The organism is Kitasatospora sp. NBC_01287 (genome assembly GCF_026340565.1).
Classification (GTDB): Bacteria; Actinomycetota; Actinomycetes; order Streptomycetales; family Streptomycetaceae; genus Kitasatospora.
In genome coordinates, this window is sequence record NZ_JAPEPB010000002.1 from 801,403 (window position 1) to 846,906 (window position 45,504).

General features: G+C 69.0%; 93 protein-coding genes (2 of these 93 cut by a window edge). 52 read left to right on the forward strand and 41 right to left on the reverse strand.

Annotated features, from left to right (window positions below; all coding sequences use genetic code 11):
- A protein-coding gene (locus OG455_RS40425; protein WP_266301764.1) for a glutamine synthetase family protein crosses the window boundary here: on the reverse strand, window positions 1–951 show its 5' portion. 408 nt of this gene lie to the left of the window's left edge; the window shows 951 of its 1,359 coding nt (coding positions 1–951); the start codon lies at window positions 949–951; its stop codon lies off the left edge, out of view.
- Entirely contained in the window at window positions 948–2,141 is a 1,194-nt protein-coding gene (locus OG455_RS40430; protein WP_266301765.1) for an amino acid permease, read from the reverse strand. The genes OG455_RS40425 and OG455_RS40430 overlap by 4 nt, the downstream gene beginning before the upstream one ends.
- Before the next feature lie 30 nt (window positions 2,142–2,171).
- On the opposite strand from OG455_RS40430, the gene OG455_RS40435 reads away from it, so the two are divergent.
- Entirely contained in the window at window positions 2,172–3,698 is a 1,527-nt protein-coding gene (locus tag OG455_RS40435) for a recombinase family protein (RefSeq protein ID WP_266301766.1), read from the forward strand.
- 4 nt (window positions 3,699–3,702) lie between these two features.
- Here OG455_RS40435 and OG455_RS40440 read toward each other — a convergent pair whose 3' ends face one another.
- Window positions 3,703–4,191 (reverse strand): hypothetical protein, encoded by a 489-nt coding sequence (locus OG455_RS40440; protein WP_266301767.1) that lies wholly within the window; start codon window positions 4,189–4,191, stop codon window positions 3,703–3,705.
- Between the two features lie 49 nt (window positions 4,192–4,240).
- Window positions 4,241–4,687, reverse strand: coding sequence for a helix-turn-helix domain-containing protein (locus tag OG455_RS40445; RefSeq protein ID WP_266301768.1), 447 nt, complete (start codon window positions 4,685–4,687; stop codon window positions 4,241–4,243).
- 237 nt (window positions 4,688–4,924) lie between these two features.
- Here OG455_RS40445 and OG455_RS40450 point away from each other — a divergent pair, with 237 nt between their 5' ends.
- From OG455_RS40450 to OG455_RS40570, 25 genes are all read left to right on the forward strand, one after another.
- Window positions 4,925–5,134 carry a helix-turn-helix transcriptional regulator gene (locus OG455_RS40450; RefSeq protein ID WP_266301769.1) on the forward strand — a complete coding sequence of 70 codons (210 nt, stop codon included), beginning with the start codon at window positions 4,925–4,927 and terminating at the stop codon, window positions 5,132–5,134.
- The gene (locus OG455_RS40455; protein WP_266301770.1) at window positions 5,131–5,310 is read left to right on the forward strand and encodes a hypothetical protein; all 180 of its coding nucleotides are present in this window, start codon (window positions 5,131–5,133) and stop codon (window positions 5,308–5,310) included. Before OG455_RS40450 ends, OG455_RS40455 begins: the two co-directional genes overlap by 4 nt.
- An 81-nt stretch (window positions 5,311–5,391) precedes the next feature.
- The gene (locus tag OG455_RS40460; RefSeq protein WP_266301771.1) at window positions 5,392–5,682 is read left to right on the forward strand and encodes a hypothetical protein; all 291 of its coding nucleotides are present in this window, start codon (window positions 5,392–5,394) and stop codon (window positions 5,680–5,682) included.
- A gap of 172 nt (window positions 5,683–5,854) precedes the next feature.
- Window positions 5,855–6,121, forward strand: a complete 267-nt coding sequence (locus OG455_RS40465; RefSeq protein WP_266301772.1) for a hypothetical protein — start codon at window positions 5,855–5,857, stop codon at window positions 6,119–6,121.
- Window positions 6,121–6,486, forward strand: a complete 366-nt coding sequence (locus OG455_RS40470; protein WP_266301773.1) for a hypothetical protein — start codon at window positions 6,121–6,123, stop codon at window positions 6,484–6,486. The genes OG455_RS40465 and OG455_RS40470 overlap by 1 nt, the downstream gene beginning before the upstream one ends.
- Window positions 6,483–7,397 (forward strand): hypothetical protein, encoded by a 915-nt coding sequence (locus tag OG455_RS40475; RefSeq protein WP_266301774.1) that lies wholly within the window; start codon window positions 6,483–6,485, stop codon window positions 7,395–7,397. The genes OG455_RS40470 and OG455_RS40475 overlap by 4 nt, the downstream gene beginning before the upstream one ends.
- On the forward strand, window positions 7,397–8,578 hold the full coding sequence (locus OG455_RS40480) for a hypothetical protein (RefSeq protein WP_266301775.1): 1,182 nt from the start codon (window positions 7,397–7,399) through the stop codon (window positions 8,576–8,578). Before OG455_RS40475 ends, OG455_RS40480 begins: the two co-directional genes overlap by 1 nt.
- Window positions 8,575–9,414, forward strand: a complete 840-nt coding sequence (locus OG455_RS40485; RefSeq protein ID WP_266301776.1) for an exonuclease domain-containing protein — start codon at window positions 8,575–8,577, stop codon at window positions 9,412–9,414. Before OG455_RS40480 ends, OG455_RS40485 begins: the two co-directional genes overlap by 4 nt.
- 32 nt (window positions 9,415–9,446) lie before the next feature.
- Entirely contained in the window at window positions 9,447–9,632 is a 186-nt protein-coding gene (locus OG455_RS40490; RefSeq protein WP_266301777.1) for a hypothetical protein, read from the forward strand.
- A gap of 4 nt (window positions 9,633–9,636) precedes the next feature.
- Window positions 9,637–10,182, forward strand: coding sequence for a hypothetical protein (locus OG455_RS40495; protein ID WP_266301778.1), 546 nt, complete (start codon window positions 9,637–9,639; stop codon window positions 10,180–10,182).
- Window positions 10,179–10,415, forward strand: coding sequence for a hypothetical protein (locus OG455_RS40500; RefSeq protein ID WP_266301779.1), 237 nt, complete (start codon window positions 10,179–10,181; stop codon window positions 10,413–10,415). Before OG455_RS40495 ends, OG455_RS40500 begins: the two co-directional genes overlap by 4 nt.
- Window positions 10,415–10,810 (forward strand): hypothetical protein, encoded by a 396-nt coding sequence (locus tag OG455_RS40505; RefSeq protein ID WP_266301780.1) that lies wholly within the window; start codon window positions 10,415–10,417, stop codon window positions 10,808–10,810. Before OG455_RS40500 ends, OG455_RS40505 begins: the two co-directional genes overlap by 1 nt.
- A gap of 106 nt (window positions 10,811–10,916) precedes the next feature.
- Complete coding sequence (locus OG455_RS40510) at window positions 10,917–11,534, forward strand: hypothetical protein (protein WP_266301781.1); 618 nt, start codon at window positions 10,917–10,919, stop codon at window positions 11,532–11,534.
- Window positions 11,531–11,836, forward strand: coding sequence for a WhiB family transcriptional regulator (locus tag OG455_RS40515; RefSeq protein WP_266301782.1), 306 nt, complete (start codon window positions 11,531–11,533; stop codon window positions 11,834–11,836). Before OG455_RS40510 ends, OG455_RS40515 begins: the two co-directional genes overlap by 4 nt.
- Window positions 11,833–12,015: a hypothetical protein gene (locus OG455_RS40520; protein WP_266301783.1), complete on the forward strand. Its 183-nt coding sequence runs from the start codon at window positions 11,833–11,835 to the stop codon at window positions 12,013–12,015. Before OG455_RS40515 ends, OG455_RS40520 begins: the two co-directional genes overlap by 4 nt.
- On the forward strand, window positions 12,012–12,176 hold the full coding sequence (locus OG455_RS40525) for a hypothetical protein (protein ID WP_266301784.1): 165 nt from the start codon (window positions 12,012–12,014) through the stop codon (window positions 12,174–12,176). Before OG455_RS40520 ends, OG455_RS40525 begins: the two co-directional genes overlap by 4 nt.
- The gene (locus OG455_RS40530; RefSeq protein ID WP_266301785.1) at window positions 12,173–12,688 is read left to right on the forward strand and encodes a single-stranded DNA-binding protein; all 516 of its coding nucleotides are present in this window, start codon (window positions 12,173–12,175) and stop codon (window positions 12,686–12,688) included. Before OG455_RS40525 ends, OG455_RS40530 begins: the two co-directional genes overlap by 4 nt.
- Complete coding sequence (locus OG455_RS40535; RefSeq protein WP_266301786.1) at window positions 12,688–13,170, forward strand: AP2 domain-containing protein; 483 nt, start codon at window positions 12,688–12,690, stop codon at window positions 13,168–13,170. The genes OG455_RS40530 and OG455_RS40535 overlap by 1 nt, the downstream gene beginning before the upstream one ends.
- 88 nt (window positions 13,171–13,258) lie before the next feature.
- Complete coding sequence (locus OG455_RS40540) at window positions 13,259–14,353, forward strand: hypothetical protein (protein ID WP_266301787.1); 1,095 nt, start codon at window positions 13,259–13,261, stop codon at window positions 14,351–14,353.
- On the forward strand, window positions 14,350–15,009 hold the full coding sequence (locus OG455_RS40545; protein ID WP_266301788.1) for a hypothetical protein: 660 nt from the start codon (window positions 14,350–14,352) through the stop codon (window positions 15,007–15,009). The genes OG455_RS40540 and OG455_RS40545 overlap by 4 nt, the downstream gene beginning before the upstream one ends.
- Window positions 15,006–15,242, forward strand: a complete 237-nt coding sequence (locus OG455_RS40550; RefSeq protein WP_266301789.1) for a hypothetical protein — start codon at window positions 15,006–15,008, stop codon at window positions 15,240–15,242. Before OG455_RS40545 ends, OG455_RS40550 begins: the two co-directional genes overlap by 4 nt.
- Window positions 15,243–15,427: 185 nt before the next feature.
- Entirely contained in the window at window positions 15,428–15,610 is a 183-nt protein-coding gene (locus OG455_RS40555) for a hypothetical protein (RefSeq protein WP_266301790.1), read from the forward strand.
- Window positions 15,611–15,648: 38 nt separating this feature from the next.
- Window positions 15,649–15,993, forward strand: coding sequence for a hypothetical protein (locus OG455_RS40560; protein WP_266301791.1), 345 nt, complete (start codon window positions 15,649–15,651; stop codon window positions 15,991–15,993).
- Window positions 15,990–16,370 carry an SLOG family protein gene (locus tag OG455_RS40565; RefSeq protein WP_266301792.1) on the forward strand — a complete coding sequence of 127 codons (381 nt, stop codon included), beginning with the start codon at window positions 15,990–15,992 and terminating at the stop codon, window positions 16,368–16,370. Before OG455_RS40560 ends, OG455_RS40565 begins: the two co-directional genes overlap by 4 nt.
- Before the next feature lie 17 nt (window positions 16,371–16,387).
- Window positions 16,388–16,603, forward strand: a complete 216-nt coding sequence (locus OG455_RS40570) for a hypothetical protein (protein WP_266301793.1) — start codon at window positions 16,388–16,390, stop codon at window positions 16,601–16,603.
- 59 nt (window positions 16,604–16,662) lie between these two features.
- On the opposite strand, the gene OG455_RS40575 is transcribed toward OG455_RS40570, so the two are convergent.
- On the reverse strand, window positions 16,663–17,043 hold the full coding sequence (locus OG455_RS40575) for an endonuclease domain-containing protein (RefSeq protein WP_266301794.1): 381 nt from the start codon (window positions 17,041–17,043) through the stop codon (window positions 16,663–16,665).
- Between the two features lie 12 nt (window positions 17,044–17,055).
- Window positions 17,056–17,337 (reverse strand): hypothetical protein, encoded by a 282-nt coding sequence (locus OG455_RS40580; protein ID WP_266301795.1) that lies wholly within the window; start codon window positions 17,335–17,337, stop codon window positions 17,056–17,058.
- A 177-nt stretch (window positions 17,338–17,514) separates the two neighbouring features.
- Between OG455_RS40580 and OG455_RS40585 the strand changes: the two genes are divergently transcribed.
- The 24 genes from OG455_RS40585 (at window position 17,515) to OG455_RS40700 (ending at window position 27,904) form a co-directional block, all read left to right on the forward strand.
- A complete protein-coding gene (locus OG455_RS40585) occupies window positions 17,515–17,844 on the forward strand; it encodes a hypothetical protein (RefSeq protein ID WP_266301796.1) in 330 nt (109 codons plus the stop codon).
- Window positions 17,845–17,893: 49 nt separating this feature from the next.
- On the forward strand, window positions 17,894–18,217 hold the full coding sequence (locus OG455_RS40590; protein WP_266301797.1) for a hypothetical protein: 324 nt from the start codon (window positions 17,894–17,896) through the stop codon (window positions 18,215–18,217).
- The gene (locus tag OG455_RS40595; protein ID WP_266301798.1) at window positions 18,214–18,402 is read left to right on the forward strand and encodes a hypothetical protein; all 189 of its coding nucleotides are present in this window, start codon (window positions 18,214–18,216) and stop codon (window positions 18,400–18,402) included. Before OG455_RS40590 ends, OG455_RS40595 begins: the two co-directional genes overlap by 4 nt.
- Window positions 18,399–18,770: a hypothetical protein gene (locus OG455_RS40600; RefSeq protein ID WP_266301799.1), complete on the forward strand. Its 372-nt coding sequence runs from the start codon at window positions 18,399–18,401 to the stop codon at window positions 18,768–18,770. Before OG455_RS40595 ends, OG455_RS40600 begins: the two co-directional genes overlap by 4 nt.
- Window positions 18,771–18,830: 60 nt before the next feature.
- On the forward strand, window positions 18,831–19,265 hold the full coding sequence (locus tag OG455_RS40605; protein WP_266301800.1) for a hypothetical protein: 435 nt from the start codon (window positions 18,831–18,833) through the stop codon (window positions 19,263–19,265).
- A 100-nt stretch (window positions 19,266–19,365) separates the two neighbouring features.
- Window positions 19,366–19,800, forward strand: a complete 435-nt coding sequence (locus OG455_RS40610) for a hypothetical protein (RefSeq protein WP_266301801.1) — start codon at window positions 19,366–19,368, stop codon at window positions 19,798–19,800.
- Window positions 19,801–19,810: 10 nt separating this feature from the next.
- A complete protein-coding gene (locus OG455_RS40615) occupies window positions 19,811–20,113 on the forward strand; it encodes a hypothetical protein (RefSeq protein ID WP_266301802.1) in 303 nt (100 codons plus the stop codon).
- A 10-nt stretch (window positions 20,114–20,123) separates the two neighbouring features.
- Window positions 20,124–20,600, forward strand: a complete 477-nt coding sequence (locus OG455_RS40620; RefSeq protein WP_266301803.1) for a hypothetical protein — start codon at window positions 20,124–20,126, stop codon at window positions 20,598–20,600.
- A gap of 3 nt (window positions 20,601–20,603) precedes the next feature.
- Complete coding sequence (locus tag OG455_RS40625) at window positions 20,604–20,879, forward strand: hypothetical protein (protein WP_266301804.1); 276 nt, start codon at window positions 20,604–20,606, stop codon at window positions 20,877–20,879.
- Window positions 20,880–20,896: 17 nt separating this feature from the next.
- Entirely contained in the window at window positions 20,897–21,076 is a 180-nt protein-coding gene (locus tag OG455_RS40630; RefSeq protein ID WP_266301805.1) for a hypothetical protein, read from the forward strand.
- A 71-nt stretch (window positions 21,077–21,147) separates the two neighbouring features.
- Window positions 21,148–21,585: a hypothetical protein gene (locus tag OG455_RS40635; RefSeq protein WP_266301806.1), complete on the forward strand. Its 438-nt coding sequence runs from the start codon at window positions 21,148–21,150 to the stop codon at window positions 21,583–21,585.
- Window positions 21,586–21,648: 63 nt separating this feature from the next.
- A complete protein-coding gene (locus tag OG455_RS40640; protein WP_266301807.1) occupies window positions 21,649–22,035 on the forward strand; it encodes a hypothetical protein in 387 nt (128 codons plus the stop codon).
- Between the two features lie 58 nt (window positions 22,036–22,093).
- Window positions 22,094–22,459 carry a hypothetical protein gene (locus tag OG455_RS40645; protein WP_266301808.1) on the forward strand — a complete coding sequence of 122 codons (366 nt, stop codon included), beginning with the start codon at window positions 22,094–22,096 and terminating at the stop codon, window positions 22,457–22,459.
- Window positions 22,456–22,635: a hypothetical protein gene (locus tag OG455_RS40650; protein ID WP_266301809.1), complete on the forward strand. Its 180-nt coding sequence runs from the start codon at window positions 22,456–22,458 to the stop codon at window positions 22,633–22,635. Before OG455_RS40645 ends, OG455_RS40650 begins: the two co-directional genes overlap by 4 nt.
- A gap of 6 nt (window positions 22,636–22,641) precedes the next feature.
- Window positions 22,642–22,893, forward strand: coding sequence for a helix-turn-helix transcriptional regulator (locus OG455_RS40655; RefSeq protein ID WP_266301810.1), 252 nt, complete (start codon window positions 22,642–22,644; stop codon window positions 22,891–22,893).
- Window positions 22,890–23,114: a hypothetical protein gene (locus tag OG455_RS40660; protein ID WP_266301811.1), complete on the forward strand. Its 225-nt coding sequence runs from the start codon at window positions 22,890–22,892 to the stop codon at window positions 23,112–23,114. Before OG455_RS40655 ends, OG455_RS40660 begins: the two co-directional genes overlap by 4 nt.
- 517 nt (window positions 23,115–23,631) lie before the next feature.
- A complete protein-coding gene (locus tag OG455_RS40665; protein WP_266301812.1) occupies window positions 23,632–24,426 on the forward strand; it encodes a hypothetical protein in 795 nt (264 codons plus the stop codon).
- A complete protein-coding gene (locus OG455_RS40670) occupies window positions 24,423–24,812 on the forward strand; it encodes a hypothetical protein (RefSeq protein WP_266301813.1) in 390 nt (129 codons plus the stop codon). Before OG455_RS40665 ends, OG455_RS40670 begins: the two co-directional genes overlap by 4 nt.
- On the forward strand, window positions 24,809–25,030 hold the full coding sequence (locus OG455_RS40675) for a hypothetical protein (protein WP_266301814.1): 222 nt from the start codon (window positions 24,809–24,811) through the stop codon (window positions 25,028–25,030). The genes OG455_RS40670 and OG455_RS40675 overlap by 4 nt, the downstream gene beginning before the upstream one ends.
- Window positions 25,027–25,176, forward strand: a complete 150-nt coding sequence (locus OG455_RS40680) for a hypothetical protein (protein WP_266301815.1) — start codon at window positions 25,027–25,029, stop codon at window positions 25,174–25,176. Before OG455_RS40675 ends, OG455_RS40680 begins: the two co-directional genes overlap by 4 nt.
- Window positions 25,173–25,454: a hypothetical protein gene (locus OG455_RS40685; protein ID WP_266301816.1), complete on the forward strand. Its 282-nt coding sequence runs from the start codon at window positions 25,173–25,175 to the stop codon at window positions 25,452–25,454. The genes OG455_RS40680 and OG455_RS40685 overlap by 4 nt, the downstream gene beginning before the upstream one ends.
- Complete coding sequence (locus tag OG455_RS40690) at window positions 25,451–25,966, forward strand: hypothetical protein (RefSeq protein ID WP_266301817.1); 516 nt, start codon at window positions 25,451–25,453, stop codon at window positions 25,964–25,966. The genes OG455_RS40685 and OG455_RS40690 overlap by 4 nt, the downstream gene beginning before the upstream one ends.
- Entirely contained in the window at window positions 25,963–26,259 is a 297-nt protein-coding gene (locus tag OG455_RS40695; RefSeq protein ID WP_266301818.1) for a hypothetical protein, read from the forward strand. Before OG455_RS40690 ends, OG455_RS40695 begins: the two co-directional genes overlap by 4 nt.
- A gap of 628 nt (window positions 26,260–26,887) precedes the next feature.
- Window positions 26,888–27,904: a DUF6221 family protein gene (locus tag OG455_RS40700; RefSeq protein ID WP_266301819.1), complete on the forward strand. Its 1,017-nt coding sequence runs from the start codon at window positions 26,888–26,890 to the stop codon at window positions 27,902–27,904.
- A gap of 211 nt (window positions 27,905–28,115) precedes the next feature.
- Here OG455_RS40700 and OG455_RS40705 read toward each other — a convergent pair whose 3' ends face one another.
- The 26 genes from OG455_RS40705 to OG455_RS40830 all read right to left on the reverse strand — a co-directional run bounded on the left by OG455_RS40705 (window position 28,116) and on the right by OG455_RS40830 (window position 36,581).
- Window positions 28,116–28,409: a hypothetical protein gene (locus OG455_RS40705; protein WP_266301820.1), complete on the reverse strand. Its 294-nt coding sequence runs from the start codon at window positions 28,407–28,409 to the stop codon at window positions 28,116–28,118.
- The gene (locus tag OG455_RS40710) at window positions 28,406–28,609 is read right to left on the reverse strand and encodes a hypothetical protein (RefSeq protein ID WP_266301821.1); all 204 of its coding nucleotides are present in this window, start codon (window positions 28,607–28,609) and stop codon (window positions 28,406–28,408) included. The genes OG455_RS40705 and OG455_RS40710 overlap by 4 nt, the downstream gene beginning before the upstream one ends.
- Entirely contained in the window at window positions 28,606–28,986 is a 381-nt protein-coding gene (locus OG455_RS40715; protein WP_266301822.1) for a hypothetical protein, read from the reverse strand. Before OG455_RS40715 ends, OG455_RS40710 begins: the two co-directional genes overlap by 4 nt.
- On the reverse strand, window positions 28,983–29,231 hold the full coding sequence (locus OG455_RS40720) for a hypothetical protein (RefSeq protein WP_266300609.1): 249 nt from the start codon (window positions 29,229–29,231) through the stop codon (window positions 28,983–28,985). The genes OG455_RS40715 and OG455_RS40720 overlap by 4 nt, the downstream gene beginning before the upstream one ends.
- A complete protein-coding gene (locus tag OG455_RS40725; protein ID WP_266300608.1) occupies window positions 29,228–29,467 on the reverse strand; it encodes a hypothetical protein in 240 nt (79 codons plus the stop codon). The genes OG455_RS40720 and OG455_RS40725 overlap by 4 nt, the downstream gene beginning before the upstream one ends.
- Complete coding sequence (locus OG455_RS40730; protein ID WP_266300607.1) at window positions 29,464–30,006, reverse strand: hypothetical protein; 543 nt, start codon at window positions 30,004–30,006, stop codon at window positions 29,464–29,466. Before OG455_RS40730 ends, OG455_RS40725 begins: the two co-directional genes overlap by 4 nt.
- Before the next feature lie 139 nt (window positions 30,007–30,145).
- The gene (locus tag OG455_RS40735; protein WP_266300606.1) at window positions 30,146–30,667 is read right to left on the reverse strand and encodes an HD domain-containing protein; all 522 of its coding nucleotides are present in this window, start codon (window positions 30,665–30,667) and stop codon (window positions 30,146–30,148) included.
- Window positions 30,668–30,778: 111 nt separating this feature from the next.
- Entirely contained in the window at window positions 30,779–31,057 is a 279-nt protein-coding gene (locus tag OG455_RS40740; RefSeq protein WP_266300605.1) for a hypothetical protein, read from the reverse strand.
- On the reverse strand, window positions 31,054–31,311 hold the full coding sequence (locus OG455_RS40745; protein ID WP_266300604.1) for a hypothetical protein: 258 nt from the start codon (window positions 31,309–31,311) through the stop codon (window positions 31,054–31,056). Before OG455_RS40745 ends, OG455_RS40740 begins: the two co-directional genes overlap by 4 nt.
- Window positions 31,308–31,535, reverse strand: coding sequence for a hypothetical protein (locus OG455_RS40750; protein WP_266300603.1), 228 nt, complete (start codon window positions 31,533–31,535; stop codon window positions 31,308–31,310). Before OG455_RS40750 ends, OG455_RS40745 begins: the two co-directional genes overlap by 4 nt.
- A 13-nt stretch (window positions 31,536–31,548) precedes the next feature.
- Window positions 31,549–31,671, reverse strand: a complete 123-nt coding sequence (locus tag OG455_RS40755; protein ID WP_266300602.1) for a hypothetical protein — start codon at window positions 31,669–31,671, stop codon at window positions 31,549–31,551.
- Window positions 31,668–31,970 carry a hypothetical protein gene (locus OG455_RS40760; protein ID WP_266300601.1) on the reverse strand — a complete coding sequence of 101 codons (303 nt, stop codon included), beginning with the start codon at window positions 31,968–31,970 and terminating at the stop codon, window positions 31,668–31,670. Before OG455_RS40760 ends, OG455_RS40755 begins: the two co-directional genes overlap by 4 nt.
- Entirely contained in the window at window positions 31,967–32,152 is a 186-nt protein-coding gene (locus OG455_RS40765; protein WP_266300600.1) for a hypothetical protein, read from the reverse strand. The genes OG455_RS40760 and OG455_RS40765 overlap by 4 nt, the downstream gene beginning before the upstream one ends.
- Entirely contained in the window at window positions 32,149–32,418 is a 270-nt protein-coding gene (locus OG455_RS40770; protein ID WP_266300599.1) for a hypothetical protein, read from the reverse strand. Before OG455_RS40770 ends, OG455_RS40765 begins: the two co-directional genes overlap by 4 nt.
- Window positions 32,418–32,639, reverse strand: coding sequence for a hypothetical protein (locus OG455_RS40775; RefSeq protein WP_266300598.1), 222 nt, complete (start codon window positions 32,637–32,639; stop codon window positions 32,418–32,420). The genes OG455_RS40770 and OG455_RS40775 overlap by 1 nt, the downstream gene beginning before the upstream one ends.
- Window positions 32,639–32,815 carry a hypothetical protein gene (locus tag OG455_RS40780; RefSeq protein WP_266300597.1) on the reverse strand — a complete coding sequence of 59 codons (177 nt, stop codon included), beginning with the start codon at window positions 32,813–32,815 and terminating at the stop codon, window positions 32,639–32,641. The genes OG455_RS40775 and OG455_RS40780 overlap by 1 nt, the downstream gene beginning before the upstream one ends.
- A 10-nt stretch (window positions 32,816–32,825) precedes the next feature.
- Entirely contained in the window at window positions 32,826–33,074 is a 249-nt protein-coding gene (locus OG455_RS40785; protein WP_266300596.1) for a hypothetical protein, read from the reverse strand.
- The gene (locus OG455_RS40790; protein ID WP_266300595.1) at window positions 33,071–33,322 is read right to left on the reverse strand and encodes a hypothetical protein; all 252 of its coding nucleotides are present in this window, start codon (window positions 33,320–33,322) and stop codon (window positions 33,071–33,073) included. The genes OG455_RS40785 and OG455_RS40790 overlap by 4 nt, the downstream gene beginning before the upstream one ends.
- Before the next feature lie 10 nt (window positions 33,323–33,332).
- Complete coding sequence (locus tag OG455_RS40795; RefSeq protein WP_266300594.1) at window positions 33,333–33,572, reverse strand: hypothetical protein; 240 nt, start codon at window positions 33,570–33,572, stop codon at window positions 33,333–33,335.
- Window positions 33,569–33,943 carry a hypothetical protein gene (locus OG455_RS40800; protein ID WP_266300593.1) on the reverse strand — a complete coding sequence of 125 codons (375 nt, stop codon included), beginning with the start codon at window positions 33,941–33,943 and terminating at the stop codon, window positions 33,569–33,571. Before OG455_RS40800 ends, OG455_RS40795 begins: the two co-directional genes overlap by 4 nt.
- An 11-nt stretch (window positions 33,944–33,954) precedes the next feature.
- Window positions 33,955–34,227, reverse strand: a complete 273-nt coding sequence (locus tag OG455_RS40805) for a hypothetical protein (protein ID WP_266300592.1) — start codon at window positions 34,225–34,227, stop codon at window positions 33,955–33,957.
- Between the two features lie 171 nt (window positions 34,228–34,398).
- Window positions 34,399–34,650, reverse strand: coding sequence for a hypothetical protein (locus OG455_RS40810; protein ID WP_266300591.1), 252 nt, complete (start codon window positions 34,648–34,650; stop codon window positions 34,399–34,401).
- A gap of 52 nt (window positions 34,651–34,702) precedes the next feature.
- On the reverse strand, window positions 34,703–35,320 hold the full coding sequence (locus OG455_RS40815) for a vWA domain-containing protein (RefSeq protein ID WP_266300590.1): 618 nt from the start codon (window positions 35,318–35,320) through the stop codon (window positions 34,703–34,705).
- 57 nt (window positions 35,321–35,377) lie between these two features.
- Window positions 35,378–35,770, reverse strand: a complete 393-nt coding sequence (locus OG455_RS40820; protein ID WP_266300589.1) for a hypothetical protein — start codon at window positions 35,768–35,770, stop codon at window positions 35,378–35,380.
- A 13-nt stretch (window positions 35,771–35,783) separates the two neighbouring features.
- Window positions 35,784–36,230, reverse strand: a complete 447-nt coding sequence (locus tag OG455_RS40825) for a hypothetical protein (RefSeq protein ID WP_266300588.1) — start codon at window positions 36,228–36,230, stop codon at window positions 35,784–35,786.
- Between the two features lie 54 nt (window positions 36,231–36,284).
- On the reverse strand, window positions 36,285–36,581 hold the full coding sequence (locus tag OG455_RS40830; protein ID WP_266300587.1) for a hypothetical protein: 297 nt from the start codon (window positions 36,579–36,581) through the stop codon (window positions 36,285–36,287).
- A gap of 322 nt (window positions 36,582–36,903) precedes the next feature.
- Here OG455_RS40830 and OG455_RS40835 point away from each other — a divergent pair, with 322 nt between their 5' ends.
- Window positions 36,904–37,218, forward strand: a complete 315-nt coding sequence (locus OG455_RS40835) for a sigma-70 family RNA polymerase sigma factor (RefSeq protein WP_266300586.1) — start codon at window positions 36,904–36,906, stop codon at window positions 37,216–37,218.
- 53 nt (window positions 37,219–37,271) lie between these two features.
- Window positions 37,272–37,502, forward strand: a complete 231-nt coding sequence (locus OG455_RS40840; RefSeq protein WP_266300585.1) for a hypothetical protein — start codon at window positions 37,272–37,274, stop codon at window positions 37,500–37,502.
- A 212-nt stretch (window positions 37,503–37,714) separates the two neighbouring features.
- Here OG455_RS40840 and OG455_RS40845 read toward each other — a convergent pair whose 3' ends face one another.
- The 9 genes from OG455_RS40845 to OG455_RS40885 form a co-directional block, all read right to left on the reverse strand.
- Entirely contained in the window at window positions 37,715–38,131 is a 417-nt protein-coding gene (locus OG455_RS40845; RefSeq protein ID WP_266300584.1) for a hypothetical protein, read from the reverse strand.
- Complete coding sequence (locus tag OG455_RS40850) at window positions 38,128–38,946, reverse strand: hypothetical protein (protein WP_266300583.1); 819 nt, start codon at window positions 38,944–38,946, stop codon at window positions 38,128–38,130. Before OG455_RS40850 ends, OG455_RS40845 begins: the two co-directional genes overlap by 4 nt.
- Window positions 38,943–39,323, reverse strand: a complete 381-nt coding sequence (locus OG455_RS40855) for a hypothetical protein (RefSeq protein ID WP_266300582.1) — start codon at window positions 39,321–39,323, stop codon at window positions 38,943–38,945. Before OG455_RS40855 ends, OG455_RS40850 begins: the two co-directional genes overlap by 4 nt.
- A 1-nt stretch (window position 39,324) precedes the next feature.
- On the reverse strand, window positions 39,325–39,963 hold the full coding sequence (locus OG455_RS40860) for a hypothetical protein (protein ID WP_266300581.1): 639 nt from the start codon (window positions 39,961–39,963) through the stop codon (window positions 39,325–39,327).
- Between the two features lie 148 nt (window positions 39,964–40,111).
- Complete coding sequence (locus OG455_RS40865) at window positions 40,112–42,787, reverse strand: DEAD/DEAH box helicase (RefSeq protein ID WP_266300580.1); 2,676 nt, start codon at window positions 42,785–42,787, stop codon at window positions 40,112–40,114.
- 180 nt (window positions 42,788–42,967) lie between these two features.
- Complete coding sequence (locus tag OG455_RS40870) at window positions 42,968–43,426, reverse strand: hypothetical protein (RefSeq protein WP_266300579.1); 459 nt, start codon at window positions 43,424–43,426, stop codon at window positions 42,968–42,970.
- Window positions 43,427–43,430: 4 nt separating this feature from the next.
- Window positions 43,431–43,667: a hypothetical protein gene (locus OG455_RS40875; protein ID WP_266300578.1), complete on the reverse strand. Its 237-nt coding sequence runs from the start codon at window positions 43,665–43,667 to the stop codon at window positions 43,431–43,433.
- A 28-nt stretch (window positions 43,668–43,695) separates the two neighbouring features.
- Window positions 43,696–45,057 (reverse strand): replicative DNA helicase, encoded by a 1,362-nt coding sequence (locus OG455_RS40880; protein ID WP_266300577.1) that lies wholly within the window; start codon window positions 45,055–45,057, stop codon window positions 43,696–43,698.
- A gap of 15 nt (window positions 45,058–45,072) precedes the next feature.
- A protein-coding gene (locus OG455_RS40885; RefSeq protein ID WP_266300576.1) for a hypothetical protein crosses the window boundary here: on the reverse strand, window positions 45,073–45,504 show its final stretch. 483 nt of this gene lie beyond the right edge of the window; the window shows 432 of its 915 coding nt (coding positions 484–915); the start codon falls outside the window, past its right edge; its stop codon occupies window positions 45,073–45,075.

A 45,504-nucleotide genomic window follows, 5' to 3' on the forward strand; every position in this document is an offset into this window, starting at 1 on the left:
CACGTAGCGCTTGTAGGAGTTGACGGTCGGGGCCAGCAGGAGCGCGAAGTCGGCCAGGCAGGCGAGCTGTCCGGCCAGGAAGTGCTCCATCAGCTCGGAGAAGCCGTGCGGCCCCTCCCCCGCCAGCACCGGCGTACCGTCCGCGTCGCGCAGGCTCAGGTGGACGTGGCAGGAGTTGCCCTCGCGCTCGTTGTACTTGGCCATGAAGGTCAGGCTGACCTCCTCCTGCGCGGCGATCTCCTTGGCGCCGGTCTTGTAGACCGAGTGGTCGTCGCAGGCCTTCAGCGCGGTGGCGTACTTGAAGGCGATCTCGTGCTGGCCGAGGTTGCACTCGCCCTTGGCCGACTCGACGGTGAGCCCGGCGCCGGTCATCTCCCGGCGCAACCTGCGCAGCAGCGGCTCGATCCGCGCGGTGCCCAGGATCGAGTAGTCCACGTTGTACTGGTTGACCGGGGTGAGCTGCCGGTAGTCCTTGTCCCAGGCCTGCTCGTAGCTGTCCCGGAAGACGATGAACTCCAACTCGGTTCCCACGTAGGCCTGCCAGCCATAGGCTGCCAGGCGGTCCAGCTGCCGTTGCAGGATCTGCCGGGGCGAGACCGCCACCGGCGTGCCGTCCTGGTGCGCCAGGTCGCACTGCACCATCGCGGTGCCCGGGTGCCAGGGCACCGACCGCAGCGTGTCGAGGTCGGGCACCATGGCCAGGTCGCCGTAGCCGCTCTCCCAGGAGGAGACCTCGTAACCGTCGACGGTGTTCATCTCGATGTCCACCGCGAGCAGGTAGCCGCAGCCCTCGGCGGCGTGCCCCAGCACGTCGTTGAGGAAGTACTCGGCGTCCAGCCGCTTGCCCTGCAGCCGGCCCTGCATGTCGGTGATCGCCAGCACGACGGTGTCGATACTGCCGTCGGCGACGCGGGCGCGGAGCTGCTCCAGAGTCAGCCGTGCGCTGCTCATCCGTTCTCCTCCGAGGGGGTCGGGTCGGTCATGTCCTGGATCCGCGGGCCGGTGAACCAGCGTCGCGCCGAGCTGAACCACCAGAGGGCCGCGAAGCCGAGCACCACCGCGATGGCGACACTGGTGTAGTTGAAGTTCTTGGCGGTGATCGGGTCGAGCGTGGGGAGCATGAAGAGCACCGTGATCAGCGCGGTCCAGCCGACCGCCACGATGCCGATCGGCCGACTCCAGCGTCCCAGGTGCCAGGGCCCGCGTCGGAACTCCTCGCCCTGACGCAGCCTCAGGTACACCGGGATGACGTAGGCCAGGTAGAGGCCGATCACCGAGACCGAGGTGACGGCGGCGAAGGCGGTGGTGTTCCACAGGGCGGGCAGTCCGAGCAGGAAGGCGCCGCAGGTGGCCAGCCAGATCGCGTTGTTGGGGGTCTGGGTGCGCGGCGCGATCCGGTGCCAGAGCCGCGAGCCGGGCAGCGCGCCGTCCCGCGAGAAGGCGTAGATCATCCGGGAGTTGGCGGTGACCGAGGCCATCCCGCAGAAGAACTGGGCGCCGATCACGATGATCAGCAGGAACTCGGCGCCGTTGCGGCCGATCGCGTCCAGGAAGATCTGCGCGGGCGGCTCGCCGGTGGCGCTGTTCACCTCACCGCTGTAGTCCTGGATCGCGAAGGTCAGGCCGATCAGCAGGATCCAGCCTGCCACCAGCGAGACCAGGATCGAGTTGACGATGCCGCGCGGCCCGGACCGGGCGGCGTCCCTGGTCTCCTCGGTCATGTGGGCCGAGGCGTCGTAGCCGGTCAGGGTGTACTGGGCGAGCAGCAGCCCGAGCAGCGACACGTAGAACGAGCTGTGGAAGCCGGTCTGGTTGACGAAGTGTCCGAAGACGAAGGAGACCGAGGTGTGGTGCTGCGGCACGATCGCCAGCACGCCGACGATGATCGCCACCCCCAGCAGGTGCCACCAGACGCTGACCGTGTTGAAGAGCGCGACCAGTTGGACGCCGAAGCTGTTCAGCAGCCCGTGCAGGACCAGGATCACCGCGAAGATGATGATCGTGTGGGGTGCGGTGGCGCTGAAGCCGAACCACAGGTCGAACAGTGCGTTGGTGAAGGTGGCCGCGCCGTAGTCGACGCTCGCGGTGACCGCGACCTGGCCCATGAAGTTGCACCAGGTCGTTAAGCCATAGCGGGGCATGTTGTCAGCGCAGGCGAGTAGCGTGACGCCATGGCTACCCGCATCCTCCCCCGTCGCGACACCCCCTACCGAGCCGCGCTCTACGGGCGCGCCAGCAGCGACCCCAAGAAGCGGGGCCGCTCGATCCGCGACCAGTTCGCCGTCGGCGAGGTCGAATGCGACGACCACAGCTGGGCGATCGTCGACTATTACGAGGATCGGGACCGATCCGCAAGTCGGGCCGCCAAGCAGGAGCGCGAAGACTTCAACCGGCTCGTCAGCGACATCAAGGCCGGCCTGGTCGACATCGTCGTCTACGCGGAGCGCTCCCGTGCGTCCCGGCGTCTCGATGTATCCCTCGAGCTGCGCACGTTGTGCGAGGACACGAACGTGCTGCTGTGCTACGACGGGCGCATCTACAACATGCATGTCCCCGCGGACCGTAAGGAGTTCACGCGGGACGCCGTGCAGTCCGAGGAGGAGGCCGAGAGCATCATCGGCCGCAGCCAGAGGACCGCTCGACTCAACGCGCAACGGGGGGCTCCTCACTCCTACGCCCCGTTCGGCTACACGCGGCGGTACGACCCGGAGGATGGTCATCTTCTGGGTCAGTTCCCGCATCCTACTCAGGCCGTGGACGTCGTCGAGATGTTTGAGCGCGTCGCATCAGGTGAGTCGATTAGCTCGGTGGTTTCCACGTTGCAGAAGCACCGACCGCGGGCGTCTCTGACGAGCCTGCGGGTCATCTTGAAGAACCGTTCGTACCTGGGCGTCCGCATGTACAAGGGCCAGGAAATGCCGAACTGCCAGTGGGAGCCCATCACTGACGACCCTGACTGGCCGGAGCTCTTCGAGCAGGTGCAGCACATCCTGAAGGACTCCAGCCGGAAGACGATGCGCGAGAACCGGCTCGTGCACCTGCTGTCTGGCCTTGCGTGGTGTGCCCCCTGCCTCAAGGCGGGCAAGCGCCTCCCGGAGTCTGTGCTGCGTGTGTCGCGCCGTCAGGGCGCCGCCCGCTACCGGTGCCCTACCGCGAGTGGCCACGTCATGATCCTGAAGGAGGTTCTGGATGCGTACGTGGAGGCCTCAGTCATCGAGTGGCTGTCGTCACCGGCCGCCACGGCTGCACTGGGACCCAAGCAGGACGTCTCGCAGATCAGGAAGCTGCAGAACCGGATTGTCAGCATGAAGGAGCAGCTCGAAACGGCGAGGTCGATGGCCGGGGAGCTGGATGACGATGGCCGTCCGCGGCTGTCGATCGCATCGCTCGCGACGACTGAGAGGCTCCTTTTGCCGCAGGTCGAGCGGGATGAGATCGAGTTGAGCCGGCTCCTCACTCCCCAGGACGCTCTCCTGGGCCGGCTCGCAGGCGTTCCTGTCAAGGAGCTCCACAGGACCTGGGGTCAGCTGAAGCTCTCGGAGCAGCGGCGGGTCCTCAGGTCGGTGGTCAACATCGAGCTGCGGCCTGCGTCGAGCCATGGGGAGCGGCGGTTTCGTTCCGAGCGGGTTGGCCTGACGTTTCGTGGCGCACCTGGGTTCGTCTCGCCATCTGATCGCTCTGGGGTAGGCCGGGATTGAGGTGCTAGGGGTTGGGCTGCCGCGCCGGGTTCGCCAGGGGGGCGCCGGTAGGGCGTCGGTCGGCCAGGTAGATCAGAGATCCGGCCGGGATGTTGACGCCCTCTTTGTGTATGCCGTTCCGCTCGTTGAGGGCCCCGATCTCGTATGCCTTGCAGAGCTCCTGGGCCCGGGTGTTTTCGAATTCATCTCGCATGTCTGCTATCGCCTCGGTGAGGCGCTCCTCGTTGCGAGCCTCTTCCTCGGCCGCGGCGACGCGGAGGCGGTTGCGTGCGGCGATGTTTGCCATGTGGGAGGCCTGGCTTTGTGCAGTGCGCTCGGCGAGGCCCCGGCGCTCCTCGGTGGTATCGGTGAGGTGTTCCTCGAGGTGTGCGAGCCAGCGGCGTATGAAGATGAGCACGGTGATCGTGCATCCCACGATTGCGGTTGAGATTTCGGCGCCGCTGGGGTTGACGGTGTAGATCAGGATCGTGAATGCCCCCGCTGCCGCTGCCATTAGGGCTGTGCGGCCCCACGATCGCCTGTACATTTTTGACCCCCTGAGGTCAGCCGTCCTGTGCCGCGCTCTCGATGGTGTCGGAGGTGTCGGCGCTTGGCTCAGCGAGGCGCTGGAAGAGGGCGTGCACCATCTCGCGGCCGAAGGGGTCGAGCCTCCAGGCATCTGCCACATCATCAGGAGTGATAGGAGGCGATGCTACTGGCTCCGGGAGCGTTTGTGACCGCTCTTCGGCTGGGAGGATTCCGGATTCGCGGAACAGCTCAAGGGGGTCCTTCCCGAGGGCGCGTGCGAGGCCGGTGAAGTACTCGGCTCGTGGCATGCGCTCGCCGAGGATGAGTCGGCTGACTGTGGACTGGGACATGCCTGCGGCGGCGGCGAGGCGCTTGATGGCGCCGCTGTTGATGCGGTCGACCTCGTAGCCGGCGTCCAGGGCCGCTTGGCGGATGTAGTCGGCGAATTGCTTGAGTGACGTGTTCACGGTGGGACCGTCCATGTGGTGATGCTAGCTAGCTCGCATGACGCCTGTCACCGGTCATGCTCATAAGCAACTCTACAGGTCAGGCCATCCGTGGCGACATAAGGGAACGTCGGCCATCACCAACTTGCGTCTGGCATATGCCAACCCATCGAGCATGAAGAACCGCTCCGCGTCTTGCCATCGAGCATGATGCAGGTCTAACGTCATGCCTGTGAGCATGATGCTTCACGGCATGACGAACGGAGGTGACTCATGAGCAAGACCTTCCACGACAACTTCAAGCGCATCACCGCAGGCCAGAACATCGCGGAGATCACCAAAGCGACGGGCCTCGACCAGGGGTCGGTCTCCCGCTACCTGAACGGGAGCCGAGTTCCGCGCCTGCCTCGGCTGCGTCGGATTGCCCGCGCCTACAACGTCAGCGTCGACGAGCTCGACGAACCGCTCGAGGGTGCGGCATGACCCCCGAGGACCACCTGCGCATCCTCGGCCCAGAAATATTGGCCGAGATCCGCCTACTCGTTGCAGCCGCGCCGCCACCCAGCGCTGAGGTCATCGCGGAGCTGCAGCCGATCCTCGGCCCCGCATACGAGCGCATGCGGGCACTCGAAGCGCTCGGCGCCGCAGAAGCCGCTTGACCGATGAAGCGGGCCGCCCGTGGTGCGACCCACGGAACGGCCCTGACCTACCCCACCAACCATCACGAAAAGGAGCAGGCCGTGGACAAGCCTACCGATCTCCGTCCGACGATCACCGTCGGCACCCTGAACGACCTGAACGACCTGTATCTGACCAACCTGCGCACGCACCGCGGTCTGGCCGTCGGCAGCCGCGACGAAGTCCGCGACGGCCAGCGGTTCGGCCTGGGCGGCCTGCGGTGGCGCCTGGTCACCACCAGCGCCGTGTACGAGACCTTCACCGGCGAGGACGAGGTGCTGCCCGATCTGCCGGTGGCCCGCGATGGCTGGCCGTTCGCGATCTCTGACGGCGAGTCGGCGGTGGCGGCATGAACGCGAGGCCAGCGGAGCCGTCCGCGAAGGAGTGGCAGCACGAGTTGGCCCTGTTCAAGGCCCTCTGTGACCGCTGCGGGCGGAACCCGCTGACCTGGTCCGTGCAGACCCGTCGCCTATACCGGAAGCAGGTTCAGCGGTGCCGCAAGCACGACAGGCTCGGCGGTGCGGCGTGAATCTCCTCCATCTTCCCCATCGCCGGCAGAGCGTTTTCGCTCCGGCCGAGCCGGATCCGTTCGCCTGCCACTGCGTGGTCCACCACCCGGTAACGGTGGCTGAACGTGAGCTGGTTGGTGATCTGTGGCTCCTCGCGCTGATCGACGGCGACGAGGACCGGGCCGGCTATCTGCGAACCCAGCTGGCGACGATCTGCCCGGCCGCACAGGTGTGCGGGTGCGGGCGTCCGGTGCACGAGCACAACGAGATGAGGGCCGCCTGATGGGTCATGACGAGAGTCTGCACGCCCGTAATGACGTGGCGCTGCTGAGGGTGGTGCTGCGGGATCGGCTGGTCGCGGACCAGATGTGGCGTGCACTGGCTGAGGTGTGGCGGGAGCGGCCGGACCTGGTGACGGCTCAGCTCGACATGCTCGCGGACGTCCTACCGGCCCCGGCGGGTGCGTGGGACGAGGCGGTCGCCTCGATCGAGGGCGAGTTGCAGCTGCCAGAGGCGGAGGCGGAGTTGAGTCCCTCGGACGCCTACCGGCTGGCCTGTGAGCTGAAGACTGCGGCGGACAGCACGCTCCGGTCTCGGGTCGCGCCACTGTCGGCCTTCCCGCACCAGCAGGACAGGTGGGTCGCGTGACCATCACCAGCGAGGCCGGGGCTTCAGCTCCGGCCGGCCGACGCCGCACCACCAAGCCCGCACCGGTCGGCGAGGAGCGCATCCCGAAGCCCTCGCAGGGCTGGTACCGCGACCCCGTCACCGGCACCAGACTCCGCCGCGTCACCACCATCCTTGAACAAGGCTGCGCCAAGGGCGACGCCCTCACCATGTGGGCCGGCAACATCACTGCCGACACAGCCATGGACAACCTTCCCCGCCTCGTCGCAGCAAGCCTGCGCCCCGACGAGCGGGCCCAGATCACCGCCTGGCTGAAGCGCGCCCACATCCGCAAGAAGGACGAACGCGCCGACATCGGATCCGCCGTGCACCGCCTCATCGAGGCGCACGTCCTCGGCCAGCCCATGCCCGAGGAACTCGTCGAAAGCCCCGAACTCAACCCCTACCTGAGGCACTTCACCCGATTCGTCGACGAGTGGCAGGTCACCTTCGAGGCGTCCGAGATGGTCGTCGGCAGCCTGCAGCAGGGCTACGCCGGCACCCTCGACTACCTGCTGCGCTCGCCTGTCCTCGCGGCCCACTTCGAGGTCGCCGCCGACACCGTCTTTATGGGCGACACGAAGACCGGTGGTGAGTTGGATGTCCGCGGCGTGTACCCGGAAGCCGGCTTGCAGATGGCCGCGTACCGGAACGCCGCTGTGTGCTGGTTGCGTGACGGTTCGAAGGTCGAGATGCCCCCAACGCACTCTATGGGCGTGGTGCTGCATCTGCGACCGGAGGGCTACCGGCTGGTTCCGGTGCGCTGCGATCACGAGGTGTTCAAGGCGTTCCTCGTCATCCAGCGGGCCGCCGAGTGGACATCGGGCCTGTCGAAGAAGGTCGTCGGCTCAGCTCTCGCCCTCCCCGCCCTCACAGAGAAGAAGGCTGCCTGATGCCCATCTTGGACTTGCAGCGCCGAATGCGGCAGCTCGGTGAGATCCGCATCGGCCACGTCGTCGACACCGGCAAGGTCAGCAAGACGACCGGGAAGAAGATCCTGCGCCCGGCCAAGCTCGACAAGTTTCGCTTCACCTCACCGTCCCGGCAGATCCTCGAGCAGGTCGCCGCCCTGTACGGCGGAACTGTGCAGCCGTGGACGCCGGCGAACGGTGGGCCGTCCGAGTTCGAGGTGTACTCCACCGCTGACCGACTGCCCGTAGTGATCCCTCCGCAGAACGCGGTCTCACAGTGGTACGAGCTGTTCAAGGGCTCGAAGTGCGTCCGCCGTTGCGACGGCGCCACCGAGCACAAGAGCGACAAGCCGTGCCTCTGCGACCCGGTGAACCGCGAGTGCGCGATCACGACCCGGGTCAACGTGATGCTGCGTGACCTGCCGGCACTCGGTCAGTGGCTGCTCGTCTCCAAGGGCTACTACGCAGCGGTCGAGCTACCGCCAGCCGCTGAACTCCTCGCGCAGGTCGGCGGGTACGTGCCGGGCTGGCTCGGCATGGAGGAGAAGCTCGTTCAGCGGGACGAGAGGCCGGCCCGGTTCATGGTGCCGACGCTCGATGTGGAGATCACTCCGACGGAGTTGATGTCCGGTCAGCTCCGTGGCGGCGCTGGGCAGGTTGCTGCCGCTCCGGGGCGGGCAGCGATCGAGGCCCCGACCGTACAGGCGGGGCCACCGAAGGACTTCCACGCCCTTGCCATGGCCGCAAAGACGGTCGAGGAGGTCCGGCTGCTCTACAAGGAGGCCTCAGCCGCAGGTGCTCCAGTCGCGTACCTGGCCACGCTGGAGCAGATCGGAGCGGGCAAGGTTCGTAACGACGGCGGCTTGACCGAGCGTCTGTCGAACCCCGGGGACTACGGCGGTACTAGCGCCGAGGACGAGGCGGCTCAGGTGTCTGCGCTGTTCCACGACTCGCAGGACGACGTGATCGAGCCAGAGATCGTGAATGACGAGGACCCGACCGAGGTGTGGTTCCAGATCGTCGCCGCGGCTGGCGCTCGGGGCTGGTCCACCAGCCAGACCGAGGAAAGGTTCGCCGAGTTCTCCGGCGGCACGATGCCCGGGTCGGCCGAGACCACTCAGCTGCGGGAGTTCCTCACCTCCCTGAAGGCGGGGACGCGATGAGTTGGCAGCTGGGTCCGCGAGCAGCCTTCGACCTAGAAACAACCGGCGTGGACGTCGAGCAGGACCGGATCGTCACCGCTGCTGTGATCTACATCGACGGCACCACGGTCAAGCCGCGCACGTGGCTGCTCAACCCTGGTATCGAGATTCCGATCGACGCCACGAAGATTCATGGCATCAGCACGGCCCAGGCCGAGGCCGAGGGCATGGATGCCGCCAAGGGGGTCGAGGAGATCGCCACTGCGGTCGCCGAACTCGTTACGGCCGGGGTACCGCTCGTCGGGCACAACGTGTCATACGACCTGACGCTCCTCGACCGGGAGTGCCGGCGCCACGGGCTGGGCGGTCTGGAGGACATCTGCGGCCAGCCAATCCGGCCGGTCATCGACACCCGGGTTCTCGACCAGCAGGTTCTGACGCGACGTAAGCGTGTCTCGGCTGAGCAGGGCGCCCGGGTCCTGAAGACGGTGGCTCAGGTCTTCGGGTTGTCGTGGGACGACGAGGCCGCACATGGCTGCGAGTTCGACGCGATGGTGTCGGCCCGAGTCGCGTGGTGGATCGGTGAGATCGCGCACCGTGGCCCGTCCGGATATCCGGCGTGGGTGCTGTCTAACCGGTACGCCCGGTTCGGCACCGTCGCAGGCCTGTCTCTGGATGAATTGCACGACCGGCAGGTGGTGTGGGCCAGGGAGCAGGCGGCATCGCTTCAGGAGTGGTTCCGTACGGCTCCAGCTGAGCGGGGCGGGGATCCGAACGCTGTGGTGGACGGCAGTTGGCCTCTGCGTCCTTTCCGTCAGGCGGTGGCGGCCAGCGGGGCCGCCCTTCCGCCGCCGTAACACCCGGGTTGTCGGGCGAGCAGGTGCAGGTGTTGTCCCTGCTCGCCCGGGGCCTGGATTTCCCGCAGATCGCCAAGCAGGGCATCCCCGTCGACACGGGCCGCCGTCACCTCCGCGACGCGATGACCGCCCTCGGCGCCACCAACGCCACCCACACCATCGCACTCGCCATCGGCCACCAGCTTCTGCCGGCCGACACCGCCATATCCCAGGAGTAGCACCATGGATCTCCCAGGCAGCAAACGCCGTATCGCGGAACTCGAAGCCCGCAACGCCTACCTGCACCAGAAGATCGACGATCTCACCGCCAAGCAGGCCGGCCTGCCTGTCGCGCCCGACTGGGAGGCGATAGCCAAGCAACTCGCCACGGACCGCACCAAGGCCGAGCGCGCCGATCGGTGGCAGATCGCCAGGCTCGAAGCCGACCGCGACGTCTGGATCGAACTCAGCGCGGCGGCGAACCGTCGGATCAAGCGCCTGGCCCGGGGCGCTGCCCGCTACCGCAAGGCGCTCGCCGAACAGGGATCCCTCATTGCTGACCAGGCCACACGCCTGGACCGGTGGGAGGGCGGCGACCGGGCCCTGATGCCACTGCCGAGAACCGGGGCCGACGCGGTCTCTCAGCTCAACGAGACTCGGAAGCAGCTCGCGCAGCGAGTCGACCAGATCACCAAACTGGAAGCCCTGCTGGCGACGTTGCAGCAGGCCAACATGGATGCCGACCGGGAGACCCGCAGACCCGCCACGCATCTCCAGGCCGCGTCGTGAGGGCCGCGTTGGGCATGGGCGGGTACCTGGCCGCGACGCTCGGCACCGCCGCGCTACTCCTCGGCAAGTGGATCCGGAAGCCGGCCGCAGCCGGCCCGACCGGGCCGCTCGGCTTGGTCCAGGCCTTCGCGCACTGCCCCACCTGCGCCTCCGTGCAGCCGCACATCGTCCACGACACCACATGCCGCCGCTGCACCACCTGCGGCCACTCCACCTACGCCGGAGACCTCTGATGCGCCTCGCCGACTGGTGGCACGGTCGCGGACAGCACCGCGCCGCCGACCGCATCCCCGTCCTCACTCACGAGCGCAACCTGTGGCTCCTCGTCGCTCTCCGCCAGGCCGCCGACAACGTCAAGGTCGGCCGGGAACGCGACACCGTCACCGCGGTCGCCAACCACCTCGCCGCCGACCTTCATGAGCTGCAGGGCCAGCACGAGAACCTCCTCGGAGAACACGCCGAACTCGTCGCCCGGCACGCCGAGGCCACGGCTGTCAGCGTCCCTGCCCCAGCCGACGGGCAGCCCGCGATCCGCGAGCCCGACAACGAGACCACCCGTGAGATGACCATCTCCGCGATCTGGGGCATGGACGGCTCCCGCACCTGGATCCCCACGAAGGCCGCATGACTCGCCTGCTGCACCTGCTCCAGCATCACGAACCCGTCGACGCAGCCCTTTTGCTCGCCATCGTCGGCGCCACCCTCACCGCCCTCTCCCTCGCATGGAGACGACCATGACCCTGCTCCCCGTCGAAGCTCTCCCACCCCACATCGTCGACTCCCCCTCAGTCATCGGACTCGACACCGCCATCGGATCCGCCAGCTCCACCGGAACCGGCATCGCCTCCTCCCTCGGCTGGTGCGAAAGCGTCGGCTACCCCGACCGGAAGAAGCGTGGCCGCGAGTTCAGCAATCTCCCCCACGTCGAGCGGATGCGCGAACTCGTCAACCTCCGTGACCGCATCACCAACGAGATCGGCTGCCCCGACCTCGTCGTCCTTGAACTCCCCGCCCCCTCCCGCACCGGCGGCGGCAGCCACGAACGCGCCTGGCTGTGGTGGGAGATGTACCGCTGGCTCAACAGCAGCTACATCCCCGTCGCGCTACTCACCCCCAATCAGCGGGCCCTGTACGCCACCGGCAAGGGCAACGCGCCCAAGACCGCGGTGGTCGACGCAGTCGCCCGCCGCTGGACCGCCTGGTCCACCGGCGGAGACGACAACCTCGCCGACGCCGTCGTCCTCATGGCTGCCGGCCGCGACTACCTCGGCCACCCGATCGCCGACATGCCGAAGGCCAACCGTGCCGCCCTCGACAAGGCCGTCTGGCCGCACATGGGGGTGACCCAGTGAGCAGGGCCCGGTTCCTCTTCGACACCAGCGTCCCGAACTGGCACTACGACGCCGACTGCCGCGACCACGACCCGGAACTGTGGTTCGCCGATGGCACCGGCAAGGCCACCGCCTACAAGGACCTGCTCTACGCCAAGAGCATCTGCGATGCCTGCCCTGTCAGGCAGCTCTGCCTGGACGACGTGATGCGCCAAGAGGGCGGCATCGCGGCCGAAGGCCGCCACGGCATCCGCGCCGGCCTCACGCCCGACGAGCGGTACCAGCAGCACCGCCGCAACAACCGCAAGAAAGCCGCGGCGTGACCGCCCCGCGCCGCACCGGGTTCTCCGACCCCGTCGACCGGCCCGACAACTACCCCACCAGCGGTGCCACCAACACCCCCGCGGAGAAGTTCAACGCCCTTGTCACCGTTAGGCGCTGCGCCCGCGACGACGAAGAGCGGCACCTGTTCCTGCTCATGCTCGGCCTCGACCAGGCGTGAGCGAGCCCCGGCTCCTCGACTGGCGTGACCGCTCCCACTGGGCCGCCAAACCACTGCCCTGCCAGTACTGCGGCGGCCCCACCCACCTACGCGACAACCAACGACACCCCTCCCACAAGGTCTGCGCCGAGCAGGCCTCCAACGACAGGACCCCCGAATGAGCGCCCCCATCACCCTCACCGGCCGCCTCGGACAGGATCCCGAGCTGCGTTTCAGTCCCAGCGGCACAGCGATTGTGAAGCTCAGCATCGTCACCTCCCGGCGCACCAAGGACGACCAGGGCAACTGGTCGGACACCGACGTCACCTGGTGGGACTGCACCGGGTTCCGGCAGCTCGCCGAAAACGTCGCCTCCTCACTCGCCAAAGGCATGACGGTGATCGCCGCCGGCCGGGTCGTCCAGGACAACTGGCAGGACAAGGACGGCCAGAAGCGTTCCAAGCTCGCCATCAAGCTCGACGCCATCGGCCCCGACCTCAACCGGGCCACCGCCCGCGTCGAGAAGGCCAACTCCCAGCAGCAGGGCGGAGGGCAGCAGCGCCAGGCTCCGCAGCAGGACCCGTGGAACCAGGGCGGGCAGCCGCAGGGCCAGCAGGGCGGCTGGGGCGGCGGCGGATCGCAGGGCGGCAGCGGCTGGGGTGCGTCGCAGAACAACGATCAGGCGCCGTTCTGATGACCGCCATAGCCGTCCCCGCCAAGGCCGGAGACGTCTACGTCGACATCCTCTTGGATGAGGAGGACGTCGCCCGGCTCGCTGGCCGCAAGCTCTCCATCGGCTCCCACGGCTACGCCCAGATGTGGGACGGCCAGGTCATGCTCCTCCACCGCTGGCTCATGAACGTCCCAGCTGGCACCGGCTATCGCGTGATCGTCGACCACATCAACCACGACATCCTCGACTGCCGCCGCGAGAACCTGCGGATCGTCACGCCCACCGAGTCCAATCTCAACCGGCGTGTTGCGGCCCGGGATCTACCTCTCGGCGTCTACCGCGACCGGGGCGGCAAGCGCTACGTCGCCAAGATCAAGCGCCACCGCAAGTCCCGGAACCTCGGCACCTTCGACACCCCGGACCAGGCTGCGGAAGCCGTCGAGGCCGCCCGCAGGGAACTTGACCGGGGCGCGTTCGCTGCTCCCCCGCCAGCCGCGGCCTGACCCGAACCGCCCGGCCGGACTACTCCGCCGGCCGGGCTCACCCCGGCGCCCTCACGCCCCTATCGCACCCACCCGAAAGAAGCCTCGCATGGCACGTATCCGCTCGATCAAGCCCGAGTTGCGCACCTCGATCACGGTGTCGTCGTGGCCGTTCGAAGTCCGCTACTTCTTCGTGCTGCTCTGGGGCTACCTCGACGATTACGGCCGCGGTGTCGACGACGAACTCCTCATCGCCTCCGACTGCTTCCCCCGCGATCGGGGCGTCACGCCGGATGTCGTCGACAAGTGGCTGGAGACAATGGCCGAGTCGGGCCCCGTCTGCCGCTACGAGGTCGATGGCCGAAGGTACTTGCACTGCCCGAACTGGCCGGAGCACCAGAAGCCGCAGCACCCGGGTAAGCCGAGGGTGCCCCCGTGCCCGGACGACGAGCCGGATGACTTCCTGATGTGGCGTGGGGCGAATCCGCCCCGCCAGCGGGACCGCTCACGAAAGTCTCGCGAGGGACTCATGAGTGTCTCTCCGGCCCCTTTTGGAGCCTCATTTCCACCCTCCGGAGGGGTTGATTTCAAGGGCGAGACCCCCTTGAAGGGCTCCGTCGTGTCCCTGCTCGACCGCGGCTCTTCCATCAAGCCCTCGAACAACATCACCGCTGATCAGACCCCTTGCGAAAACCCTCACGAGAATGTCGTGAACCTCTCCGGAGCACCTCACGAAACCCTCACCCCTGAGCAGGGAGCAGGGAGCAGGGAGCAAGGGAGCAGGGAGAAAGACAACTCGGCGGCCAAGCCGCACGAGGCCGACACCCGCCGCGCCGACGTCGAACAGGCCTGCCAGCTCCTCGCCGACCTCGTCCACGAAAACGGCAGCACCCGACCCACCGTCACCCAGCGCTGGCGCGACGCCGCCCGCCTGATGCTCGACAAGGACGGCCGGACCCTCGACGAGGTCCTCGGTGCGATCCGCTGGTGCCAGGCCGACGAGTTCTGGCGATCCAACGTCATGGCTATGCCCAAGCTCCGCTCCCAGTACGACCGGCTGCGGCTCGAAGCCCAGCGCAAGCGCAACGCCGGCGCCCAACTCGCCGCCACCGGCACCGACGGCCGCCAACTCTCCACCGCCGACCGCCGCGTCCACGACGCGGCCCAGCTCGCAGCCCGCCTCGCCGCAGAGGAAAACCAATGACCCCCAGCGAAGCCGCCACCCTCCTCGGCCACATCGCCGCCTTCGACCGCCGCACCATCGGCGAAGTCGACGCCCGCGCCTGGGCCGCAGCCCTCCACGACACCCCCCTCGACCGCGACACCCTCAACGCCGTCGCCCGCTACTTCGCCACCCCACCCGAGAAGCCCGACGCCCGACGCTGGCTCGAACCCCACCACGTCCGCACCCTGCGTGCCGAAATCCGCGCCGAACGGATCCCCGACGGGGCGTTCACCTACCCGGCGCTCGACCGGGACGAGACCGGCGCCGAGTTCGTGCAACGCCGACGCGCCCAGATCCGGGCCATCGCCGACGGCCGGATCGAAGCCGAACCGATCCGCGAGATCACCGGCGGCCCGCACCCCAGCGTCACCGACACGGTCGCCCGCATCGGACAGATCCCCGAGCACCTGCGCGCCGAGCTCGCCGCGGCCGGCATCGGCGCCAAGCGCGGCCAGTGGCCCGAGTTGGCGATTCCCTGCCCGCTGCACGCCTGCCGCGCAGAGGCCTGGAACCCCTGCCGGACCACGAGGGGCAAGCGCATGCAGCAGGGCACGCACCCGAGCCGGCGGGACGCCTGGAAGAAGACCCAGGACCTGTACGTCGTGACCGACGCCGATCCGCAGGAAGCGTCATGACCTCCCAGGTCAGCCCGGTACCCGATGCGGTGGCGGCGCTGATCCAGGGCGTCCTCGACGATCACCCGGCGGCGGAGCGGGCCGCGTACGGGCGGCTGATCGTGAGGGCTCTGCGGGAGGACGGCTGGCTGGTGGTGGCGCCGACGGGCCGTGGCACAACGCGGGCCGTTGACGGGCCGTCCAATAGCGCTCCGGGTGCGCGGTGCAAGGGAAACGCTCACAAGGCCGCGTAGCACCCCGAAGCTGCCCAGCTCCGTCCACGGCCCGAGAGACCGTTCTAGCAAAACTACGACAGCGAAATGAGGCACCTATGGGTGACACCGACTCCCCCACCCCGGCCCGGAGCGCCATCTCGTGCTCGTGCGGGGCCCGCTGGACCGGCCTGCGTCGCGCCCATTGCGCAGCAGCCGGCTGCCACGTGACGTTCAACTCGGACTCGGCCGCAGCGATGCACCGCAAGGGCTCGTTCGCCGACGGCACCCGCCGGTGCATACCCCCGGCAGATGCGGGGCTCGTCTCGGTCGAGCACCCGTGGGGGCTGTGCTGGCAGAAACCCGGCTCCGACGAGCGGTTCGTGCGCAGCGGGGCGGTGGAGTTGTGAACGCCGCGGGGAAGCCGGAGCTGCCGACAAGGGAGCAGTTGCTGAACCTGGTGGACCGCACGGAACGGCGCGCCCTGACACCGCCCGAGGCCCACCAACTGCGCATCGGCGTGGTGCATCTGGCGTCGCAGTTGGGTGGCGCGGGCGGTCGGATTCGGAAGCTGACCGCGGATCTGGATGAGGCGCGGCGTCAGCGGGACGAGGCGGTGCGGGAGTTGGCGTTGTCGGGTCCGCAGGTGGTGCCTTGCGGGTTTTGTGGCGCTGCGGCTGGTGAGCGGTGCCGGTCGGTGCGGGGTGTTGAGCCGCCGCGGCAGCCGCATACGGCCAGGTTGGATGCGGCGCAGCGGTGGCTGTTCCGGCAGGGGCTCGGGGAGGCGTCGTGACGGCCCGGGTGTTGGTGACGGGTAGCCGGTCCTGGCCTGACGCCGCAGCGGTGGAGGCGGCGCTGCTGGAAGCCTGGCACGACGCTCTGCAGGCCGGGCACGACGGGATTGTCGTGGTGCACGGCGGCTGTCCGACGGGCGCGGATCGTTTGGCGTGGGAGTGGGCTGCTGCGCGCGACGTGATGGTCGAGGTGCACGTGGCGGGCTGGGCGCAGCACGGTCGGGCGGCGGGTCCGTTGCGGAACCAGGCGATGGTTGCTGCTGGTGCGGTGGTGTGTCTCGCGTTCCCGTTGGGCCGGTCGGTCGGCACGCGGGATTGCATGCGGCGTGCGGCTGCGGCTGGGATTCCGGTGCGGGATCTGGGGGCTCGGCGGTGAGCGCGTACCGACTGGACGTGGCGGAGCTCTACCGGCGGGTCGACGGGCGCCGTCGGGAGCGTGGCTTGTCGTGGCGCCGGCTGGCCGCCGAGTTGGGCTTGTCGGCGTCGACGCTCGTGCGGATGGGAGGCGGTGGTGCTCCGGATGCTGACGCGCTGGTGACGCTGCTGGTGTGGCTGGACCTGGACGCGGGGATCACGGGGCTGGTTCTGCCGACCGGTGGGCAGTCGTGAGCGGGCAGCAGAAGACGCCCCACGGCGGTGGCCGTGTGGCTGGGCGGGGGCGGGGCGGGTCAGTCCTGGGGGTTGTCTTCACCTTCGACGGGCGTGGACCAGCGACGTGCGCGGCGATCAGCAATGTTGGCGGCATGTCGCTGGCGCAGCACGCGAACGAACCACGCATTCTCCCAGTAGGCGTATGCCCGCTCGTCCTTCACGCGCCCGCTGTCCACCTCGCCCATAAGGCGGTTGCACTTTCGACAGAGCAGCCCTCGGACGGCGAAGTAGCTGTACTCACCGGCATGGTCGATGACCAACCCCCCGTGGCGCTCTTCTGTTGGCGCTGCTCGGCAGATCTCGCACTTTCCGCCCGCGTGTTCCCAGATAGCCTCGAAGTCTTCGCAGGTCAGACGGTAGGCGCTGTGCTGGCAGTTCCTGTGGTGGATGGCGGGCATGCGTTCCTCCGGTCAGCCGGAGGGCTTGCCTCCGGCGGTGCGCTTCTGGGGCTTGATGGATCGGACGGTGGGCTTTCGCTTGCGGGGGACGTCGTACTCGCGGGCGATGCTGCGGACGGTCTCGGCGGACCACGGGAGGTGCTCGGCGATGACGTCGTTGGTGATGTCGTAGGTCTTGAGGTCTTCGGCGACTGCGGCGCGGAGTGCGTGACGTGCTGCCTCTGCTGCTTGCTGGGCTTCGTCGAAGGCTTCGAGTGCGGCTGTGAACTGGGGGCTTGGGGTGTAGTCGGTCATGTGCGCATGGTCGCACAAGGTGCTTGGCCATGGCCATGGGGCAGGCTGCTTGGTTTGTCGAGTACAGCTTATCAAAGAATCTTGGTCAAGTCTGGTTGTCCATATTGCTTTGTCCAAGCTACTTGGCTAATGTTCTGGGTGTCGGCAGGATCGCCGGCCACACACCCGGAGGCCCCGATGCTCGCCACCACCCGCGAAGCCCGCCAGATCGTCAAGGCCCGCCGCCGCGCCAACCAGAAGCGCACGATCGCCACCTACGTCCGCAAGGCCACCACCGACACAACCGCCGTGAAGGGTGTCACCGCGGCGCTCCGCAAGGCCGCCCGCGACCTGCGCACCACTGGCCAGCTCGGCAAGGTCCAGACCCGCACGGAGAAGGTCGCCGCCGGCGTGATCGGCAAGACCTACCGCTACACCGCCGCGCAGATCGCCCGGATCGCCGCCGCCTACCGGCCGCGCAAGGCCGAGTACCGCATCGTCGCTGCCAAGCTCGCCCTCGCCGCCTGACCGCCAGCCAGCCCCCAGTCCGCGCACCACCACCCGCAAGGAGACCCTCATGACCACTCGGACCGTCACCGCCGTCCCGTACGAGGAGAAGCAGACCGTGACCTACGACCTGCCGAACGGCGCCCCCGACATCCACTCCGGCAGCGACACGCTCGTCCCGACCCGCATCACCATCAACTACTCGCAGCACCCGTCGTTCGCAATCCCCCGCGTGGTCGAGGTCACCGTCAAGGGCCTGTTCCGCAACTCCGACGGAACGGCCGGGCCGCAGGGCCACCGGGCCGAGGTGTGGCGGTACGTGCCCAAGGCGGATCGTGCGGCGTGGGTTGCCGTCCTGGTCCGCGAGAACCTGCCGCAGTGGTGGACCGCGTGAGCCGCGCAACGGACGAGCCGTCCGCTTGCGGTCACTGCGGCATCCCCGACCGCGTGCACTACCAGCGGTGGAAGCCGCCGGTCGGCTGGCACCAGTGGACGCCGCCGTCGCAGGAGCAGATCAAGGCCCGCATGACGGCCCGTCGTGCCGCCCGCGCCAACCCGACCACCAAGGAGAACTCATGAGCGCCCGTGATGACCTTTGGCGATGGTCTCGCCGCGTAGACGAGGACCCGTACGGCGACCTGTATGGCGACAAGACCGAAAGCCTGCTCAACGCCTTCCGTGACGAACTCCTGCCCGCCTGGGAGGCCGTGTACGAGCCCGGCAACGTGTCGGACTACCTGATCGGCTACACCAACGCCGAGGCGCCGGCGAAGGCTGCTGCGGAGGCCTGGTTCCGGTCGCAGTACCTGAGCGAGATCGGCCGGCTGGAGTGGGACGAGCAGCGCCCCGGCGGCCAGCACGACGCCTGGTTCGACCTGACCCACGTGGAGCCCGACGGCACCGAAACCGGACCGGGCATCACCGTCCGGCGCCGCAAGACCAGCTGACCCGCCTGGTGGCCGCTGTTGCGGCGGCCACCCCACCCGCTGCCCCGTGAGGAGCCCGTCATGTCCACCGCACCCGCCGAGTTCGTCCGGGCTCTTCCGGACTCGCTGATCGCCGCGTTCTACGCCCGCACCGAAGCCATTCCTGGCGGACACCTCGCCTGGACCGGCGCCCGCGACGGTCACGGCGTCGGTGTCCTCACACACCACGGGGCCCGGTATACCGCTGCGCGGATCGGGTTCCGGCTCGCCAACGGAACGGATCCGGTCGGGCCGGTCAAGGCCGGCTGCGGGATGCCGGGTTGTGTCGAGCCGAGGCACCTGGACGACCGGCCGCGGCGCCTCCGTGATCGTGCCGCCCTGCGGTTGGTGCTGGCCCCTTCGAGGCCGCTGTGCGCCTTCTGCGAGGAGCCGGTCACGGAGGGGCGAGTCGACACCGCGTACTGCGGCAAGAGCTGCAGGCAGAAGGCCTACTACTGGCGCCGCGCTGCAAGCTGACGGCCCGCCGGCCGCCGCGCAGACCGGTCACGCCACCCACCCGCCCACAGAACCCCACACAACCCCACACACCGCCACGCACCCCCAGGAGCCCGCCGCCATGACCTACCGCCGCCTCAAGGGCCAAACGAAGCCCCTCGGCATCGCCTGGGACGACACCACCCGCCTCTGGTTCTGGGACTGCCGCATCTGCCCCGGGATCCCGGTCGTCGGCCACGCCGGCAGCCAGTCGGGCGCGCTCACAAAAGCGCTGCTCCACGCCAAGAGCAGCAGCCGCCACCAGGCGCCCATCTGCCGCTGTGACGAGCCCGGCGCGGACCCGTACGAGTGCGAGGCCGATGACTGCACCTACGAGTTCCCGGAGCTGAACCCGTTCGCCGGGGCGCCCCGCCGCGAGTTCGACGCGAAGGTGATCCGGATCTGCCCGCACTGCGCCTGGTTGACCAGCTCGTGGCATGTGGACGACGGGTCGGCCGAGGCCGAGTTGCACGGCCACATCACCCGCGTCCACCCCGCCGCTGCCCCGACTGCCTGAGGAGCCCACCATGCCCACCCCGCCCGGCACTGAGCGGATGCCCAACAGCGGCGTCTACACCCCGCGCATGTTCATCTGCGGCGTCGACCCCACCGACTCCGTCGTGGCCTTCGACGCCCGCCCCGGTGCCGACATCGCCGCCGCCCTGCTGGAGGAGGTCACCGACTGGTGGCAGTCCCTCCGGACCCTCCCGGAGGGCATCGTGCCGGGCGGCGTGCAGCAGGCGATGAACAGCCTGCACGACGCCGCGTGCGGCTGGAGCGACTGGCTCGCCCACTCCGAGAAGCGCACCCCCACCACCCCGTCTGCCTGAGGAGCCCGCGATGCCCGACACCCCGACCACCGCCGACGCCACCGCCGAGCGCGGCCCGTGCATCAGCTGCGGACACCCGCGGCACCGTCACCACCCGTTCCACGGCATCGCGCCCCGGATCTGCATCGACTGCTACGACGACCCGAACCGCGACGAGTACAGCCACACCTACCAGGGGACCACCAGCGCGCAGGCCGACACCCCGACCCCGCTCACCGACCAGCAGCTCGCCGCCATCCGCACCCGGCACGAGCAGACCACGCACCCGGCGTGGCGCAGCGACACCGACCTCGGCCGCGTGCTCGCGGAGGTGGACCGGCTCCGCGCCGAGCAGGCGCAGCACCGCGACCAGGTCCTCGCTGAAGCCGCCGAGCTGCTCCAGGCGAACCGCGCGGCCGTGTACGAGGACGCCGGCCGCCACGCCGCCGACGGCATGGACCGCGCCCGCGACCTGCTGCTCGCCGCCCGCACCAGCAAGGAGGGCTGACCCGTGGCCACCACCGAAACCGCCGACGAGCCATGGGCAGCCCAGCGGGACGCCAGTTGGTACAACCGGCCGAACACCCGCACCGACAAGGTCGTCCACGTCGCTGGCAAGCCGAGTCTGTACGGCCAGATGTCCCGCTGCGGCCGATCGGTCCTGAACGAAGACCTCATGTGGTCCCTGGAGGGCGTCCCGGAGCACGTGCGCTGCCAGGGCAGCGGTTGCCGCCAGGCGTGGCCGGTCGCCACCCGCACCGCTTCTGACGGCCGTCACCACCCCTGACCCCCGGAAGGACCACCGTGGACCCGCTGACCGTCCGCTGGGACCGCACCGTCATCCACCCCGATCCGAGCATCCCCGGTGACGAGACGATCGTCTGCTGCCTTGCTGCGGACGGCCGGCCCGTCGCCCTGTTCCTGGACGACGAACTGCGCGAGGCACTCGGCATGCAGCTCGTCGACCCCAACCCGGACAACTGACGCCTACTGACGCCCGTCATATCCACCCGGGGCCGCTGACCGGCGGCCCCACCACGAAGGAGCACACCACCGTGACCGACATGACCATGGCCCAGGCCGACATCTACCTCGACCGCGTCGATGACGCCCTGACCGCCGCCGGCATCCGGCCGGACGACTTCGACGGTTCCGACAGTGACGAGTACGCCGAGGACGGCATCACCGCCGTCCCGTCCGCCGTCCTCACCTGGGACACCTCCGATTTGCTGATGATCGGCGAGGCGCACGGCCGGTTCGAAGACGGTGTCCTCGTCGCCTGGGATGCCTCGCGGGGCTGGGTGATCGCCGAGCTGAACGCCGACCACTCGAACGGGCCGCTGGAGCCGCTGCCGATCCCCATCACCGCTGAGCCGCACCGGGTCGCGTTCACGATCGCCGCTGCGGTCCTCGCAGAGCCGCTCACGACCAACGGCGAACTCGACGGGCCCGCCTGGTCCTGGGCGCTGGCCGCGCGGCAGACCGCCGAGTGACCGCCGAGCCGCCACCCACACCCGACGACACCGACACCATCCCCTGCTGAGGAGCAACCCACGATGACCGACCAGCCGTACACCACCGCCGACCTCCACGCCGAGGCTGCCCTCCAGTACGACGCCCACGCCGAGGACCCCGACTTTGGCGGCGTCGGCGAGGGCATGGAGGGCGAGCAGCCCTGGGACGCCCTCAGCGAGGACGACTTCCACACCGCCCAGCTCGCCATCCACGATCTGCGGCGGAAGGCTGCGCCCCTCGGCCACTGGGCTATCCGGCTCGGCGCCGACGACCTAGAGCCCAGCGAGGACCACGTCGACGTCAACGCGAGCGACGACGGGCGGCCGCTGATCCGGGTCCACTTCGCGTTCCTTTCCGACATGCCCGCCGACATGCGGGCCGAGTTCATCGCCAGCATCGCCGAGCAGGTAGCTGCGGCTGCCCGCTGACCTGCCACCCCGCGCCGGGCCGTCCCGTACGGCCCGGCCCACCCCAAAGGAGAGCACCGTGCCCGACCAGACCCCCGCCCAGACCCTGCGCGCCGCCGCCGAGAAGCTGCGGGCGCTCGCCAACGAGGCCAACCACCGCGCGGCCGGCCCGTGGATCGTCCACGAGGCGTACGGCTTCCTCCGCGTCGACAACGACCGCGACAAGAGCAAGGAAGCGTGGACGATGAAGACCGGCGCCGACCTCGCCGAAGAGAACCGGCCGACCGCCGAGTACATCGCCCTGCTGCACCCCGGCGTCGGCTTGGCGCTCGCCCGCTGGTTGGATTCCCTGACCGGCGTCGAGGTCGGCGAGCACGGGCCGATGGCTGAGGAGTACCAGCACGCCCTCGCGGTCGCCCGCGCGATCCTCGGCACCCCGTCATGACGCCCGCCGGCTGGTCGCTGTGCTGCGCCGCCTCCGTGCTGATCGCGGCTGGCTGCATCCGGCAAGCGGCCCGCTCCGACCGGGCCCGCGAGGAGCGCGACGTCGTCACCGGCGCCGAGAACCTCTGCCGCGCGGCCGCCAGTGGCCTGTTCGCCATCAACCCCGAGGAGAACTGACCAGCCATGACGCCTATCCGCCCCGGCCCGGTCCCCGAGGAACTGCACGCCCGGCCGCTCAGCCGGCGGGAGGTCCAGGTGCTCGCCCTCGCCGCACAGGGCTGCACCAACCTGGCCATCGCCGACGACCTGGGCATCGCGTTCGAGAGCGTCCGCACCTACCTGCGCACCGCCTACCTCAAGCTCGGCGCCCGCGACCGCGCGCATGCCGTCCACCTCGCCCATGACCTCATCACCGCACAGGAGCAGCAGAGATGACCGACCACTACGGCGCGCAGGTCCGCCGGAACCTGCATGCTGCCGAGGAGGCGTTGACCCGCGTCCTGCGGCTCGCCCAGACGCTGCCGGCCGACGTCCGTACGCAGATCGAAGCCGCCATCGACGGCCCCGCCGAGCCCGAGCAGCCCGACGCCGAGCCGTGCACCGGCCGCCCCGGGTTCTGCCGGCCCTGCCGCACCGTGCACCCGCGCCCGTCATGACGGGCCGGTTCGAGGACGAGAGGATCTGTCCGATGTGCCAGATAGACGAGCATATGCTGCGGCCGCGCGCTCATCCGTGGTGGGATGACGGCGAGTTGCCGGCGGGTGTGGTGTGGCCGTGGGAGGAGCAGTGCGGGTGTCCGTGTGCTCAGGAGCCGCCTCGCCGCGTGTTCGTGGATGTGCATCTGCCGCCGTACCAGGTAGAGGCTGGAATTCGGCCCGTGGAGCTCTAACGTCCACTTCACGCGCCGATGGTGCACACTGTGCGTGAATGGGAAAGCGCCAACCCCTGGCCGGGCTGGCGCTTCACGAGGTACCGCTGGTGTGGATGCTCCTAGCGTACCCCTCGCACCGCACGGAGACCCCAATGCCGCTCTCTGACGATGAGCTCGCCGAGATCCTCGGCCTGACACCCGACCAAGCCGCGCGCGTCCCGGTCGCGTTCTGGACTGTGGCCCGCGAGTTCCTGGCGTCCTGACAGAACGAGAGCGGGACGCCCCTGCCCAGGACGCCCCGCTTGACCCGCACCGCCCGAGCGACCACCACGCTGCTCTCCGGCTCGAACCTGACGGTACTCCTCAGCACGGAGACGAGCATGTTCGACACCGCCGACGATCCCCTTCCGATACCCCAATGTTGCTGCTGCGGCTACGAGCTGCACGGCGCCGACTACGGCCGGCTGGCCTGTTGGCGGTGTGAGGAGCGCCTGTACGACCGCCTCAACGAGGTCGGCGAGCTGTGGGCGAAGCTCCCTGGCAGTGCTCACCGCCCGGTTGGCAAGCGCTCCCCTGGGCGTTCCATGAGCGTTCACCCCGGCATGCCCGGCAACGCCACGGTCATCAATCTGACCGCGGGTGGTGATGACACCCCGCTCGGCCGGCTTCTCGCGGTGGAGGAGGACTGGCGTCGGGCCCGCGGCTTCACTGTGCAGGTGTGGCGCGGCAGTGTCGAGCAGACGATGCCGCTGGTCCTCAGGTTCCTGCGTGACAACTTGCCGTGGGCGTGCGGGGCGCACAAGAACCCGGGGCTGCTCCCTGACGGATCCGAGCTGCTTCCCGATGTGCAGCTGCTGGACGAGGCGTTGCGGCGCACCGTCGGCGAACTTGCCCAGACCGTCACCGGTGAGCGGCGGCCGCGCACGATCCCGGTCATGTGTGGCGCCGAGTGGGACGACGGGGCGACGTGCTCGGCGGAGATCCGGGTCGGGGCGCAGACGCTCCGCACGGTCTGTCCCGGCTGTGGCGCCGAGTGGACCAGGGAGATTTTCCTTCGTCTTGCGGCGGAGGCCAACCAGATGGGAGCAGCAGCATGACCGACCCTGCCTTCGTCCACCAGGTGCTGGACGTCTTCGCCCGAGCGGAATGCCACACCGAACTTCTCTGGCACGTCCGCGACGAGAGCATTACGTTCCATGCGAACGTCAGCGACGTCTTCGCGTGGGGCTCAGCCGACGCCGAGGAGATCACGCCGGAGCGGCTGCCGGTGCTGGAACAGGCGCTCACGGATCTTCAGGAAATCAACTCGCCAGAGTACTTGCCTGAGCTGTACGCCGCTCGGATCCGCGGGATGCGTCCACAGGGTGCCGCGTACCCGGATGACGCCCCGACGCAGGCTCTGCTGGACGCGTGCGGCCCGGAGCGGACCCTCGGCTTGGGGAATCCGAAGCGGCCGCCGGTTCCGAAGGAGGTCGCGCAGTGACGGGCGGCGAGCTGACGGCGGCGTGGCTGGTCGGGATCTTGTGCGTCACCGGCGCGGTGTCGTCGATGGTGAAGGCGTGGGCCGCGGCCAGGCGGGAGACCGCGAGATCCCAGGAGGCAGTTGCGCTCGCCTACTTGCAGGCGCAGCAGGCGACGGTCGAGGCCCAGCACGGCTGGCTGACGGTCCCGGAGACCTGGTCGAAGGACGGTGGCCTGTGAGCGGCGGCTGTTGCCAGGCCCGCGGCGGTGACGAGGAGTTGCGGCTGCAGTGCATCCGGGAGCCGCACCCGGGCGACGACTGGCATTTGGACGGGCCGGAACGCTGGTGGAAGACGATTCCAGGCGAGCAGGAGGAGGCGCCGTGACGGCCCACGACTATCTGAGCACCGGCTGCCTGCACGGCGACATGCTGCTGCCGGACGGGCGTACCGGGCACGACTACTGCCAGTCGGACATGGGCGCGGCAGGGGCCAAGAAGCCGGCGCAGTGCAAGTTCTGCCAGGCCCCGTGCTCGTGCGAATGCCACGAGGAACCGCTACTTGGTGATGCCCGGCGGCTCGCTCAGCAGGCCAGACGCCAGCTTGGCCCCGTTCAGATGGTGGCTGCCCGGCTGAGGGCGCTGCACGAGGGGAGGCAGCAGTGATCGAGTCCTCGCCCCTTCCGGGGTCGATAGGTCTGACGTCGATCGCTGGCGCGGTCGGTCTGGGGATCCGGGTTGGCCAGTGGCTGAACGGCGGCGGCTTCACCGAGTTTGAGCACGCCTTCCTGGTGCTCCCCGACGGCCAGCTGCTGGAGGCCGAGCCGGGCGGCGCCAGGATCGCCGGCCTGGACGAGTACGCGGGCCGACACGTCGAGTATGTGGCGCCGGCCGGGCTGACGGACGGGCAGCGGGCGGCGATCTGCGCCGCGGCCCTGCGGTACGTCGGGGTCGGCTACTCCGCGGCGGAGTACTTCGCAATCGCCGCGCACCGGTTCCACCTGCCGGTTCCGGGTCTACGTCGGCACATCTCGGACTCGCGCCGGATGATCTGTTCGCAGTTGGTCGACCAGTGCTACCAGGACGCGGGTGTGCACCTGTTCCAGGACGGGCGCTGGCCCGGCTACGTCACGCCAGGCGACCTCTGGCAGCTGCTCGGGCGAGGTGAGCAGCGGTGAGTGACTTCCCCGACATGCTGCCCAGCAGCAACCGCGCCGCCCGCGACCGCATCGAAGCCGCCCTCACCGACATGGACTGGTCCGAGCAGTCCGTGCTTCAGATCTCACACGAGCACGCCCGCCGCGTCCTGGCCGGCGCCGTACGCAAGGCGTTCTCGCCCGAGCTGGCCCGCATGCGGGAGACCGAGGCCACTCTGGCCCGTCTGCGCCGTGTCATCCGCAGCGCACCTGAGGCCGGCACCATCCCGACTCGGAAGCTGCTGGACGCCCTGTACGGGGAGGAGGGGCGGTGAGCGGCCGCCCGGATCCGATGGTGCGGCAGATCTTGCGGGCGTTCAACGTGGCGGCGAAGGACATCGGTTTGGTGCAGCGGTCGGCGTTTTCGTCGGAGTACAGGCGTCGTCAGCGGGCCCGGGTGAAGCGGAGGCGGCGGTGAGCGGTGTGGAGTGGCCCGTGCTGCCGAACGGGCGGCGACCCGAGGACTACAGGGTGGTGTGGGACATGGTGATCACTGACGCTGCGGTGCTACGAGCTGTCCTGGGTGATGAGTTGGTGGATGCGGCGCTTCAGTCTCCGTTGCGGCTGTCGCGGCGGGTCCGGGTGCACCGGCTCCTGCGGGGCTGCTGGGAGGTTCTGTGTCCGTGCTGCCCTGGGTGGCCGCTGGTGGCGCAGGTTGGGTCGCGGGAGAGGGCGATGCAGCAGGCGCGCGAGCATCTGGTCGAGGCGCATCCGAAGGATCGAGCAGGGAGATGGTCATGACTGAGACCGATGGTCAGCTGGCATACCGCGTCTACATCGACACGATGACTGCGCACGAGTCCCTGTCCGTGTGGCCGCCGAGACCGTGGGGGGATCTCTCCGCTGCCGCGCGGGACGCTTGGGAGCAGGCGGCTCGGGCTGTGCTGGAGGGGGTTCGGAGCGGTGGCTGAGGGTTCGGCGGTCGAGTTCCTGCGGCAGGCGCACGTCCGGGCCGAGGAGTTGGCGCGGGCGGCGACGCGTGGGCCGTGGACGGTGCATTCGCACGACTGGACGAGTAGCTTCGCCGCGTCGATCGGCCACCACTTTGAGGCTGACGTCGTGGGCGGTGGCCACGAGGGCGGCGGGGTCGTTGATTTGGCCGACGCGGAGTTCATCGTGGCGAACGACCCGGCCGCGGTGCTGCGCCGTGTCGCCGCCGAGCGGCAGATCCTCGCCGAGCACCAGCCGACGCGGGACGACTGGGACAGTCGACTGTATGAACCGTGCGAGCTGGCGGGTTGCCGCTGCAGCTCTCGCGAGGACGACGAGTACGTGTTGGCGTGCGGCTCGTGCGCGACGGGCAATCCGTACGACGCCGTGCTGCAGCACTGGCCCGTGCCGGACGGTGCTGCTGCTCGCCCAGGCCTGGGGCTGGGAGGAGGAAGCATCGTGACGACCTTCTACCTCAAGCGGCCCGGCCAGTACAGCGACGAAGCCGAGGCCATCGTCTGTGGGGACGACGACAGCTGGCCCGGCAGTACTCACGCCGCCGAGGACGAGTGGGCGCTGTCGCTGCCGCATTCGTGTGACGCGTGGGAGATCGGGATCGGCTCCCTGGGCGATGTGCTGGAGGCGGCTCGGGAGTTCCGGGCTGGCCTGGATGAGGCGATCCGCCGACTGGAACAGGAGCAGGCTGAGGATGGCAACGAGCCTGCCCGGTATGCGGCGGCGCGTGCGGGCGCGGCTCGGTCGCTGCGGGAGATGGAGGAGGAGGCGGCCGAGCTTGGCCTCGGGTCGCTCGCGGGGCTCGCTGGCTGGCAGGCCGAGCAGTTCGAGGGCTGGACGCCGTTCACGGCGTTGCCCGACTCGGCGTTTCGTCTCGCCCGGCGGCCGCCGGAGATTCCCGCCGCCTGTTACGCGGCGTCCTGGGGCTGGGTGCATGTCCGGCCGGGCTGCAGGTGCCCGCGCACTCGCCGATGATGGGTCCCGTGGGCGAGGTGGCTGGGATGGTTTGCGGGCATTGCGGGCGGCCGTGTGCCTGGAATCCGTGGGGCCGGTGCTCCTGGTTCTGCTTTGACCGGCCACGTGAGGACCCGGCGGAGCATGCGGCGATGATCGAGGCCGCGCCGGAGGCGTTCGCCTGGTTCATGGGGCTCGGGCCGGGTGAGCGGGTCGACGGGCCGGGCGATGGTTAGGGGCTGTCCTCGGGCGCCTGGACCTTGCGGACCGTGCAGTCGCCAGCCGTAAGGCGCTCGTTGAGGGCGTTGATGGTGTCGGGGCGCAGCGGAGCGTTGACCTGTGCGGCGTACGTGCTGGCGGCCTGCTGTTCCAGTTCTGCGACCCGGGCGGCCAGTTGGTCGCATTCGTCAGCGATCGGCTGCACGATCTCCATGACCGTGTCGGCGAGCGGCACTGTCTGCCCGTCGCGGATGGCAGGGTGCAGGCCGAGCGCGCACTCGATACGGGCCCGCAGGTCGTCGGTCATGTCTGGTCTCCGGTGATGGCCCTGGCGAGGGCGAGAGCCTCGTTGCTGCCGGCCACGCCGGGCAGCATCCCGTCAAGGTTGGTCTTGCTGGTCAGCCTGCGGAGGAGCGCGGCGATCAGCGGGTTATAGGACGCGGGGAGCCCGGACGGGCGCTCGGCAAGCTCCCGGATCGCGGCCTGTAGGACTTCGACGTCGGTCACTTCATCATCTCCGGGTCGAACGGGATGCTGCACTTGATGCACGGGCCACCATGCGGCGGCTCGCCGGGGAAGTTGTAGGCGGGGGAGACGTGCTGGCAGGGCTGCTCCTGGTCGTGGCAGCCGGCGCAGTCGTCGACGTTGCCGTTCTCGCAGCAGTGCTGGTCGAGTGGGGTTCCGGTGTCGGCGTGGAGCCGGTAGTCGTCGAGCATCTCATCGAGGTACCACCAGACGCCGTCGCGTTCTTGCCGGCGGTCCCGGTGCGCCTTGAGCCACTGCTCGAACTGGTCACCGCGGCGGGGCAGGGGCTCGGGCTGGTAGCTGGGGCCGGTGTGGAGTACGGCCGCGCCGAGTCGACGCCAGAAACTGCGGTCGGTCACTGCTCCTCCGTCGGGTACTGCTCGCCGCGGGCCAACGCTGCGCGGGCTTGTTGGGCTTCGGCGATGAACGCGTCCAGGCGGGCGAGGGCCGTGGTCTGGACGGTGGGGTCCTCATACGCGTTCTCGTCGTCGATGCGCCACTGGTCACACTGGTGGGGCAGGAAGACGCGCCAGCCGGGCTTGTTGTCCTCATCCCAGGGCTCGTCAACGTACTCCACGGTGAAGCCGAACTTCCTGGCGGTCATCCCCGGACCTCCTTCTCGCAGGTGTCGCAGAGTGGGTGGTCGCCGGGTGTGGCCCCGTAGTTGCCGCAGATCTGGCACTCGGTGTTGGCGCGGGCGGAGGCGAGATCATCGGCCAGATCGATGAGCGTGTTCAGCAACTCGTCACGGCTGTGGTCTTCCCGCAGGTGCTCGTACAGGTCCGTCCGGCCGTACAGGTCGTCTTCGTTGCAGTCGGCGATGGGGCAGGTGGTGATCATGCTGCGGTCTCCGTCTCCAGCGAGTTGGCCCAGTCGGCGAGCGCCTCGAAGTCGGCAGGCAGCATGCCGAGGCGCGGATCGACGTGATGAAGGAGCGCCGGGCCTTCGTGGACATCGGTCACGAACTCCCGGTCCGCAGCGCCGATCTCGTCGTCGACCCACGCGAACGGCCGGCCCTGCGCCCAGCGGACGACCTCCCACGTCTTGAAGTACATGCCGTCCGGCCGGCTGGCCCAGAGGTGCTCGAACGGCACGTGCGGCAGCTCGGGGAGGCCGAGGTGCGGGCCGATCCAGTAGTTCGCTTCGGCCTGCCACGTGGTGCACCACACGAGGTCGTACGGCAGGGCCTGCAGCATGGCGCCGTGATCGTGGTTGAGCCAGACGCGCAGGGGCTTGGCGCGGCGGGGGTTGGCTTGCCGGGCGATCCAGGAGGCGGGCAGCATGCGGTAGGTGGAGTATCCGTCGGGGCGTCGGGTGGCCTTCGCGGCGAACGGATTGAGCGGTCCGTCAACATCGATCAGGAGCAGCGGGCGAGTCATCGCCGGGCCTCCAGTAGGTGCTTGCCGTACGCGAGGTGCGCGCCGGTGACGGTGGTGTAGGTGCGGGACTGCCAGTCGCCGCATGTGCACGACGCCCAGCAGCCGTGACGGCCGGTCCGGTACAGCCAAGGGTGGTGCTTCACCGCCACAGCTGAGCCCCCAGCTCGCCGAGAAGCGCCGGGTTGACGATGCTGACGATCGCCTTGACGTCTTCGACGGGGACGGCTGCCCAGAGCACACTGCGGGCGTCTGCGTACTTTCGGGCGAGGCGCTCGCGCTTCTCAGCAGGGAGCTGGGCGGTCCGGTCGGGGTGGCTGTTGTGCGCGTTATCAGCGATCTTGATGAGGGTGGCGCCGTAGTTCGTGACGATCGCCTCGATCTTCGCCTGGTAGGTGACGTCCGGGTTGTTCGTCACCCGTTGCACCAGATCGACGACTGTACCCGGCACCCCGGCGGCGAGCAGCTGTTCGGCGGTCAGGTCGGTGTCTTCGAGGGTGTCGTGGAGGAGCCCGGCCATCTGCATGCCGACGCCGAACGGTGCGAGGCCGGCGGCGACAGCTTCGACGTGCCGGATGTACGGGGCACCGATCTTGTCGAACTGTCCGGCGTGAGCTTCGGTGGCGAGGGCGTGGACGTCGGCGAGGGTGATTCGGGTCGGCATGAGGGTGCCTCTCGGGCTGGGTGGTATGCGTCGATTATCTCATTTGTGCCACTTGATCGCATCTGCCTTGCGGGCCCAATCCGTGCCCTGAGCAGGGAAGTTGGGCCCGCGTCAGGCGCCGGGCGTGTCGCTCCTGGCCACCCAGTTCGGGCTGTAGACGACGGGCGGCTCGGGGTCGTCCTTGCGGTGGCGCAGGGCGCGCAGGGTTTCGCGGGGAGCAGTGACAGCCAGGGCGAGAAGCAACACCGTCTGGCGGAGCTTACTGCCGCAGTACCAGCTCCCACTGCTCCGCATCTGTCCCTTCGCCCAGTCGCCGAGCCAGCCCCACGGGCGGAGCCGGCCGGCCAGGTAGCCGGCCACGGCGGCCACAGCCACGACGAGCGCAGTCACGACTGGCAGCCGATCTGGTGGTCGCCGCCGGTCCCGGTACACGTCGGGCAGGCGTCGCCCTTGAATCGGGCCTCAACGGCCTTGTCGTCGATCCGGCGGTTGATGACCGTGGCGGTCGCGTCGATCGCCTTGGCGCACTCGTCGACCTCGAAGCGGGGGTTGTCGCCGGTGGTGGTTTCACGGCGTTCGGTGGTCTTGGTGTAGGTGCCGTCGGCTCGTTCGACCTCGACGGTGATCGTTACGGTGATCTTCACTTCGTCTCCAGTGCGTATCCGGTGCGGCGGGGCTTGCCGGTCTTGGTGGTCGGGGAGTCGTGGAGCTGGTCCGTGCGGATCCGGCCGTAGATGATGCCTGGCCTTCTGGTGTCGAGGTAGGTGATCGCGGCGTGGTCGTCGTGGATCGTGTCGATGCGGATCCGCGTCGGGTAGATGACGCGCGGGTCGCACTGCTGGTAGATCCGGCCGGGCTTCGCGGGCATGTGCTGCTCCTTGTCAGAGGGGTCGGCCGTCGCAGTCGTAGTAGTCGCCGCTACGGACGTGCGGCTGGTAGCAGCCATCGTGGTCGAACGGGTCGTCCTCGTCCTCGTCGTAAGCGTCGGGCTTCTGGTCGATCACGCCTGCTCCAGGGCGAGTTCGACGCAGTACAGGGCGAACTTGGTGCTGTAGTCGGAGTGGCCGATGGCCTGCTGCTCGACAGCCTCGACGGCACTGATGGGGATAGGCGGCAGAAGCTGGGCGGCCCGCGCGGCGTTGACCGCGTTGAGCATGACGGTCCGTTCGAATGTGACCCAGTCAAGTTCGCCGTTGAAGACTTCCTGGCGTTCGGGGCGTTCTTGCTGCGCCTCGGTGAGGATGTTGAGGAGTTGATCGTGGAGGGCGAGGCGCTGGTTGATCTGTCGCGGGGTGAGGGTCACCGGTGTTCTCCTGTCTGGCAGTAGTGGGTTCCGTCGGGGTGCGGGGTCCAGCCGGCGTCTCGCGCGGCGGTGTCGGCTTCGTGCTGGGTGTCGTAGGTTTCGCGGTGGCCGTAGCCCTGGCCGAGTTCACGGCCGCAGCCGTCGCAGGTGACGACGTGGACGGTGACCTGGCGGACCGTCACTGGGCTACTCCGTTGCGGGCGATGCGCGCAGCCATGCGAAGCATGTCGTTTCTGTCGCGGGCGCGATCGCCCATGCCCTCCCATGTGACAATCCCGGCCTCGTACCCGCGGGCGACCTGCTCACGGACGTGGGCCTCAACGGCCCGCTCCAGCTCGGCGAGTTGGGCGCGAACCCGGGCGGCGTCCCACGCTGGCAGGGTGTTCAGGGCCTCGTAGATGGTGCGTCGGGCTTCTTGAACGGCGAGAACGGTCGGGTCGGTGGTCATCACCACTCCTTGGGGTCGATGAGGTCGAACAGCGTCCAGCGGCTGGCGTCGGGTTCCCACTGCTCGACGCGGATCCAGGTGACGCGGCTGCTGCCGGCCTTCACGGCGTCGCGGACTTCACGGGCCTTCTCGTAGGCCTTGTTCTCGCTTGTGTGCTCGGTGCGGAACGGGCCGTCGGGGGTCCTGCAGATGACGGCCCAGGGCTTGGACTTGCGGGCCATCAGGACTCCTTCTCGACCCAGGGCCCGTTGGCGTTGGCGCGGGTGGCGAGGCTGAACGGCGCGGCGGGCAGCAGCAGGTCGGGGCCGGGGTTGTCGCCGGTGTAGCCGCCGGTCTGCTCGGCGCCGCAGCCGCAGTAGCTGCCCTCGTAGGCGTAGCAGTGCTTGAAGTGGATCACGGGTGGCTCCTCAGCTGTTGCGGATGGTGTCGGCGGCCCAGTCGACGCCCGCACTGAAGTCGGCGTCCCGGTCGGGGTTGGCATCGAGGAGCAGCTGCGCGAAGTGCTCGCGGATCGCGGGCCAAGCGGCATCGAAGGCCGCGTCGGCGATCTCGATGGCGGCGGAGTTCGGCAGCTGGCCGGAGTAGAGGGACTGTAGCTTGGCGACGGCGGCGTTCCGAGTGGTCTCGCGGATGCTGGCGGGGATCTGGCTGGTCACTTGGCGGCTCCGTTTCGGGCGGTGTGGGCGGCGTGTTCGATGCCGCCGTTGCGGATCTGTGCGGCGTCGTTGGTGGCGGGGAGGATGAGTTGCTCGATCTCGCGGGCGACCTGTTCGCGGATGCGCTGCTCGATCGCGGGCCAGAAGTGCGCCAGGAGGTATGCGGCCTGGCCGGGGCTCTTCGGGATGATCCATGGTGCGGACGCACACAGCTTGGTGACGCTGGCCGGAATGTCGTCGGGGCTCACGGGTGGCTCCTCAGTGCTGGTTGGGCTGGTCGCTGGCGTCGCAGGCCAGGCAGAAGGTGTACCTGTGGCCGAAGCCGGTGGCCTCGATCTGCGCGCGGGACCGCAGCGTCATGTACGGCTCCCGGAACTGGTCGTGGGGCGTGCGGCTGCTGTACGTCCGGATCGTCGGGTTGCACAGCGCGGTCTTGTCGTGGGTGAAGCGGTGGAGGTCGAACATGTCCTCGGTCGTGCCGGCCCAGTCGCTGCTCATGCTGCTCCTTCGGCCTGCTGGAGCCTGTCGCGGAGCCGCTGGGCGTAGTCGGCGGCGATGCCGTGCGGGGAGCAGTAGTCGCCCATCTCGTCCGCGAACGCCCGGGCGGCGGCCTCCACGGCGCGCAGTCGGCGGACCTCGGCAAGGAGAGCGGGCATGTCCTCGCGGGCGTGGGCGACGAATTCGGCGTCGGCCTGGTTGTTGTTGCCGAGGTAACCGAGGTTGATCTCGACAGTGCCGGCCTCATTGGTGACCCAGCGGTTGAGGTCCTGCTTGTCGTCCTCTCGGTACCACGGGCCCGGCCTGGCGGCGGCCTCGCGGGCGCTGATGTCGGCGAGCTGCTCGTCGGTGAGCGGGGCGGTGTCGGTCATCGTGCTGCTCCTCAGCAGAAGTCGCCGTTGTAGAAGGCGTGGCCGTCGGGGTCGATGTACTCACGGTTGCGGAGCTGATCGCTGGCCCGGTCTCCGTAGCGGGCCTTGAGTGGCTCGCCGTGGCCGTCCTCGGTGCGGTCCGCGATGAGCCGGAACTCGTCGAGGGGGTAGGGCCGGTCGTACTCGTCGCGGATGCTGCCCATGTTCTTGGCGAGGGCGAGGCGTGCCCAGATCGGCAGGTCGTCGGGGTGGTTCGGGGACATGGTGGTGGTGGTGGTGGGCATCGTGCTGCTCCTCAGTCGTTGACGTGGTCGTTGCTGCGCGTGCACGGCCCGGCGTGGACCAGGCCGTGGCAGGTGCCGTACACGGACCGGGCGCCGCAGAACTGCAACTGCTCGGCGCCGTGCTGCCTCATGGCGTCGGCGAGGTTCTGCGACAGCCCGGGGCGGTCAGACTCAGGGCTGGGCGTCAGCGAGGTAGGCGGCGCCGTCTCGGAGGCCCTGCAGTCGAGCGGCCCGTACGGCGAGCTGAAGGGCGGCCTGGGCGATCGCGCTGGCCTCACCGCTGCGAGTGTCCTCGCTGCTGCGGGCGAGCGCGTCGGCGAGGTTTCGGGTGTCCTTGGCGAGGATCTCGGCGTCGCGGACGAGGAGGGCATGGTCGGTGGTGATCTGGCGAACCGCGAAATCGCGGGTGAATTGGTCCGGCATGGTGACTCCTTGGTGTGATCGGGCCCGGCCGCCGATGGGGCCGGGCGGGTGGTCAGCTGGTCTCGTCGCGCTCGTCCTGCGTGAACCCGTACAGGCCCGTCTGCGTGCCGCGGGCGACCATCCGGCCCGCATTCGTCATGGACCGGTGGGTGTGCTCGCCGGAGTAGGAGAGCGTCGTGTCCGCCCGGATGCCCATGCCGCCAGCGGCGGCGAACGCGTCCTGGTCGGCGCCGAGGAACACGAACTGCCAACCGTAGGTGCCCTGCTGCTCGGTGATGAGCCGCTTGACGTGGTGCAGGTTGAACTCGCGGGAGGAGTTTTCTTCGCCGTCGGTGAGGATGACGACGATGACCTCGCCGGGCCGGTCTCCCGCCGGGAGGGCGGCGAGTTGCGCGCCGACGGTGGTGATGGTCCGCCCGACCGCGTCGAGGAGGGCGGTACCGCCGCGCGGGACGAGGGTGAAGTGGGGGACGTCGGCGAGCGGGGCGTTTTCGTACACGGTGTCGTATGAGGTGTCGAACTGGTACAGGGACACGGTGGTGTCGCCGGGGGCGTCGGCCTGGGCGGCGAGGAAGGCGCGCAGGCCGCCTTCGGTGTCGGTCTTGACGGTCTGCATGCTGCCGGAGCGGTCGAGGACGATGGCGATGTGACGGCGGTCGGGGTTGGTCATGTAGTGCTCCTCGGGTGGGGGTGGCCACCAGGTAGAGGCCACCAGGTTGGGCGACGGTCAGAGGTTGACGAGCTGGCCGTCCTCATCGCGCGGACAGTCACACCCGCACGCGTGCTCGCGGCTGGGGCAGTAGCAGTGACACATGCCCTCGCCGCACGGCTCGCGGTCATCGTCCTCGCTGCTCATGAGGTGGTCGCAGTAGTTGCAGGCGTCGCGCCACAGTGGCGCCGCGATGTCGTAGCCCTCCTGGGCCTGCAGGCGCTTCCACAGGCCGATGGACGGGTCGGGCTGGCCCGGTACGGCCTGCTGGTCGAGTTCGACCATCAGGTAGGCGAGTTCGACGAAGCTGGTGGGCAGCCGGTCGGCGGGGATGTCGGGCTGCTCGGGCGCCCAGTCGGCGGAGTCGAGGTCGATCAGGGTGCGGACACGCTGTCCGATGGCGAGGGACATGAGGGTCTCCTGGTCAGAACGGGCTGAGGGCGCTGTTCGACAACTCGTAGGCGTACCCGTAGGCGGGATCGAGGAGCGGACCGGCGGCGCCGTGGTAGTACTCAGCGATGGCCCGCAGGAGGATCTGCTGAGCACCAAACAGGGCACGCGCCTCCTGCTTGAGGTGCTGCTGCGCCTCGGCCGCGATGCCGCCCTCGACGACGTCGCCGCGGATCTCACTGTCGAGCTGATCGATGGCGCCGTACCAGGTGGAGAGCATGTCGAAGTGTCCGCGGATGGCCATGTACGCCGCAGCGGCCAACTGGCTGTTCGAGCTATCGGCGATGACCTCGGCTTCGTGGCGGATCGCATCGGCGGTGAAGGAGTCGAAGCAGTCGGAGATGCCGGCGATCTGCGCTTCGTAGCGGTTGATGGCGTCGTGCAGGGATTGCCGGAGCGGAGTGGTGCCGAGGTCGGACATCGAGACTCCTTACGGTGAGAGGGGCCCAGCCGCCGGGGCAGCCGGGCGGGATGGTCAGCGCGCGTTGGGGCAGTCGTCGGTGAGCGGGATCAACTCGTCCGGCCCGTAGATCCCGCAGTGGTGGCCTCGGGCGTCGATGAGCGCCGCAGTGCCGTCGCCCTGCCCGACCCAGTGGCCGAAGCGGTGCACGCCGTACGACGCCGAGCCGGGACAGGCGTGCAGGTCGGGGGTGGGTCCGCCGGTGATGAACCGGTCGCTGGACTTGAGGTCACGGGCGGGCACCCAGCGAGAAACGTTGTAGAAGCCGACGGTGCTGGTCCGTTCCCTGGTGATGCTGCCCCAGTTGCTCATGCCGGCCTCCTCGTTGGCGGTGCGCGGTCCGCAGAGGGCGATCAGGTCCAGGTCGTCCGTCCAGGTCTCAGCCCGGCCTACTCGGTCACGTTGTGCGTAAGCGTTGGCTGCCAGTTATCCGCTGTCCCCCGCTGTGCGGCGGTCACGGCTTCCCTGCGCGTCGCTTTGCCTCTCGGCTCACGGTGGTAGCGCGGGCAGCTCCCTGCTCACTGATCGCTCTCTGTGGAGTTGTTGCCGGTCTGCCGCTGGGCGGTGTTCCGACACTCAAAGATTAGCGGGTACCCGCTATTAATGTCAAGCGGGTACCCGCTACACTCTCCACATGGACACGCCGCCGCCACCCTTCGAAGCACTCGCCGACCTGACCAAAGACCCCGGCACCCTCGAACGCGCCAAGCTGCTCACCGACGCGCTGAACGCCGTGCCCGACCTGCAGAAGTGGCTGAGGCAGCTCCGCCAGCAGGACGTCTTGGCGCTCCACGAGGCCGGCATGTCCTACACCGACATCGCGCCCCACCTCGGCGTGAAGCCCGAACGCGCCTCAGGGATCGCCCGCGGCGCCTCCCGAAGCACCAACCCCGGCGGATCAGGCCGCCGCACCAAGGCCCCCGGCCCCGCCGAGCCCGACGGCCCCTGACCCGTTGTCGGTCCGCCATGCCAGGCTTACCCCATCCGACCGAAGGAGCAGCAATGACTCAGCCCACCCTCCCCTGGCAGCCTGGCGACCTCGTCCTCGCCGCCGACGGCCACCTGTGGGTACGCGCCTACCCGGAGGATGTCGAGAAGGGCTGGCCGTGGGCGCATTCGGCTGAGACTGTCGGTGCTGGCTCGGGCGCCGTCGAGGAGGACTATCCGGTGCGGCCGTTGACTCTGCTGGTGCGTGACGGCAGGGCGGTCGGCGGGACCGTGGTTGCCGAGTAGCCCGTGGCGTTCCCAAGGCCCCCTCACGTCGAGGGGGCTTCCTGCTGTCCGGCCCAGCAGCCCCGCCCCGGCCCGTGGCGGGCCCTCAGGCGGCCGAACCCGGGCCGGAGGAAGCCCGGGAGCCTGCGAGGCGAGAACGGGCCGCTACGGCGTTCCAACTTCGCACCGGGCGGCTGGTGGGGTTCGCCGCGGCCGGACACACCCCGAGACGATCAGGACGAGGCGAGCAACTCGCCATCCACCGCAGCGAGGTCGAGGATGGCCCGCGCAACGACCACGGCCTCAGGGCCGCCGGACGGCCCTTTCGCGATGAACTCGTCGCGCTCCTTCTGTCCCGCGTCGTCGGTCCCGGCCCATACGTGTTCGGCGGCCTGCCGGTTGGCGTCGAAGGAGCGCGTAGCCCAGTCGAGGAGTTCCGTCAGTGGCCCACGAAGGCGCTTCGGCACGTCCTCAGCCACTGCTGGCGCATAGGAGTGCTGGTCGTAGCAGTCCTTGCACCAGGGCGCGCCGTCGGCGTCAGCGACGTGAAGCTCCTCGGGGCAGCCGCAGCCACGCTGCTGGCAGACGTCATCCACGGCCCGGAGAACGGCGATTGCTCGGCGCAGGACATCAGCCGGGGCCTCGATCATCGCTGCTCCCCCGTGCCGAAGTCCCGCTCCAACTGGGCCGTCAGGTCGCCGGACACGCACCAGCAGCCGGTCCACTTGCCTTGCCCGCGCGGCCAGTGCCACTCCTGGTAGCGGTGCTCCACGTCGACGCTCGGACAGTCCACGTCGGTGCAGGTCTTGCTGTCGTCGAAGTGGTGGCTGAGGTGGCCTTCGCAGTAGAAGCCACGACGCCGGCCGGGTACGGCTGCCGCCCACCGCTTGTCGTACGCCTGCAGTTCGTGGCGGCACGACCCGCGCAGGTGGAACATGGCGGAGCCGTCACCGAGGTCGGGCCGAATCAGGTTCGGGCCGTCGAACCGGTGGAACTTCTGCCGGCTGGTGATGGGTTCGCGGCAGCCGTGGCAGGACCCGGGCATGATGGCCATCTGCTTCTCGAAGTGTTCCTCGGCGCGTTCGGCGATCTTCTCGTTGTGCACGTGCTGGCAGGGCGGGAGTTCACCGCACAGACGGCAGACCGAGTAGTGCTCGGGCAGGGTCCGCCACATGATCGACGCGGAGCCGGACAGGTGCAGGGGCTTCGCCTCGGGCTGGTCAACGTCGCGCAGAACCAGGACGAGCGGCCGGTACGGCCAGGTGGCAGGTTCGGGGCAGCCGTGGTCAACCCAGGTGTCGCGGACGGTGTCGTCCCAGTCGAACGGGTCACGTTCGCGGGTCTCGACGACGCGGTAGGGCTTGCGGTCCCAGATGACGATCTGGCCGGGGGTGAGCCTGCTGCCACTGCGGTGGTCGGCACGCTGGTCGGGGCGCCAGGCGTCGGCTTCGATACGGATGATCACTGCTGGCTCCTCAGTCCGGATTCGTCGCGGTTCCATCCGCAGGTGAACATGGCGCCGGCCTCGCGAAGGCGCAGCAGCCGTGCTGCATAGCCGACTTCGGCGGGGTCGTGCTGGGCGAGGTCGGACCATGCTGCGCCGCTCATGCGTTGGCCGGTCGTGTCGTGCGGGTCGCCGCAGGGGCACGGGCAGTTCGGCGGGTTATCGTCGAGGATGTTGGCGCCCCAGCACTTGTGGTGCCAGTGCTTGGCGCAGGCCTCGCACGCGTCGCGGGGGACGATCAGGAACGGCCCGTCACCGTCATCCCCACCACCACCCTTGCGCTTCCGCTTCGGGTCGGGCGTCTCACGGACGTGGGCGAGGTGCAGTGCGGCACCCATCTCAGGCCTCCTGGGTGGCGACGCGCTGGGCGAGCACCTGCTCGTACACGTTCTCGGTGAACAGCCAGCCCGCGGCGGTGTGCCGCTGGGGACGCCACGGTGTCGGCGGGACGAGCGTCTCGCTGCGGTACGCAACGCCGACACCCCAGAAGTCGGCCTCAGCCAGCACGCCCTTGTCGCGCGGGAGTGCTGCCGCGAGGATCGCACGGGCGCAGAACGGGGCGTACGCGGTCGCCCGTTCGATCGTCGTGCGGGTTGCGGTGCCGGGGAGGAGCGCCAGATGCACCGTCACCGGCCGGACCGCAGTGCGGGTCACGTGCCCGGCCTCGACGTGGACCGCGGCAGCGGGCAGGTGGCGCAGCAACTGCTGGTCCCGCCGGTCCAGCGAGCCGACAGGGACCGGCTCCCAGGCGGGCAGGCCGAGCAGCAGCCCGAGGTGCTCGATCCGGGTGATGGCGCGCAGCCCGGCGCGCTGGCGGCGGGTGTGCTCGACCTGGTCGACGGTGACGAACAGGGTGGCGCCGCGGCCGTAGCTGGCGGGTGCGGGAACAGCGACAGCGTGCTCGGGAAGATCGGGGACGAGGGCGCGGGCAGCGGCGAGCAGCGCGTCGCTGATCGCTGCGGCAGTGGGGGCCAGCATGATGGTGCCTCACTTTGCGATGGTATGTGGTCAAGTGTCCCGTGTTTTTGGGCGCACGGGTACCCCTTTGGCGTGGCGGTCCACGACCAATTCGGCTGGTGGGGTGGGGAGATGGGGCCGGCCGGTTCAGGTCACGGCCGGCTCCGGGTCAGGCTGCGGCCCTCTGCGCTGACGGTCGAGCCCGAGATGACTCGTCCCAGTCGACGTCCCAGTCGATCCCAAGGGCCTCCAGCAACGCTGCGCTCGCACCCGTGAGTGTGCCGTCCGCTCGCCGCTGTCGTTGGACCTGCAACCAGCAGCCCAGGTAGCACGGGTAGCGCTGTGGAACGTCCGCTCTGAAGTGGAGCGGGACGCGTAGATCGCCGTGGTCCTTGAAGTACTTCACTGCGAGCTCCGCCGTCTCCATCCAATCCGCAGCCGCCTCGGAACGGCTGGGTCCGGCCACTACCCAGCCGACCCCGAGTTCGTTGAGAGCGGCGGCTTGTTCAGGCGCCAGGTCACCTCGATTCGCGTCCCGTCGCTGGTCATTGAGCCAGCTAGACAGAGACTGGTCAAAGACACCCTCCCTGACCGGGTTCTCAAACTCACGCGGGATGTCGACATGCCCGAACGTCGCATGGAATGCCGCTACTCGTTCAAGGTATTGACGCCACCAGGGCGGAAGCCAGTCGAACCCCATGGCAGCGATGGCCGTTCCTTCCTCGGGGCCGAGTTCTCCCCAGTGGCGTCGGCGGCAGACGTCCTCCAGCCACTTGACGATGTCCACCTCGTTGCCATGGATGTCTGTTGCGATCACGCGGCCAGGCAGGTTGGCGCATCCGTGCTCTGCCAGCCACGCCGCAACCGCTTCTCTGGCCGCCCGCTGCTTGACTTCCCGGGCGGCCTCCATCTCGGCCTGCCGAACGGCCAGAGGCACCCAGTCGAAGCCACAGCCGTTGAGGGCAGCAATCCGTTCCTGGCTCAACGTGGCATCGGCGTAAGCGTCTTGCTGCTCCTCCACCCACTTCCAGTAACGCCTGCCCATCATGGCGAAGCCCTCAGTGCCCCTCTCGGACCCAGCGAAGAACTCATACATCCGCCACCAGGCGGCGGTCTCCGCATCCCACTCGAAGCCCAAGGCATCAAGAGCAGCCACTCGCTCGAACGGCAGGATCCCCTTCAGGCGATCCGAACGCTGGCGGGCGATCCACCTCTTCAAGAAGGAGCCGTCGGCAAGCTTGGCCCCGGCGGGGACGTTGAGGTGACCGGCCTCGTCGTGGAACGCTTTCAGCGCGGCGTAGCCGTCCAGCCAGGGTGCCGTTGTGTGGTCGATGAGCGCGACAGCAATCTGCCGAAGGATCTCAGGGTCGGCGCACGGACCCGCGATGGCGATCCTGTCGGGCAGTCCATCCTGCTGCGAATCGTCGGCCTCCTGGGCTTCAGGTTCGCGCACCGCGGAAGTGCGCAGCTGGTCGAGTTCGGCGCCAAGGTCGTTGTCGAGGTCTCGCAACGCCCGGATGACCGTCCACGCCGGCTCGTAGTCGGTGCCGTCCAGGACGTTCGAAGGAAGGTCGCCGTCGGGCGCTTCGGGGAGCATCATCGGCAGGATGAACTTGGCGACGCCGCGGCCGCCAGGACTTCGTCGCAGAGCCCGGCCGGCCGACTGGATGATGTCGACCTCGGACCGCTTGGGGCAGGCGAAGAGAACCGCATCCACCGACGGCACGTCCACGCCTTCACCCAGGCAGCGAGCGTTCGACACCACGACCAGCCGACCGTCCGACGGTGCCGCCAACTCGGCCAGGATCGGGGCGCGCTGCTCGCTGCTCATCGAGCCGTCCACATGGAGCGCCGTGACCATGTCGGGGTCGTAGCCCAACATCGCCGCCACCTGACGGAGCTGCGCGGTGAACACTTTGGACCCGCGGATCGAGTCGCAGAACGCGATCGCCCTGCCCACGCCCTGCTCCTGCCAGGAGCGAAGGAGGGCAACCTGCGCCACCACCGTGTTGCGGGCCTCGCCGGCATCGGTGTCTCGTGCCTCGTCAAGCAGTTCCAGGATCCGGCGGACCCTCTCACTCTCGACGACCGTCACCAGGGCCCGGTAGTCGTCCAGGTGTCCGTCGGCGATCGCCTTCGGGAACGCATACTCGTACGCGACCTCACCGAACAGCGCCGAGTCGTCCATGCTCAGCGCGCCGCTGCTCGTGACGCGCTCGGTGAACAGGCGCGGCGTGGCGGTCATGTAGACCCGCCGCGTTGCGGGGAGCCACCCTGGGTCCGAGACGAGGCTCCGCAGGGATGCGGCCGGGTTGCCGGCCAAGTGGTGCGCCTCGTCGCACACAAGGACGTCCAGCGGCCGCCCTGCTGCTTGAACGCCTCGCGCCAGCACTGCCACGGAGGCGTATGTACTGACGATCAGGAGTATCCCGGACGCAGGTAGGGCACGAAGCCGATGCTCGAGCACGGCGGGGTCCGTGGTCACCTGCGCGTCGAGGTCCGCGACACGAGCTGACTCGTCGCACTGGCCGATGGTGCGGTCGGAGCAGACCGCGAGGCACTGGACGGGGCCGAGTTCGGCGTCCCGGCGCCAGCCGTCGACGAACTGCTTCACGAGCGCCAGAGACGGCGTCACGACGGCTACGACACCCGGCTGCTGGCCCCGCTGTCGCACAGCCTCCAGAAGGGCCTCCGCGGCCCGCTGAGCAGTCAGTGACTTTCCGGTGCCACAGGCCATTCGCAGCTGCCGGACGCCACCGCCAGCAAGGGCGGTGGCGACCGACGCCACGGCCGCACGCTGGTAGTCACGGAGTTGCGGGGCCACCGTCCGGACGACTGTGCTCACGAGGGTCTCCTCGAATGGGGTTGCTAGTCATAATGCCGCCTTATGACTCCGAATGCGCGGACAGCGGGAGCGTGGTGGGGATGGCAAGCGAACAGCCAGCCTCACATACTCAGTTCGGCTCGTCACTGGTGGGCGGCACGGGGCCGGTCCCCGGGCCGACACGCCGGGAGCTAACCGAACTCAGCCGCCGACGGATCGTGCGAAGTCTTCGCCAGCCTGCTCGACGTAGCCGCACAGCCAGTCACAGCCGCCCTCTCTGCCGAAGCCCTCGCGGTGCAGCACCTCGTGCAGCTCCCCCGCAGTCGACCAGTCGACGTCGGCTGGCCCACTCCTCGGCGAGTAGCTGCAGCCGCGGAACATGCGCTGCGCCAGGTACGTCACCGGGTTCTCGTGGGCGTCACGGCGGGCGGCGTGCCCGTGCAGCCAGCGGGCGAACGTCATCGGCAGGGCCACGGCGGGCTTCCGCCCCGAGCCACCGCACTGGGTGTGCCAGACGACACCGCCGTCGGTGATCGTGCCGACGATCGGCCCGTCAGGGTCGTACGGCTGCTCATGCCGGTACAGGGTGCCGTTGTTGCGGATCCGGATGGTTTCCTCGCAGACCGGGCACAAGCCGGTCGTGGTGATCGTGGCGGTCATGCGGTCACTCCTCGGGGTCATGGGTGGCGGGCAGGCGCGGGATCGGGTCGCCGGGCCGGCCGCATCCTGCGGGCCACGCCCCGACCGGACGGCCGTCCTCGCGCGACTGCGGCGGGGCGGTCCTTGGGACTTCGTCATCGGTCTTCGAACCGGGGCGCTGGATAAGGCTTCGTACGAAGGTGCTCAAATCGCCCTGCTGCGCCATCTGGTGGATGTCGTCGGGGGTGAACTCACTGGCCATGGATGCACACTCCGATCACTGAGGGTGGCTAGCTGTCGTGCGGCAGGTCGCAGGCATGGGCCAGATGTCCCTTGAAGGCCACTGTGGCGGTCCCCGTTGTGCCCATGCGGTTCTTCGCGACAATCAGGTCGAGTTCACCGGCTCGCGGGGAGGTCTTCTCGTAGTAGTCCTCCCGATGCAGCAAGATCACTACGTTGGCGTTTTGCTCGATCCCGCCGCTTTCGCGCAGGTCAGACATCATCGGGACCTTGTCCGGACGCTGCGACACCTGCCGGTTCAGCTGCGCCGCGGCAACAACCACGATCTCGAACTCCTGCGCCAGCTCCTTCAACCCGACCGCGATGGAGTCGACCTGTGTCGTGCGGTTCGCCCCAGCCTCGGCCTCGGCCTTCGCGATCTGCAGGTAGTCGACGACGTACAGGTCCGGCAGTTCGCCAACCGCCTGCATCTGCCGCAGCCTGGTCTTCATCCGTGACACCGGCACCCGTGGCGAGTCGTCGATCCGCAGCTGCTTGGCGTGGATCCGCTGGATCGCCATGGCGACCCGGTGCATCTCGTCGTCGTCCAAGCAGCGGGCCCGGAAGCGCTTCAGGTTGACCTTGGCCTCGGCGCAGATGATCCGCTGCCCGATCTGGGTGTGCGGCATCTCCATGCTGCCAACCAGGGTCCGGCCGTCGTTGGCGATCGACACACACCGCGCCCAGTCGGTCATCACTGTGGTCTTGCCCATGCCCGGGGAGGCCGCGACGACGACCAGGTCGGTCTTCTCGACCGGCGCCAGTTCGGCCAGGTCCGCGTACGGGATCGGCAGTGATCCGTCTCCGGGGTTGAAGTACATGGCCATGGTGTTGTCCAAAACCTCGTGCAGGGGCTTCTCGCGGCTGACCGCGGTCGTGCTGGACGTCGCGGTGAGCTTCTGCAGCAGGCCCGCGGCATGGTCGAGGACCTCTTCCGCATCGCCGCCTGCTGAGGCGTAGCCGGCTTGCACGAGGCTCGTGCCGGTGTCGACGATGGCGCGCAGGGTGGCCTGTGCCTTGACGATGTCGGCGTAGTAGCCGGCGCTTGCCGCGGTCGGCGCCGAGTTGCTGCAGGTGAACAGGTAGTTGACGCCGCCGACTCGGACCAGGTCGTTCGCGTCGAGGGCGTTCTGGACGGTGAACGGGTCGGCGGGCTCACCGCGCTGGTACAGGCCGACGATGGTGCGGTGCAGCAGCTGGTGGGCGCCGCGGTAGTAGTCCTCGGCGGTGAGGATGTCGACGACTTCGGTGATGGCGTCCTTGGAGAGGAGCATGGCGCCGATGACGGCCTGCTCGGCGGGGATGTTCTGCGGGGAAACGCGTTCGATGGACTGGGCGACGGCGTCGGCGGGTTCGGTGTCGAACAGGGTCACTGGCTAAGTCCTTGGTCAGGCCGCGATGGGCGCGGCGTCGGGATGGCAGTCCGGGCAGAGGCCGCCGGCCGGGCTCTTGCGGAGCCGGGGATTGAAGCGGGCGGCCGGGTTGGCGTCCTCGCAGCGGGTGCAGGGTTCCAGCAGTGCGAGCCCGGCGGGCTGGGCAGCGGCTCCGGTCTGCTCGGCCCGCCACACGGCGGCGAGGTCGGAGAGGTCTCCGGCGGCACTGACGGTCCGCCACCAGCCGGGACCGCGGGGGTTGTGGGTGCGGGTGAGCCAGTCGATGAACGCCGGCTCGTCGGCTTCTGGAACAACGCCGGCCGCACGGACGGCACGGTGGGCAGCAGTCGTCGGGGTTGCTTGTGGTCGCGCAGCGATTGTCTCTCTCTCGTCGCTGGGTGCGGCGGGAGGCTGCTGGGGGTCGGGTTCAGACGGGTCGGACGGGGA

What these genes read in the sequence shown, in the direction of transcription:
- OG455_RS40430 (WP_266301765.1), bottom strand. Translation starts at nt 2,141, where the DNA reads ATGCCCCGCTATGGCTTAACGACCTGGTGCAACTTCATGGGCCAGGTC.
- OG455_RS40435 (WP_266301766.1), top strand. Translation starts at nt 2,172, where the DNA reads ATGGCTACCCGCATCCTCCCCCGTCGCGACACCCCCTACCGAGCCGCG.
- OG455_RS40440 (WP_266301767.1), bottom strand. Translation starts at nt 4,191, where the DNA reads ATGGCAGCGGCAGCGGGGGCATTCACGATCCTGATCTACACCGTCAAC.
- OG455_RS40445 (WP_266301768.1), bottom strand. Translation starts at nt 4,687, where the DNA reads ATGGACGGTCCCACCGTGAACACGTCACTCAAGCAATTCGCCGACTAC.
- OG455_RS40450 (WP_266301769.1), top strand. Translation starts at nt 4,925, where the DNA reads ATGAGCAAGACCTTCCACGACAACTTCAAGCGCATCACCGCAGGCCAG.
- OG455_RS40455 (WP_266301770.1), top strand. Translation starts at nt 5,131, where the DNA reads ATGACCCCCGAGGACCACCTGCGCATCCTCGGCCCAGAAATATTGGCC.
- OG455_RS40470 (WP_266301773.1), top strand. Translation starts at nt 6,121, where the DNA reads ATGGGTCATGACGAGAGTCTGCACGCCCGTAATGACGTGGCGCTGCTG.
- OG455_RS40480 (WP_266301775.1), top strand. Translation starts at nt 7,397, where the DNA reads ATGCCCATCTTGGACTTGCAGCGCCGAATGCGGCAGCTCGGTGAGATC.
- OG455_RS40485 (WP_266301776.1), top strand. Translation starts at nt 8,575, where the DNA reads ATGAGTTGGCAGCTGGGTCCGCGAGCAGCCTTCGACCTAGAAACAACC.
- OG455_RS40495 (WP_266301778.1), top strand. Translation starts at nt 9,637, where the DNA reads ATGGATCTCCCAGGCAGCAAACGCCGTATCGCGGAACTCGAAGCCCGC.
- OG455_RS40505 (WP_266301780.1), top strand. Translation starts at nt 10,415, where the DNA reads ATGCGCCTCGCCGACTGGTGGCACGGTCGCGGACAGCACCGCGCCGCC.
- OG455_RS40510 (WP_266301781.1), top strand. Translation starts at nt 10,917, where the DNA reads ATGACCCTGCTCCCCGTCGAAGCTCTCCCACCCCACATCGTCGACTCC.
- OG455_RS40530 (WP_266301785.1), top strand. Translation starts at nt 12,173, where the DNA reads ATGAGCGCCCCCATCACCCTCACCGGCCGCCTCGGACAGGATCCCGAG.
- OG455_RS40535 (WP_266301786.1), top strand. Translation starts at nt 12,688, where the DNA reads ATGACCGCCATAGCCGTCCCCGCCAAGGCCGGAGACGTCTACGTCGAC.
- OG455_RS40540 (WP_266301787.1), top strand. Translation starts at nt 13,259, where the DNA reads ATGGCACGTATCCGCTCGATCAAGCCCGAGTTGCGCACCTCGATCACG.
- OG455_RS40545 (WP_266301788.1), top strand. Translation starts at nt 14,350, where the DNA reads ATGACCCCCAGCGAAGCCGCCACCCTCCTCGGCCACATCGCCGCCTTC.
- OG455_RS40550 (WP_266301789.1), top strand. Translation starts at nt 15,006, where the DNA reads ATGACCTCCCAGGTCAGCCCGGTACCCGATGCGGTGGCGGCGCTGATC.
- OG455_RS40575 (WP_266301794.1), bottom strand. Translation starts at nt 17,043, where the DNA reads ATGCCCGCCATCCACCACAGGAACTGCCAGCACAGCGCCTACCGTCTG.
- OG455_RS40580 (WP_266301795.1), bottom strand. Translation starts at nt 17,337, where the DNA reads ATGACCGACTACACCCCAAGCCCCCAGTTCACAGCCGCACTCGAAGCC.
- OG455_RS40585 (WP_266301796.1), top strand. Translation starts at nt 17,515, where the DNA reads ATGCTCGCCACCACCCGCGAAGCCCGCCAGATCGTCAAGGCCCGCCGC.
- OG455_RS40590 (WP_266301797.1), top strand. Translation starts at nt 17,894, where the DNA reads ATGACCACTCGGACCGTCACCGCCGTCCCGTACGAGGAGAAGCAGACC.
- OG455_RS40600 (WP_266301799.1), top strand. Translation starts at nt 18,399, where the DNA reads ATGAGCGCCCGTGATGACCTTTGGCGATGGTCTCGCCGCGTAGACGAG.
- OG455_RS40605 (WP_266301800.1), top strand. Translation starts at nt 18,831, where the DNA reads ATGTCCACCGCACCCGCCGAGTTCGTCCGGGCTCTTCCGGACTCGCTG.
- OG455_RS40610 (WP_266301801.1), top strand. Translation starts at nt 19,366, where the DNA reads ATGACCTACCGCCGCCTCAAGGGCCAAACGAAGCCCCTCGGCATCGCC.
- OG455_RS40615 (WP_266301802.1), top strand. Translation starts at nt 19,811, where the DNA reads ATGCCCACCCCGCCCGGCACTGAGCGGATGCCCAACAGCGGCGTCTAC.
- OG455_RS40620 (WP_266301803.1), top strand. Translation starts at nt 20,124, where the DNA reads ATGCCCGACACCCCGACCACCGCCGACGCCACCGCCGAGCGCGGCCCG.
- OG455_RS40640 (WP_266301807.1), top strand. Translation starts at nt 21,649, where the DNA reads ATGACCGACCAGCCGTACACCACCGCCGACCTCCACGCCGAGGCTGCC.
- OG455_RS40650 (WP_266301809.1), top strand. Translation starts at nt 22,456, where the DNA reads ATGACGCCCGCCGGCTGGTCGCTGTGCTGCGCCGCCTCCGTGCTGATC.
- OG455_RS40655 (WP_266301810.1), top strand. Translation starts at nt 22,642, where the DNA reads ATGACGCCTATCCGCCCCGGCCCGGTCCCCGAGGAACTGCACGCCCGG.
- OG455_RS40660 (WP_266301811.1), top strand. Translation starts at nt 22,890, where the DNA reads ATGACCGACCACTACGGCGCGCAGGTCCGCCGGAACCTGCATGCTGCC.
- OG455_RS40670 (WP_266301813.1), top strand. Translation starts at nt 24,423, where the DNA reads ATGACCGACCCTGCCTTCGTCCACCAGGTGCTGGACGTCTTCGCCCGA.
- OG455_RS40705 (WP_266301820.1), bottom strand. Translation starts at nt 28,409, where the DNA reads ATGACCGACGACCTGCGGGCCCGTATCGAGTGCGCGCTCGGCCTGCAC.
- OG455_RS40720 (WP_266300609.1), bottom strand. Translation starts at nt 29,231, where the DNA reads ATGACCGCCAGGAAGTTCGGCTTCACCGTGGAGTACGTTGACGAGCCC.
- OG455_RS40725 (WP_266300608.1), bottom strand. Translation starts at nt 29,467, where the DNA reads ATGATCACCACCTGCCCCATCGCCGACTGCAACGAAGACGACCTGTAC.
- OG455_RS40730 (WP_266300607.1), bottom strand. Translation starts at nt 30,006, where the DNA reads ATGACTCGCCCGCTGCTCCTGATCGATGTTGACGGACCGCTCAATCCG.
- OG455_RS40735 (WP_266300606.1), bottom strand. Translation starts at nt 30,667, where the DNA reads ATGCCGACCCGAATCACCCTCGCCGACGTCCACGCCCTCGCCACCGAA.
- OG455_RS40750 (WP_266300603.1), bottom strand. Translation starts at nt 31,535, where the DNA reads ATGCCCGCGAAGCCCGGCCGGATCTACCAGCAGTGCGACCCGCGCGTC.
- OG455_RS40770 (WP_266300599.1), bottom strand. Translation starts at nt 32,418, where the DNA reads ATGACCACCGACCCGACCGTTCTCGCCGTTCAAGAAGCCCGACGCACC.
- OG455_RS40775 (WP_266300598.1), bottom strand. Translation starts at nt 32,639, where the DNA reads ATGGCCCGCAAGTCCAAGCCCTGGGCCGTCATCTGCAGGACCCCCGAC.
- OG455_RS40795 (WP_266300594.1), bottom strand. Translation starts at nt 33,572, where the DNA reads ATGAGCAGCGACTGGGCCGGCACGACCGAGGACATGTTCGACCTCCAC.
- OG455_RS40800 (WP_266300593.1), bottom strand. Translation starts at nt 33,943, where the DNA reads ATGACCGACACCGCCCCGCTCACCGACGAGCAGCTCGCCGACATCAGC.
- OG455_RS40805 (WP_266300592.1), bottom strand. Translation starts at nt 34,227, where the DNA reads ATGCCCACCACCACCACCACCATGTCCCCGAACCACCCCGACGACCTG.
- OG455_RS40810 (WP_266300591.1), bottom strand. Translation starts at nt 34,650, where the DNA reads ATGCCGGACCAATTCACCCGCGATTTCGCGGTTCGCCAGATCACCACC.
- OG455_RS40815 (WP_266300590.1), bottom strand. Translation starts at nt 35,320, where the DNA reads ATGACCAACCCCGACCGCCGTCACATCGCCATCGTCCTCGACCGCTCC.
- OG455_RS40820 (WP_266300589.1), bottom strand. Translation starts at nt 35,770, where the DNA reads ATGTCCCTCGCCATCGGACAGCGTGTCCGCACCCTGATCGACCTCGAC.
- OG455_RS40825 (WP_266300588.1), bottom strand. Translation starts at nt 36,230, where the DNA reads ATGTCCGACCTCGGCACCACTCCGCTCCGGCAATCCCTGCACGACGCC.
- OG455_RS40830 (WP_266300587.1), bottom strand. Translation starts at nt 36,581, where the DNA reads ATGAGCAACTGGGGCAGCATCACCAGGGAACGGACCAGCACCGTCGGC.
- OG455_RS40835 (WP_266300586.1), top strand. Translation starts at nt 36,904, where the DNA reads ATGGACACGCCGCCGCCACCCTTCGAAGCACTCGCCGACCTGACCAAA.
- OG455_RS40840 (WP_266300585.1), top strand. Translation starts at nt 37,272, where the DNA reads ATGACTCAGCCCACCCTCCCCTGGCAGCCTGGCGACCTCGTCCTCGCC.
- OG455_RS40845 (WP_266300584.1), bottom strand. Translation starts at nt 38,131, where the DNA reads ATGATCGAGGCCCCGGCTGATGTCCTGCGCCGAGCAATCGCCGTTCTC.
- OG455_RS40855 (WP_266300582.1), bottom strand. Translation starts at nt 39,323, where the DNA reads ATGGGTGCCGCACTGCACCTCGCCCACGTCCGTGAGACGCCCGACCCG.
- OG455_RS40860 (WP_266300581.1), bottom strand. Translation starts at nt 39,963, where the DNA reads ATGCTGGCCCCCACTGCCGCAGCGATCAGCGACGCGCTGCTCGCCGCT.
- OG455_RS40870 (WP_266300579.1), bottom strand. Translation starts at nt 43,426, where the DNA reads ATGACCGCCACGATCACCACGACCGGCTTGTGCCCGGTCTGCGAGGAA.
- OG455_RS40875 (WP_266300578.1), bottom strand. Translation starts at nt 43,667, where the DNA reads ATGGCCAGTGAGTTCACCCCCGACGACATCCACCAGATGGCGCAGCAG.